This is a genomic window from Pseudomonas sp. MYb327, from assembly GCF_040438925.1.
In the GTDB taxonomy this organism is placed as follows: Bacteria; Pseudomonadota; Gammaproteobacteria; order Pseudomonadales; family Pseudomonadaceae; genus Aquipseudomonas.
Map to the genome: position 1 here is coordinate 1,762,194 of NZ_CP159258.1, position 57,671 is coordinate 1,819,864.

Annotated in this window: 44 protein-coding genes (2 of these 44 cut by a window edge); 16 read left to right on the plus strand and 28 right to left on the minus strand. The window is 59.5% G+C overall.

Features of this window, described 5'->3' with window-relative positions; translation table 11 throughout:
• The 5 genes from ABVN21_RS07985 to ABVN21_RS08005 all read right to left on the minus strand — a co-directional run.
• Window positions 1–408: the 5' portion of a VWA domain-containing protein gene (locus ABVN21_RS07985; protein WP_339555831.1), read on the minus strand. It extends 672 nt beyond the left edge of the window; the window shows 408 of its 1,080 coding nt (coding positions 1–408); the start codon lies at window positions 406–408; its stop codon lies beyond the left edge, outside the window.
• Window positions 401–895 carry a DUF4381 domain-containing protein gene (locus ABVN21_RS07990; RefSeq protein WP_339555830.1) on the minus strand — a complete coding sequence of 165 codons (495 nt, stop codon included), beginning with the start codon at window positions 893–895 and terminating at the stop codon, window positions 401–403. Before ABVN21_RS07990 ends, ABVN21_RS07985 begins: the two co-directional genes overlap by 8 nt.
• Entirely contained in the window at window positions 892–1,836 is a 945-nt protein-coding gene (locus ABVN21_RS07995; protein WP_339555829.1) for a DUF58 domain-containing protein, read from the minus strand. The genes ABVN21_RS07990 and ABVN21_RS07995 overlap by 4 nt, the downstream gene beginning before the upstream one ends.
• Before the next feature lie 5 nt (window positions 1,837–1,841).
• Complete coding sequence (locus ABVN21_RS08000; RefSeq protein WP_053158878.1) at window positions 1,842–2,801, minus strand: MoxR family ATPase; 960 nt, start codon at window positions 2,799–2,801, stop codon at window positions 1,842–1,844.
• Between the two features lie 274 nt (window positions 2,802–3,075).
• A complete protein-coding gene (locus ABVN21_RS08005) occupies window positions 3,076–3,429 on the minus strand; it encodes a hypothetical protein (RefSeq protein WP_339555828.1) in 354 nt (117 codons plus the stop codon).
• A gap of 515 nt (window positions 3,430–3,944) precedes the next feature.
• Between ABVN21_RS08005 and ABVN21_RS08010 the strand changes: the two genes are divergently transcribed.
• Complete coding sequence (locus ABVN21_RS08010; RefSeq protein WP_339555827.1) at window positions 3,945–8,831, plus strand: NAD-glutamate dehydrogenase; 4,887 nt, start codon at window positions 3,945–3,947, stop codon at window positions 8,829–8,831.
• 132 nt (window positions 8,832–8,963) lie between these two features.
• Here the strand turns inward: ABVN21_RS08010 and ABVN21_RS08015 are convergent, their stop codons facing one another.
• The 4 genes from ABVN21_RS08015 to ABVN21_RS08030 all read right to left on the minus strand — a co-directional run bounded on the left by ABVN21_RS08015 (window position 8,964) and on the right by ABVN21_RS08030 (window position 12,369).
• Complete coding sequence (locus tag ABVN21_RS08015) at window positions 8,964–9,674, minus strand: ATPase (RefSeq protein WP_339555826.1); 711 nt, start codon at window positions 9,672–9,674, stop codon at window positions 8,964–8,966.
• Window positions 9,675–9,902: 228 nt separating this feature from the next.
• A complete protein-coding gene (locus ABVN21_RS08020) occupies window positions 9,903–10,322 on the minus strand; it encodes a cupin domain-containing protein (RefSeq protein WP_339555825.1) in 420 nt (139 codons plus the stop codon).
• 194 nt (window positions 10,323–10,516) lie between these two features.
• On the minus strand, window positions 10,517–10,810 hold the full coding sequence (locus tag ABVN21_RS08025) for an antibiotic biosynthesis monooxygenase family protein (protein ID WP_339555823.1): 294 nt from the start codon (window positions 10,808–10,810) through the stop codon (window positions 10,517–10,519).
• 125 nt (window positions 10,811–10,935) lie between these two features.
• Complete coding sequence (locus ABVN21_RS08030; RefSeq protein ID WP_339555822.1) at window positions 10,936–12,369, minus strand: PLP-dependent aminotransferase family protein; 1,434 nt, start codon at window positions 12,367–12,369, stop codon at window positions 10,936–10,938.
• Window positions 12,370–12,574: 205 nt separating this feature from the next.
• Between ABVN21_RS08030 and ABVN21_RS08035 the strand changes: the two genes are divergently transcribed.
• The 4 genes from ABVN21_RS08035 to ABVN21_RS08050 all read left to right on the plus strand — a co-directional run bounded on the left by ABVN21_RS08035 (window position 12,575) and on the right by ABVN21_RS08050 (window position 15,280).
• The gene (locus tag ABVN21_RS08035) at window positions 12,575–13,015 is read left to right on the plus strand and encodes a carboxymuconolactone decarboxylase family protein (RefSeq protein ID WP_339555821.1); all 441 of its coding nucleotides are present in this window, start codon (window positions 12,575–12,577) and stop codon (window positions 13,013–13,015) included.
• A 74-nt stretch (window positions 13,016–13,089) separates the two neighbouring features.
• Window positions 13,090–14,070: a LysR family transcriptional regulator gene (locus ABVN21_RS08040; protein WP_339555820.1), complete on the plus strand. Its 981-nt coding sequence runs from the start codon at window positions 13,090–13,092 to the stop codon at window positions 14,068–14,070.
• Between the two features lie 76 nt (window positions 14,071–14,146).
• Window positions 14,147–14,686, plus strand: coding sequence for a GNAT family N-acetyltransferase (locus tag ABVN21_RS08045; protein ID WP_339555819.1), 540 nt, complete (start codon window positions 14,147–14,149; stop codon window positions 14,684–14,686).
• Window positions 14,687–14,785: 99 nt separating this feature from the next.
• Window positions 14,786–15,280, plus strand: a complete 495-nt coding sequence (locus ABVN21_RS08050; protein WP_339555818.1) for a hypothetical protein — start codon at window positions 14,786–14,788, stop codon at window positions 15,278–15,280.
• 102 nt (window positions 15,281–15,382) lie between these two features.
• Here ABVN21_RS08050 and ABVN21_RS08055 read toward each other — a convergent pair whose 3' ends face one another.
• The 15 genes from ABVN21_RS08055 to ABVN21_RS08125 form a co-directional block, all read right to left on the minus strand.
• The gene (locus ABVN21_RS08055) at window positions 15,383–17,749 is read right to left on the minus strand and encodes a tetratricopeptide repeat protein (RefSeq protein ID WP_339555817.1); all 2,367 of its coding nucleotides are present in this window, start codon (window positions 17,747–17,749) and stop codon (window positions 15,383–15,385) included.
• Window positions 17,750–17,954: 205 nt separating this feature from the next.
• Entirely contained in the window at window positions 17,955–20,468 is a 2,514-nt protein-coding gene (locus ABVN21_RS08060) for a fused MFS/spermidine synthase (RefSeq protein WP_339555816.1), read from the minus strand.
• Window positions 20,469–20,664: 196 nt separating this feature from the next.
• Window positions 20,665–22,239 (minus strand): arylsulfatase, encoded by a 1,575-nt coding sequence (locus tag ABVN21_RS08065; RefSeq protein ID WP_339555815.1) that lies wholly within the window; start codon window positions 22,237–22,239, stop codon window positions 20,665–20,667.
• A gap of 74 nt (window positions 22,240–22,313) precedes the next feature.
• Entirely contained in the window at window positions 22,314–23,339 is a 1,026-nt protein-coding gene (locus tag ABVN21_RS08070) for an HAD family hydrolase (RefSeq protein WP_339555814.1), read from the minus strand.
• Entirely contained in the window at window positions 23,336–24,763 is a 1,428-nt protein-coding gene (locus ABVN21_RS08075) for a hypothetical protein (protein WP_339555813.1), read from the minus strand. The genes ABVN21_RS08070 and ABVN21_RS08075 overlap by 4 nt, the downstream gene beginning before the upstream one ends.
• A complete protein-coding gene (locus ABVN21_RS08080; protein ID WP_339555812.1) occupies window positions 24,760–26,340 on the minus strand; it encodes a VWA domain-containing protein in 1,581 nt (526 codons plus the stop codon). Before ABVN21_RS08080 ends, ABVN21_RS08075 begins: the two co-directional genes overlap by 4 nt.
• Window position 26,341: 1 nt before the next feature.
• Complete coding sequence (locus tag ABVN21_RS08085; RefSeq protein ID WP_339555811.1) at window positions 26,342–27,334, minus strand: VWA domain-containing protein; 993 nt, start codon at window positions 27,332–27,334, stop codon at window positions 26,342–26,344.
• Window positions 27,321–27,896 (minus strand): DUF4381 domain-containing protein, encoded by a 576-nt coding sequence (locus tag ABVN21_RS08090; RefSeq protein ID WP_339555810.1) that lies wholly within the window; start codon window positions 27,894–27,896, stop codon window positions 27,321–27,323. Before ABVN21_RS08090 ends, ABVN21_RS08085 begins: the two co-directional genes overlap by 14 nt.
• Window positions 27,893–28,828 (minus strand): DUF58 domain-containing protein, encoded by a 936-nt coding sequence (locus ABVN21_RS08095; protein ID WP_339555809.1) that lies wholly within the window; start codon window positions 28,826–28,828, stop codon window positions 27,893–27,895. Before ABVN21_RS08095 ends, ABVN21_RS08090 begins: the two co-directional genes overlap by 4 nt.
• Window positions 28,825–29,805: a MoxR family ATPase gene (locus tag ABVN21_RS08100; RefSeq protein WP_339555808.1), complete on the minus strand. Its 981-nt coding sequence runs from the start codon at window positions 29,803–29,805 to the stop codon at window positions 28,825–28,827. Before ABVN21_RS08100 ends, ABVN21_RS08095 begins: the two co-directional genes overlap by 4 nt.
• A gap of 8 nt (window positions 29,806–29,813) precedes the next feature.
• Complete coding sequence (locus ABVN21_RS08105; RefSeq protein ID WP_339555807.1) at window positions 29,814–30,761, minus strand: transporter; 948 nt, start codon at window positions 30,759–30,761, stop codon at window positions 29,814–29,816.
• Window positions 30,762–30,773: 12 nt separating this feature from the next.
• Entirely contained in the window at window positions 30,774–32,177 is a 1,404-nt protein-coding gene (locus ABVN21_RS08110; protein ID WP_339555806.1) for a DUF1254 domain-containing protein, read from the minus strand.
• A gap of 26 nt (window positions 32,178–32,203) precedes the next feature.
• The gene (locus tag ABVN21_RS08115; RefSeq protein ID WP_339555805.1) at window positions 32,204–32,413 is read right to left on the minus strand and encodes a hypothetical protein; all 210 of its coding nucleotides are present in this window, start codon (window positions 32,411–32,413) and stop codon (window positions 32,204–32,206) included.
• Between the two features lie 12 nt (window positions 32,414–32,425).
• The gene (locus ABVN21_RS08120) at window positions 32,426–33,217 is read right to left on the minus strand and encodes a hypothetical protein (RefSeq protein ID WP_339555804.1); all 792 of its coding nucleotides are present in this window, start codon (window positions 33,215–33,217) and stop codon (window positions 32,426–32,428) included.
• Window positions 33,218–33,521: 304 nt separating this feature from the next.
• A complete protein-coding gene (locus ABVN21_RS08125) occupies window positions 33,522–33,947 on the minus strand; it encodes a YciI family protein (RefSeq protein WP_339555803.1) in 426 nt (141 codons plus the stop codon).
• Window positions 33,948–34,188: 241 nt separating this feature from the next.
• Here ABVN21_RS08125 and tpx point away from each other — a divergent pair, with 241 nt between their 5' ends.
• From tpx to ABVN21_RS08165, 8 genes are all read left to right on the plus strand, one after another.
• The gene (tpx, locus tag ABVN21_RS08130; protein ID WP_034146655.1) at window positions 34,189–34,689 is read left to right on the plus strand and encodes a thiol peroxidase; all 501 of its coding nucleotides are present in this window, start codon (window positions 34,189–34,191) and stop codon (window positions 34,687–34,689) included.
• 177 nt (window positions 34,690–34,866) lie between these two features.
• Window positions 34,867–36,183, plus strand: coding sequence for an MdtA/MuxA family multidrug efflux RND transporter periplasmic adaptor subunit (locus ABVN21_RS08135; protein WP_339555802.1), 1,317 nt, complete (start codon window positions 34,867–34,869; stop codon window positions 36,181–36,183).
• On the plus strand, window positions 36,180–39,284 hold the full coding sequence (locus tag ABVN21_RS08140; RefSeq protein ID WP_339555801.1) for an MdtB/MuxB family multidrug efflux RND transporter permease subunit: 3,105 nt from the start codon (window positions 36,180–36,182) through the stop codon (window positions 39,282–39,284). The genes ABVN21_RS08135 and ABVN21_RS08140 overlap by 4 nt, the downstream gene beginning before the upstream one ends.
• Window positions 39,281–42,388, plus strand: a complete 3,108-nt coding sequence (locus tag ABVN21_RS08145) for an efflux RND transporter permease subunit (protein ID WP_339555800.1) — start codon at window positions 39,281–39,283, stop codon at window positions 42,386–42,388. Before ABVN21_RS08140 ends, ABVN21_RS08145 begins: the two co-directional genes overlap by 4 nt.
• Window positions 42,385–43,866 (plus strand): efflux transporter outer membrane subunit, encoded by a 1,482-nt coding sequence (locus ABVN21_RS08150; RefSeq protein ID WP_339555799.1) that lies wholly within the window; start codon window positions 42,385–42,387, stop codon window positions 43,864–43,866. The genes ABVN21_RS08145 and ABVN21_RS08150 overlap by 4 nt, the downstream gene beginning before the upstream one ends.
• 225 nt (window positions 43,867–44,091) lie before the next feature.
• Window positions 44,092–46,173 (plus strand): EAL domain-containing protein, encoded by a 2,082-nt coding sequence (locus tag ABVN21_RS08155; RefSeq protein WP_339555798.1) that lies wholly within the window; start codon window positions 44,092–44,094, stop codon window positions 46,171–46,173.
• 210 nt (window positions 46,174–46,383) lie between these two features.
• Complete coding sequence (locus ABVN21_RS08160; protein WP_339555797.1) at window positions 46,384–47,130, plus strand: SDR family oxidoreductase; 747 nt, start codon at window positions 46,384–46,386, stop codon at window positions 47,128–47,130.
• A gap of 270 nt (window positions 47,131–47,400) precedes the next feature.
• On the plus strand, window positions 47,401–50,148 hold the full coding sequence (locus ABVN21_RS08165; RefSeq protein ID WP_339555796.1) for an RHS repeat-associated core domain-containing protein: 2,748 nt from the start codon (window positions 47,401–47,403) through the stop codon (window positions 50,146–50,148).
• A 66-nt stretch (window positions 50,149–50,214) separates the two neighbouring features.
• Here ABVN21_RS08165 and mapR read toward each other — a convergent pair whose 3' ends face one another.
• The 3 genes from mapR to ABVN21_RS08180 all read right to left on the minus strand — a co-directional run bounded on the left by mapR (window position 50,215) and on the right by ABVN21_RS08180 (window position 53,549).
• On the minus strand, window positions 50,215–51,624 hold the full coding sequence (mapR, locus tag ABVN21_RS08170) for a GntR family transcriptional regulator MpaR (protein WP_339555795.1): 1,410 nt from the start codon (window positions 51,622–51,624) through the stop codon (window positions 50,215–50,217).
• 83 nt (window positions 51,625–51,707) lie between these two features.
• Window positions 51,708–53,120 carry a cytochrome c oxidase accessory protein CcoG gene (ccoG, locus tag ABVN21_RS08175; RefSeq protein WP_339555794.1) on the minus strand — a complete coding sequence of 471 codons (1,413 nt, stop codon included), beginning with the start codon at window positions 53,118–53,120 and terminating at the stop codon, window positions 51,708–51,710.
• Between the two features lie 195 nt (window positions 53,121–53,315).
• A complete protein-coding gene (locus ABVN21_RS08180; protein ID WP_339555793.1) occupies window positions 53,316–53,549 on the minus strand; it encodes a DUF3203 family protein in 234 nt (77 codons plus the stop codon).
• Window positions 53,550–53,669: 120 nt separating this feature from the next.
• Between ABVN21_RS08180 and ABVN21_RS08185 the strand changes: the two genes are divergently transcribed.
• Window positions 53,670–54,173, plus strand: coding sequence for an MgtC/SapB family protein (locus ABVN21_RS08185; protein ID WP_339555792.1), 504 nt, complete (start codon window positions 53,670–53,672; stop codon window positions 54,171–54,173).
• A gap of 540 nt (window positions 54,174–54,713) precedes the next feature.
• Here ABVN21_RS08185 and ABVN21_RS08190 read toward each other — a convergent pair.
• On the minus strand, window positions 54,714–54,881 hold the full coding sequence (locus tag ABVN21_RS08190; RefSeq protein WP_223505681.1) for a hypothetical protein: 168 nt from the start codon (window positions 54,879–54,881) through the stop codon (window positions 54,714–54,716).
• 205 nt (window positions 54,882–55,086) lie between these two features.
• Between ABVN21_RS08190 and ABVN21_RS08195 the strand changes: the two genes are divergently transcribed.
• Window positions 55,087–57,084 carry an alpha-1,4-glucan--maltose-1-phosphate maltosyltransferase gene (locus ABVN21_RS08195; protein ID WP_339555791.1) on the plus strand — a complete coding sequence of 666 codons (1,998 nt, stop codon included), beginning with the start codon at window positions 55,087–55,089 and terminating at the stop codon, window positions 57,082–57,084.
• Window positions 57,085–57,219: 135 nt separating this feature from the next.
• A protein-coding gene (gene treS, locus ABVN21_RS08200) for a maltose alpha-D-glucosyltransferase (protein WP_339555790.1) crosses the window boundary here: on the plus strand, window positions 57,220–57,671 show its 5' portion. 2,890 nt of this gene lie beyond the right edge of the window; the window shows 452 of its 3,342 coding nt (coding positions 1–452); the start codon lies at window positions 57,220–57,222; the stop codon falls past the right edge of the window.

Here is a 57,671-nt window from a genome sequence, read left to right on the forward strand (position 1 = left end):
GACCCGATCGCCTTCGCGACTTTCGAGGAAATCACCGAGCAAATGCTGAACCAGTGTCAGGCGGCTGACGTCTTCGTCCTGCCACTGCATGTCGGGGAAGTCCATGGAGCCCGACACGTCCACCGCCACCAACAGATCGCGACCGCTGGCGGCAATCGGCAATGGTTCGCCGAGCCATTGCGGGCGCGCGGCGGCGGTCAGCAACATCAGCCACAGCAACAGAAACGGGGCTTGTTGCCGCCATGCTGGCAGATTGGCGCGGGCGCGGCGTCGGGCCAGGCCTTCGAGGTCGCTGAGGAAACTGACCTTGAGCGCCGGTTCGCCACTGTCGGCCACCGGCAACAGGACGCGCATCAGCCACGGCAACGGCAGCAGCACGAAAGTCCATGGCCAGGCGAATTCAAACATGTTTGCGAATCCAGGTATCGACCGCCTGGGTCAAGCCGGCGATGGCTTTGTCGTCGAGTTTGCACTCGGGCTTGTAGGCGCCTTCGACCAGCACCATCCAGCGGGTCAGGCCGGCCGCCGGGCAGCGGTTGTCAAGGAACGCCAGCCATTTTCGGCCGTTGAGGGTGTGGCTCTGGCTGTACGGATAATGGTTGCGGCACAGGCGCTTGAGCAGACCGTTGAGTTGCTGCAGCCAGGCGCCGGCGGGCGCGCCATCGTAGGGCTTGGGCATCAGCGCCAGTTCTGCCAGCGCGGCGAGGCGCACCGGGTCCAGGGGTTGCTCGGCGCGAATGATGGGTTTGTTGTCAGGAATGAATCGCCGCAGCTTCCACAGGCCGAAACCGATAAAAGGCAGTAATAAAAGGAGCAACCACCAACCCGGCGCCAGCGGCCAGAAGCCGATTGCCGGGGGCGTGATCAGCGGCTGCAGTTGATCGAGGCTGCTCATCGACCTTTCCCCGGTTTTTCTGGGTTCAGGTATTCGCGCAGTTGCTCGACCATTTCGCTCTGCGTACTCAAGGGCATCAACAACACCCGCAGCTTTTGCGCCAACAGTTCCCAGCGGGCGACGCGTTTTTCGGCCTGGGCGCGATAGGTCTGGCGCAGTTCGAAGTTGAGTGTATCGAGTTCCAGTTGTGCGCCGCGTTCGGCAAAGCGCAGCAGACCGGCAGCGGGCAGGGCGTGATCCAGTGGATCGGACACTGGCAGCAGCAACAGGTCGCAATGACGCGACAACAGGCTCAATTGTTGTTCGGCACTTTCGGACAGGGCGCGTTCATCGCAAATGACAATGGCCAGGCTGCCGGGCCGCAACACTTCACGGGCGCGTCGCAAGGCAATGCCAAAAGCGTCGCGGTCCGGCTCGCTTTCGGTGTGCAACGACTGATTGACGCGCACCAGTCGGTTGAGCAATTGCAACAGGCTTTGCTTGCTGCGCCGGGGTTTGATTTCGTAGTGCTCGTTATCCCCGAACACCAGCCCGCCAACACGATCGTTATGCCCGAGCGCGGCCCAGCCAATCAGGCTCGCGGCCTGGGCGGCAAGCACCGATTTGAACATCAGCCCCGAACCGAAGAACAGGCGACGGCTCTGCTCGACCATGATGAAAATCGGTCGTTCGCGTTCTTCATGGAACAGCTTGGTGTGCGGCTCCTGGGTCCGCGCGGTGACGCGCCAGTCGATGGTGCGCACGTCGTCGCCGGCCTGATATACCCGCACCTGATCGAAATCCACACCTCGGCCGCGCAGCTTGGAATGGTGCAGGCCGATCAGCGGGCTGCGCTGGCTCGGTGTGGAAAACAGCTGCACTTCGCGCACGCGGTGGCGCATCTCGATCAGCTCGGCGAGCGTGATGCGGACACCTGGTTGGGGCGGCAGGAGGGCGTTCATCGGACTCAAGCGACGGCTACGACGTCAAGAATACGCTGGACCACCCGGTCCTGATCGATGCCGGCAGCTTCGGCTTCAAAGGACAGGATGATGCGGTGGCGCAATACGTCGAACAGCACCGCTTGAATATCCTCGGGGCTGACGAAGTCGCGCCCGGCGAGCCAGGCGTGGGCCCGGGCGCAACGGTCGAGGGCGATGGAACCACGAGGGCTGGCGCCGTAGGCGATCCACTCGGCCATCTCCGGGTCGAACTTGGCGGGCGTGCGCGTGGCCATGACCAGTTGCACCAGGTATTCCTCCACGGCATCGGCCATGTACAACCCGAGGATTTCCTTGCGCGCGGCAAAGATCGCCTGCTGGCTGACCCGGCGCTCAGGCTTGGTTTCGCCGTTCAGGGCTTCGCCCCGGGCCTGCTGGAGGATTCGCCGCTCGACGGTGGCATCGGGAAAGCCGATTTTCACGTGCATCAAAAAGCGGTCGAGCTGGGCTTCGGGCAATGGATAGGTGCCTTCCTGCTCGATAGGGTTTTGCGTGGCCATCACCAGGAACAGCGGTGACAACTCATAAGTGCTGCGCCCGACACTGACCTGGCGCTCGGCCATCGCTTCGAGCAATGCCGACTGAACCTTGGCCGGGGCGCGGTTGATTTCGTCCGCCAGCACCAGGTTATGAAAGATCGGACCTTGCTGGAACACGAAACTGCCGGTTTCCGGACGATAGATTTCCGTGCCGGTGATGTCGGCCGGCAACAGGTCGGGGGTGAACTGGATGCGATGGAACTGCGCTTCGATGCCTTCCGCCAGTTCTTTAATGGCCTTGGTCTTGGCCAGGCCAGGAGCGCCCTCGACCAGCATGTGGCCGTCGGCAAGCAGGGCGATGAGCAAGCGCTCGATGAGTTTTTCCTGGCCGAGAATCTGCGTTGAAAGAAAGGTTCGCAGCGCTAGTAGCGCTTCACGATGTTCCATCGATGACTGTTCCTGGAAATGGATGGCCGAGGTCGTGCGTAATACGCCAGGGCTGGGGGCGTTACTTTAATCCATCGCGGGGGGCGGCGACTAACGGCATTTTGTGCAAAGTGCGGGAAATGGTTGGGGATTTGTTGGATTGTTGTCGGGCAACGGCCTTGTGGTGAGTGTCAGGGCTTCATCGCTGGCAAGCCAGCTCCTACTGGTAGAGGTGTGCTACACATCAGTCACTGTAGGAGCTGGCTTGCCAGCGATGGGGCCGGTTCAGGCGCCCTCAAATCTGGCTGATGAAGGTCCCGGTACCGTCAAGAATGTTCTTCAGGGTTTCCTCGACTTCCGCCATATCCACCATGTCCGGGTTGAAGGTGATCTCCAGCACATCATCCCCATTCAGCGCATCGGCGTCCGTCGCCGCAATTTCAATCTTCAGCAGGGTAGGGCTCAGGGTGACTTTCACGCCGTCGAGGGTCGATGGCTCGCCATCCAGGGTGATTTCCAGTTCGTCCTCGTCCGGGTAGCGGCTCATCAGGAACATTTCGCCCTTGTCGCTGTGGCAGCAGAGCATGGCCATGTTGTCTTCTTCGTCATCGCACGGGTTGACGATCAAGAGGGCGGTGGTCATTTGCATGGGTAGTTCCTGGCTCGACGAGCGTTGTGAAAACGAACAAAACGCGATTCTGCCAGTCCCGGGGGATTTCTGCTCGTTTGCGTGTCAGAGAGCGTGTCGCCAACGAGCAAAGTGTTGCTGGTCATTTCTGGTACGGATGTACCGTAAAACCGGACGGAAAACCGCCATTTTCCTGTGTGGCTGCTAGTGTTGTTCGATGCGTGCGCGCTGAGCAGCGTACCGTTGACCGAATATGTCGCAGCACCGCAAGCACGGGCCTTGCCGCACTCGTTAAGCTGCGCAACGGATGAGCACCTGTAAAGGCATTGCGCTGCGTTTGGCCCAGTCGTTTTTGCAGATGCCCATTCATGGAAGGTGAATGTGACCCGAGTGTCCCGTCCAGCTTCACCCACCTGTCACCCTGTTTCCTCTGCCCGAGAATCAGGAACCGGGTGACGGCTAGCTTTGAAACGTAGCCCCGAAAGGGGTTTCGCGCGACGCTTCCATCAATAACAAGCCCAAGCGGAGTACCACAGATGGCGTTCTTCACCGCAGCCAGCAAAGCCGACTTCCAGCACCAACTGCAAGCGGCACTGGCGCAGCACATCAGTGAACAGGCACTGCCACAAGTGGCGCTGTTCGCTGAACAATTCTTCGGCATCATTTCCCTGGACGAACTGACTCAACGTCGGTTGTCCGACCTCGCTGGCTGTACCCTTTCAGCGTGGCGCCTGCTTGAGCGCTTCGATCACGCGCAACCGCAAGTGCGCGTCTACAACCCCGATTACGAACGCCACGGCTGGCAGTCGACCCACACCGCGGTCGAAGTGCTGCACCACGACCTGCCATTCCTGGTGGATTCAGTGCGCACCGAGCTGAACCGTCGCGGCTACAGCATTCATACCCTGCAAACCACTGTGCTGAGTGTGCGTCGCGGCAGCAAGGGCGAGCTGCTGGAAATCCTGCCGAAAGGCACCCAGGGCGACGACGTGTTGCAAGAGTCGTTGATGTACCTGGAAATCGACCGTTGCGCCAATACCGCCGAATTGAACGTGCTGGCCAAAGAGCTGGAGCAAGTGCTCGCTGAAGTACGCGTCGCGGTTGGCGATTTCGAACCGATGAAAGCCAAGGTGCAGGAAATCCTGACCAACCTGGACAACAGCCGGTTCGCTGTCGATGCTGAAGAAAAGAGCGAAATCAAAAGCTTCCTGGAATGGCTGGTGGGCAACCACTTCACCTTCCTCGGCTATGAAGAATTCGTCGTTCGCGATGAGGCCGATGGCGGCCACATCGTCTATGACCAGAACTCCTTCCTCGGCCTGACCAAACTGCTGCGCGCGGGCCTGACCTACGATGACCTGCGCATCGAAGATTACGCCGTGAACTACCTGCGCGAACCGACCCTGCTGTCGTTCGCCAAGGCTGCGCACCCAAGCCGTGTACACCGTCCGGCTTACCCGGATTACGTGTCGATCCGTGAAATCGACGCCGACGGCAAGGTCATCAAGGAATGCCGTTTCATGGGCCTGTACACCTCGTCGGTGTATGGCGAGAGCGTGCGCGTCATTCCGTACATCCGCCGCAAGGTCGCGGAAATCGAACACCGTTCGGGCTTCCAGGCCAAGGCCCACTTGGGCAAGGAGTTGGCTCAGGTGCTCGAAGTGCTGCCGCGCGACGACCTGTTCCAGACCCCGGTGGACGAGCTGTTCAGCACCGTGATGTCGATCGTGCAGATCCAGGAGCGCAACAAGATCCGCGTGTTCCTGCGCAAAGATCCGTACGGTCGTTTCTGCTACTGCCTGGCCTACGTGCCGCGTGACATTTACTCCACCGAAGTGCGCCAGAAGATCCAGCAAGTGTTGATGGATCGCCTGAAGGCCTCGGACTGCGAGTTCTGGACGTTCTTCTCCGAGTCCGTGCTGGCCCGCGTGCAGTTGATCTTGCGTGTTGACCCGAAAAACCGCATCGACATCGACCCACAGCAGCTCGAAAAAGAAGTGGTGCAGGCCTGCCGCAGCTGGCAGGACGACTACTCGGCCCTGACCGTCGAAAGCTTCGGCGAAGCCCACGGCACCAACGTGCTGGCTGACTTCCCGAAAGGCTTCCCGGCCGGTTACCGCGAGCGTTTCGCCGCGCATTCGGCCGTGGTCGATATGCAACATCTGCTGAGCCTCAGCGAAAAAAATCCGCTGGTGATGAGCTTCTATCAGCCGCTGGGCCAGGTCTCCGGCCAGCGTGAGCTGCATTGCAAGCTGTACCACGCCGATACCCCGCTGGCGCTGTCCGACGTGTTGCCGATTCTGGAAAACCTCGGCCTGCGCGTGCTGGGTGAATTCCCGTACCGCCTGCGTCACAACAATGGCCGCGAGTTCTGGATTCACGACTTCGCGTTCACCGCGGCCGAAGGCCTGGAGCTGGACATCCAGCAACTCAACGACACCTTGCAGGACGCGTTCGTCCACATCGTGCGCGGCGATGCCGAGAACGATGCGTTCAACCGGCTGGTGCTGACCGCCGGCCTGCCTTGGCGCGACGTGGCGCTGCTGCGTGCCTACGCCCGTTACATGAAGCAGATTCGCCTGGGCTTCGACCTCGGCTACATCGCCAGCACCCTGAACAACCACACCGACATCGCTCGTGAACTGACCCGGTTGTTCAAGACCCGTTTCTACCTGGCGCGCAAGCTGAGCAGCGACGATCTCGAGCAACGTCTGGAGCACGCGATCCTGACCGCGCTGGACGACGTTCAGGTACTGAACGAAGACCGCATCCTGCGTCGCTACCTCGACCTGATCAAGGCCACGCTGCGCACCAACTTCTATCAGACTGACGCCAACGGCCATAACAAGTCGTACTTCAGCTTCAAGTTCAACCCGCACTTGATCCCTGAGCTGCCGAAGCCAGTGCCGAAGTTCGAAATCTTCGTTTACTCGCCGCGCGTCGAAGGCGTGCACCTGCGCTTCGGCAACGTGGCCCGTGGTGGCCTGCGCTGGTCCGATCGTGAAGAAGACTTCCGTACCGAAGTCCTGGGCCTGGTAAAAGCCCAGCAAGTGAAGAACTCGGTCATCGTGCCGGTGGGCGCGAAGGGCGGCTTCCTGCCGCGTCGCCTGCCACTGGGCGGCAGCCGTGACGAGATCGCGGCCGAGGGTATCGCCTGCTACCGCATCTTCATTTCGGGGCTGTTGGACATCACCGACAACCTGAAGGACGGCGCGCTGGTGCCGCCGACCAATGTCGTGCGTCATGACGACGATGACCCGTACCTGGTGGTTGCTGCGGACAAGGGCACCGCGACCTTCTCCGACATCGCCAACGGCATCGCCATCGACTACGGCTTCTGGCTGGGTGACGCGTTTGCGTCCGGTGGCTCGGCCGGTTACGACCACAAGAAAATGGGCATCACCGCCAAAGGCGCGTGGGTTGGTGTGCAACGCCACTTCCGCGAGCGCGGCATCAATGTCCAGGAAGACAGCATCACCGTGGTCGGCGTCGGCGACATGGCCGGCGACGTGTTCGGCAACGGCTTGTTGATGTCCGACAAGCTGCAACTGGTTGCCGCATTCAACCACCTGCACATCTTTATCGACCCGAACCCGAACCCGGCGACCAGCTTCGTCGAGCGTCAGCGTCTATTCGACTTGCCGCGTTCGGCCTGGTCGGATTACGACACCAGCATCATGTCCGAAGGTGGCGGTATCTTCTCGCGCAGCGCGAAGAGCATCGCGATCTCCCCGCAGATGCAAGAACGCTTCGACATCAAGGCTGACAAGCTGACCCCGACCGAACTGCTGAACGCCTTACTCAAGGCCCCGGTAGATCTGTTGTGGAACGGCGGTATCGGTACTTACGTGAAAGCCAGCAGCGAAAGCCACGCCGATGTCGGCGACAAGGCCAACGATGCGCTGCGCGTGAACGGCAACGAACTGCGCTGCAAAGTCGTGGGCGAGGGCGGTAACCTCGGCATGACTCAACTGGGTCGTGTGGAATTCGGCCTTAATGGCGGCGGCTCCAACACCGACTTCATCGACAACGCCGGTGGCGTGGACTGCTCCGACCACGAAGTGAACATCAAGATCCTGCTGAACGAAGTGGTTCAGGCCGGCGACATGACCGACAAGCAACGTAACCAGTTGCTGGCGAGCATGACTGACGAAGTCGGTGGCCTGGTGCTGGGCAACAACTACAAGCAGACCCAGGCTCTGTCCCTGGCGGCCCGTCGTGCCTTGCCGCGGATTGCCGAGTACAAGCGTCTGATGAATGACCTGGAAGGTCGCGGCAAGCTGGATCGCGCCATTGAGTTCCTGCCATCGGAAGAAGCACTCAACGAGCGCGTTGCGGAAGGCCATGGCCTGACCCGTGCCGAGCTCTCGGTGCTGATCTCCTACAGCAAGATCGACCTCAAGGAGCAGCTGCTGGGCTCCCTGGTGCCGGACGACGACTACCTGACCCGCGACATGGAAACCGCTTTCCCGCCGACCCTGGTGAGCAAGTTCTCCGAAGCCATGCGCCGTCACCGTCTGAAGCGCGAAATCGTCAGCACCCAGATCGCCAACGATTTGGTCAACCATATGGGCATCACCTTCGTTCAACGACTCAAAGAGTCGACCGGCATGAGCCCGGCGAATGTTGCGGGTGCATATGTAATTGTTCGGGATATCTTCCACCTCCCGCACTGGTTCCGCCAAATAGAAGCCCTGGACTACCAGGTTTCCGCTGACGTGCAACTGGAGCTGATGGACGAGCTGATGCGCCTGGGCCGTCGCGCCACGCGCTGGTTCCTGCGTGCCCGTCGCAACGAGCAGAACGCGGCCCGTGACGTCGCGCACTTCGGTCCGCATCTGAAGGAGTTGGGTCTCAAGCTCGACGAATTGCTGAGTGGCGAGATCCGCGAAAACTGGCAGACCCGTTATCAGGCGTACGTCGAAGCCGGCGTGCCGGAGTTGCTCGCACGCATGGTGGCTGGCACCTCGCATCTGTACACGCTGCTGCCGATCATCGAGGCTTCCGACGTGACTGGCCAGAATCCGGCGGACGTGGCCAAGGCCTACTTCGCCGTGGGCAGCGCGCTGGACATCACGTGGTACCTGCAACAGATCAGCGCTCTGCCGGTTGAAAACAACTGGCAAGCCCTGGCCCGTGAAGCGTTCCGTGATGACGTCGACTGGCAGCAACGTGCGATCACCATCTCCGTGCTGCAACAGGGCGATGGCACCCTGGACGTGGAAGCACGCCTGGCGCTGTGGATGTCGCAGCACGAGAGCATGATCGAACGCTGGCGCGCCATGCTGGTGGAACTGCGTGCCGCGAGCGGCACGGACTACGCCATGTACGCGGTAGCCAACCGCGAACTGCTGGACCTGGCGTTGAGCGGTCAAGCAGTGGTGCCTGCCACTGCTGTCGCCGAGCTGGAACCGGCGGCCTGATCTGCGTTGAATGAAAAAGCCTCGCATTGAGAGATGCGGGGCTTTTTTTTGCTTCACGGGAAACATAGACAACGCAATACCTGTAGGCGCCGGGTTGCTGGCGACGACGTGTCCGCGACCGGGTCCTCCCTCTCAATACAACTTTTGCCCGTTGCGATTATCAAGCATCGACACTTTATCTGTCGGCTTAGTCAGCAAATTACTGAGCGACTGGTCAAATTCCTGCAGTGCTCTTACTTGCACATTTTGTTGTTCGTTAATGTCGGCAACTATATCTTCACTGCGTTTATAGTCCGCCCAAACCGGGCTGAGTGCCCTGGCATCATGCCCTTGCGCAGTGCCAATGTAATTCAAGTTATTGTCGTAGAAATCCGCGCTGACATTTGCCTCCACATCCGAACTGCGCGACGTGATCAATTGGCTGCGGCTGTCGATGATGGCGATCACATCCGGCTTCGCAGCCCTGAGGCTTTGCATGTCTGGATACACCGTGACTGAACCGAACTGCCGTTGTAGCGACGCTTTGACCCAATCCACCGCGAGGTCGGGTTTGGAGGTGGCGACGTACGCTTCATGGATCTCCTGCACCAGCAGGCTCTGGCCGAAACCGGTGCCGGCGTTGGCCTGGTAATCCTGCAGGTAGGCACGGTTGGTCTGGGTGTTGTGGCTGTAGACGATGCCCAGCGAAACGTTGTTGCCGTTGGGAATGCTCGTGGCGCTGCTGCGACCCACTGGATGGGTGAAGATCCCGTCTAGCGGCGTCACCGCTGACGGTGCCGTGGGTACAGAGCATCCGGTTATTAGAACGGTCATGGCCAATGAACTGACAAACGCAAGTTTCATGGTGTTTCTCCAGTGAAACAACTTCGGTCGGAAAGTTACAGTTGCCGAACAGGTCGGCAGTTGCTTCAGACTAAACCGTGCGCCGATGAATTAAATAGCCAATCTGCGCAGTAATTAGCCGGCCAATAGTTTTGTTTGGTTTAAAGAAGAACGGTTAATTGCCTGAAGAAATAAAAACGCCCAATTCAAGAGTTTGGGCGTTTTTAGTTATGGCTACAGATTTAGCGATCAGTTTTCCAAGGGGATCAAAACTTTCTCGTCCGGCGACAACACCATGAACACCAAAAGCTTCGCCGGTTTGGTGGCACTGGCGTTTTTTGAGACCAGATGCTCTGAGCCAGCAGGTTCGTACCAATACTCACCGGCCTTGTAGGTAACCGCTTTTTCGCCCTTCACCTGAGAAGTGATCGAGCCCGAAAGCACATAAGCCATGGCGGTGCCATCGTGCTTGTGGGCGATGGACGATTGGCCTGGCTTGTAGTCGACCTCGATCATCAAGGCCTTTTTGCCCGGGACGTTTTTCAGCATTTGGTCTTGCAGCACGGTGACTTTTTCCGAAGGGACACCGGCTTCATGGGCAAACGCCGAGGCGGACAGGGTCAGGGCAAGGGCTGCGAGAGGGACAGCACAGAAGCGCAAAACGTTCATGGTGGGTCACCTGAAGTGGTTGGTTTTCAGGGACCAATTTATGCCGCCAGGGAGGGCAATCAAACAGCCAATTCTCGGGAAGGTCAGGGGACCAATCGGGAGCGTAAAGCAAAAGATCGCAGCCTGCGGCAGCTCCTACAGGGAACGTATTCCAATGTAGGAGCTGCCGCAGGCTGCGATCTTTTGATCTTGCTTTAGCGAATCGGAAAGCTGTTGAAGTCGACAGCGTTGGCCAATTGGCAATCGATCAAGTCGATAAAGCCTTGCACTTGAGGGCTGTTGAAATGCGATTGCATCGCCGATTCCGATTGCCAGTGGGCGCTGACGGTCCAGCGGTTGCTGTCCTCGGGGCAGCGATCGACCATATAGGACTCACAGCCCGGTAGCTCTCGCAGGGTGTCGACAATCTTTTGCAGTTGCTTACCCAGTTCATCCGAGCGGCCGGCGACGGCCTGTACCTTTACGGTATTGATCACGTTGTAGGACATAAGACTCACACTCCTGAATCAGGCCGGACGAATCCTGCTCATTGAGGGATAACGCCTATGCAGGATAGGCCTGCACTACCGGACCACCAATAGCCAATCGCCGGATAAAGGCCCAGACCAATCCGTCAGGCGACTTGTTGCAGAATGTCTCGCAAGCGGTCGAGGGCGGTGTCGATGTCCAGGGTTTCGATGGCGCCAAAGCCCATGAGAAGCCCGGCCTGAGGCGCTCGCTGGTAGAAAAAGCCTTCGATGGAATACAGCCCCACTTCAACTTTTTTCGCCAGTTCGATGACCAGTGCGATATCAATTGGCACTTTGCACATCACCGCCATGTGAAAACCCGCTGTGCTCGGGATCGCTTCGAGCCACGGCGACAAGTCACCGGCCATGCGCGCGAGGATGCGCTCACGTCTGCCGGTATAGATCGTGTGGCAGCGGCGGATGTGCTTGAGCAGACAGCCTTCGGCGATGAACTTGGCCAGTGCCCATTGGGGCAAGGTGGAGGTATGCAGGTCGGTAAGCTGCTTGGCGCGCAGCACCGCATCGAGGATCGCCGGTGGCAGAATTGCGTAACCGAGCCGCAGTTCCGGCAGCAGGGTTTTGGAAAAGGTCCCGACGTAGGCGACGATCCCGCGCTCGTCCATGCTTTGCAAGGAATCGGTAGGGCGACCTTCGTAGCGGAATTCGCTGTCATAGTCGTCCTCGATGACAATCGCGCCCAATTCATGGGCCTTGGCCAGCAGCGCTACCCGGCGCTCCTGACTCATGGGCATGCCCAGCGGAAACTGGTGGGACGGGGTGACGTAAATCAGCCGTGTACCCAGGGGAATTTTGTCCACCTGAATGCCTTCGGCATCCACCGGCACGCCAATCACCGTGGCGCCATGGGTGCCAAATAGCAGGCGCGCTGGCGGATAACCGGGATCTTCCATGGCAACAATGCTGCCCGGACGTGTCAGCACCCGGGAAATCAGATCCAGCGCCTGTTGCGCGCCATTGCACACCACCACGTCTTCGTCCTGGCAATTGACCCCACGGGAAAACGCGATGTGCCGCGCAATGGCATTACGCAGCGCCGGCAGGCCTTCTGGAAAGCTGTAGAAACCCTTGGAACCGGCGATCTGGCGCAAGGCGTGGGACGTACAACGCCGCCAGTCGTCCTGGGGAAACTGGCCTTTGCTGGTGGCGCCGCCGATGAAGTCGTAGCGCAGCGAGCCTTCGAGCGTCGGATGGCGCAGAAACACCGGCAGGGTGCGCCATGACTCGATCACCTCGAATCCTGCCAGCTCGGTATGGCTTTGCTTGCGCTCGACTTTGGAGGTTCGCGCATTGACGTAAGTGCCTTTGCCGATCACGCCGGTGAGGAAGTTTTCATAGGTCAGTAGCGCGTAAGTATCGGAAATGGTCTTGCGTGAAATACCCAATTGCTCGGCCAGCAAACGGCTCGGTGGAAGCTGCGTCCCTGCGGCCAGTCGACCTGATTCGATGGCGCTGCGCAGTTGGTTGTACAACTGGCCTGCCAGGTCTTTGCGGCCGTTGATGACGACATGTAATTCCATACCGGCGAGGCTCCGGGCGATTGGGGCGCGTGTGCGTCGCGCAAGATTACCCTTATCCGCTTGTCATGCAGAAGTTGCGTAGCGCAAAAACCGTCAATTGGTCTGCTATTGAATGGCTCAGGCTTTTTTCGTGAAATTGGAGCTGTAACGCCAGCGTGTCAGCCTCTACCTTAGTCAAACATGTTCGATCCCGTGAGGCCGCTCCATGAACCCCCGTCTGGATTACTACAGCGCTTCGCCCAAGGCGATGAAAGCGATGATCGCCATGGAGGCTTTGACCAGCAGTTTGAGCATTGAACCGGCGCTGCTGCACCTGATCAAGATTCGCGCTTCGCAGCTCAATGGCTGCGCGTTTTGCACTGACATGCATTCGGTGGATGCGCGGCGTCTCGGCGAGACCGATCGGCGGCTGTATTCCATCGTCGTCTGGCGTGACAGCAACTTTTTCAACCCGCGCGAGCGTGCGGCGCTGGCCTGGACCGAAGCGGTGACGCTGCTCGCCGAGAGCCATGTGCCGGATGACGTATATGAGCAGGCGCGGGTGCAATTCAACGAAGGCGAGTTGGTCGACCTGACCATCGCTGTCACCACGATAAACAGCTGGAATCGCCTGGCGGTGAGTTTTCGCCAAAGCCCCAGTTCTTGACCGGGCTGTCACACCGGTTTCATGTTTGATGGGCAGGATGAAATTCCCACCGATAGTCGACAGGGAGTCATTCGATGTCATTCATGGAAACCAGCGGCCAGCGGCGTTTTGCCGAGTACCGTGCACCCATCGATAACACGATTTCCTGGCGTTCACGGGCGATGGGGGTCGATCCGCTGCTGGCCCACTGTTTCAGCGTGACCGCTCGGTGCGGCTGTTTCATGCAGGCGGCCCGCCGTCTCAATATCAAAGCGATTCAGTTACGCAAACAGTTGGCGCAGCTAGAAAAGCAGTTGCGGTGCTCGCTGTTCAGTCCCTCGGACAATGGCCTTGTCCTCAGTCGGGATGGCTTGCAATTGCAGTCGCAATTGATCGCGCTGGCCCACGAACGCGACCTGCCAGTGATCGAGCAACCCGTGGTTCGCCTAGCAGTGGCGGAGTCCATCCTGCATGACATCCTTGGTCGCGACCTGGTGGCTTTGCTGCGACGCAATGCCAGCGTGCGCCTGGACATCATCAGCCTCGACAGCGAATTGTCCCTGCAAGCGATCAGCGCCGATGTCGTGGTGTGGCTGGCCGGCACCGATTCGGCGCTACCAGGCCCGAGCTTTGCCGTCAGCGAACCCCGACCTCTGGCACGGCTCGACTACCTGCCACACATCGCCAAGCGCTACTCACGGGTCGCATCGCGCCCGGAAAACCTCGACGACCTGGCCGATTTCCTGCTGGTGCAATGGCAGCATGATCGGCAGATCGACAGTTTCCGGCCGTGGAATAACCTGGTGGACCAACGTCTGGCCGGGGTTGTGCAGTTGCATTCCTATGAACTGATGCTGGAGATGGTGCGTTGCAGTGCCTGCATCGGCTTGTTGCCGGGCTACATGCAGCGCTTCGATCGGGGATTGCTAGGTTTGCCCGGTCTGTTCGGCCAGCCAATGCAGCGCCAGGTGTGGATGGCGGTCAATGCTCAATCCGTTGCGAATGCTCAGGTGCAGATGATTGCTGAGTTGATCGAGCATGCTTTCGACGAGCGCAAGGAGTGGTTTGAAGGTTGACCACGGGGGTTCTCGCCAGACCCCGAGAATGCGTTGTAGAGTAACGAGCCATGTCTGCCTCAAGGATGATTCACCCATGCCCGTCACTGACGCTGTCATCACTATCGAACGCCTCAACGAATCCCACATCGACGGCGTCGCGGCAATTTACCGCGACCCTGAAGTCACCCGGCAGACAACACAGTTGCCTTTTCCGTCTGTTGAAATCTGGCGTAAACGCCTGGCGTCGGATAGCGAGCGACTGGTGCAACTGGTGGCACTGCACGAAGGAGCAGTCATCGGCAACCTTGGCCTGGAGCAGTTTTCGCGCATTCGTCGCAGCCATGCCGGCACCTTCGGCCTCGGCGTGGCGCTGGCATGGCAGGGCAAAGGCGTCGGGTCGAAACTGCTGGCGGCCGCGCTGGACATCGCTGACAACTGGATGAACCTGCACCGCGTCGAACTCACCGTCTACGCCGACAACGAAGCTGCCATCGGCCTGTACCGAAAATTCGGCTTCGAAACCGAAGGGCTGTTTCGCGACTATGCCGTGCGTGACGGAGTGTGGGTCGATGTCTTGAGCATGGCGCGTCTGCGTCGCTCGCCCACCAGTTACCGCACGATCAGCCAGGCGTAACCCCCGGCCAATACCGCTCGCGCTTTTAGTCGTACGCCGACAGCGGGCATCTGCCATGCTGAATGTCCGCAGCACTGCTTCAACCAAAGGAACACCGCAATGGACGACGTACAGCAACTGGGCGAGATGCTTCGTCACTACGCAGAAAGCGAAGCGCACAAAAAACAACTGTTCGAGGCGCAATCGGCCGAATGGACCAAGCGCATTGGGGAGCTGTTCGATCAGATCCAGCAGTGGCTGGAACCGGTCAAGACACCCCATTTGCTGGAGGTGAGCCGCGAAGCGTATGTCGCCTCGGGGCCGAGCGTGCCGCTAGAGACGTCGACCTTCAAAAGCGAAAAGCTGTCCATTGTGATTGCCGGAAAACCGGTGGAATTCGTCCCGGATGTGATGGGCGTCGGCGGGCAGATTTCCGTGGCGGTAATGGGCTTCACGGCGGCGCGGTATGGCAGCGTTTCGCTGGTGTGCCAGCCGCCATCCACCACTTGGCAGTGGCGCAAGACCAATGGCCTGAAAGACCCGGACACCTTTGCCTTCGATGCGAATTTCCTGGCCCAGCAATTACAAAGCCTGATTCCCCGCGAACGCAGCTGAATTCGAAAAGAGCCAGAGCCTGATACCGACCCATCAAGGTGTCACCGCACCTGTGGCGAGGGAGCAAGCTCCCTCGCCACAGGAGCAGAGCGGCCAATTAAACTATTTCAACGCCGGATCTCCCATGTTCATTTTCTTCCAGCCCTGCAGCAGTACCTGAGCCTTCGGTTCCTGGCCGTTATCCAGGTAATACTGGATCAGCGACAAACGTGCATTGCGGTTGGCCGGTTGTACTTTCAATAGCCTCTCCAGTTCTTCGCACGCGGCATCGACCTTGCCGCTGTCATGCAGGGCCACCGCCAGTACGTAGCCGTACTGCGCGCTCTGCGGTTCCAGTTGCGCGGCTTTGCGCAGGAACGGCATGGCTTGTTCCGGTTTGCCGGCACGCACCAGCGACAAGCCCTGGGTGTGTTGCAACAGTGCGGCGTCGGGGTGTTCCTTGAGGCTTTGCGCCATCAGCGACTGTGCTTCCTGGCTGCGACCATTGGCCTCCAGCCATTGCACCAGCGTTACCAGTGCCGGGTAGAAATCCGGGTCGCGCTTGAGTGCTGTGCGCAGCAAGCCTTCGACTTCGCCACTGCGACCGCTGGCCTGATAGAGCATGGCCAGGTTGAGGTTGGCTTCGGCGCGTTCGGCCAGGTTCTTTTGCACAGCCTCGTATTCGCCGATTGCAGTCTCCCAGGTGCCCTGAGCGCTGCCCAGGCCATTGCGGGCCACGCTGAGCAAGTCGCGGGCAGCCGCGATGCGCACAGCTTTTACCGGATCGCTCAGCAGGGGTGCCAAAAGCGGCGCACGCTCCGCTGGCGGCAGGAACGCGCTGATTGCACGCACAGCGCTTTCACGTACTTGCGGTGCCGGATTGCTCAAATCCTTGGTAGCCAGCTTCAGCGCCTGTTCGCTTGGATACAGCGGCAACTCGGCGAGCAGGGTCGCCCGTTGAATCGCCGGCAAGTTGCTGCGTTGCAGTTGCTCGTACAAAGCTTGCGCGGCGCCGGGCTGGCCGTTGCGGATCAGCCACAGGCTTTCGTCATAGCGCGGGGCTTGCGTGGCACTGGCGTTGGCGGTGTTCCAAAGCTTGAACTGCTCGGTGACCTTGTCCCCGGCCTTGCCCTGGTGACAGGTCAGGCAGGCGTCCGGTGTGCCGAGTTTTTTCGCGCGCTCCGGGTTGGGAATGCTGAAGCTGTGGTCGTGCCGGAAGTCATTACCCATGTAGAACTTGCCGGGCATGTGGCAATCCACGCACTGCGAACCCGGTTGGCCCATGGTGTGGCGGGTGTGTTCGATGGAATCGTAGTTCTTCGCTTGCAGGCCCTTGCCATCGACGGTTTCGACCGCAGTCTTGCCGGCGGTGTTGTGGCATTGCAGGCAGACGCCGTTGCCCGGTGCCTTGAGTTCGGTGCTGTGGGGGTTGTGGCAATTGCTGCAGCGCACACCCTTGTCGAACATCTTGCTTTGGGCGAAGGAGCCGTGTTCGAACACTTCGTCCTTGATTTTGCCGTCAAGTGCGTACAACTCACGGGTCAATGCACTCGGCAGATAATCATCCATCAGGCGTTTGCCAGCGGTGAAGCCATCGCCCAGCGGCGCGCGGCGCGAGTGGCAGCGGGCGCAGGTTTCGATTTCGACGGTGGCGTTCTTGTCCTTGAGGTCGACGGTAAACCCGGCGTGGATCAGGTCAGTTTTTTTCGCGGTCCATTCCAGGTGATTGGAAGCCGGGCCGTGGCAAGCCTGACAGCCAACACCAAGGCTGTTCCACTGAGGGTCGAAGGTGTTTTTCGCGGTATCGAAATTGCGCTTGTAGCCGGTGGTGTGGCACTCGACGCACATGAAGTTGGCGTTCTGGCTCGGTTTGCTCCAGTGCAGCGGGTCTTTGAAAGTCACGCCCTGGCCCGGATAGAGATGAAACCAGCGATGCTTCTCGGTATCCCAGGCGATACCGAGGGCTTGCAGGCGACCTTCGCCGACCTCGATCAGGTATTGCTGCAACGGCGCGATGCCAAAGGTGTAGGCGACCTTGAAGTCAGCGTTCTTGCCGTCGATGCCGGGGGTGTTGACCCAGAACCCGTCGTCCTTGCGCGAAAAACGGGTGGTTTCGTTTTCCGCTTTGAAGGTGACGTTATTGAAGTCGCCGAGCATGGTCTCGGCGGTGGCTTCCTGCATCGCCAATTGGTGATGGGAACCTTGCCAGTCCTTGACCTGCGCACTGTGACAACCCTGGCATTGTTGTTCGTCGACCATTTTGGCGGGTGCCACGGCGACTGGTTGTGCTTGCGGCTTGGGCGCTTGCGCGACCGGTGTGCTGGCCGGCGCATAGGTCACGGGTGCCGGTTTGCTGCTGAACAGAAACCAGCCAATGCCCGCCACGGCCAACAGCAGAATGCCGATGGTGACGGGAAACAGGTAACGGTTAATCAGGGTCGGTTGCGAATCAGGGTTTGGGTTCACAGCGTTATTTTTATCTTTCGGCATTGCGACTTCCGTGGTCCAGGTGCGTTTGCCGTCAGGCGCGCGTTAATGCTCGGTGCAGCTTTGCCGGAAGGCCGGCGTGTGTCAAATGATGGTTGTGATGGAGCGGATGGCCCCATCGCTGGCAAGCCAGCTCCTACAGGTTCTCGGGTGTCACAAAACCTGTAGGAGCTGGCTTGCCAGCGATGTCGGTCTGTCCGGCGCAGCATTACTCCCCGACAAACCACCTGAAATAAGGATTCCCGCCATCGCCGCGCATCACCTCGCGTACATCCCTGGCCCAGGCATCCCGGTCTCCGTCATAGGCATGCAGGCTCGCGCGGTAGAACTGCATCAGGCGTTGCTGATGGGTGTTCATGCGTTCGGTAAACCCTTGATCGGCATTCACCAGCGGCGGCGCGACGTGCAAATCCAGCAGGGCCGGCAGTACGCGGCTGATTTCCTTCGACCGGACCCACGGCGCGTATTCGATTCGCGGCTGGTCATCCGTCACCGCTTGCGCGTCAGCCGCGAAGCGTTCCAGCCCCGCTCGATCGGTGACCCAGGTCGCGAGCAGCGCAGCAGACGAACCGATACCGACGTCCTGTAAGGTGCTGCGCACGCTGTCCTGCTGGAAGCGCTGGCTGATTTTCGCGGCGTCCAGTTCGATCGGCTGCTGCGAGCCCACCAGCAGCATTTCGTGGAACTCGCTGGTCCACAGCGTCGCGTAGGGGAAGACATCGAGGAAACTGCGCACCAGCGAGCGTGAGTCATCGATGTTTTGCGTCGGTAATGGCAGCCACTGGGCGACCAAGCCCTGTTTCTGCAACCGACTGGCGGCCAGTTGGTAGAAGTCCCGGGAATACAGGTTGACCACGCCGGCAGCGGAGGGCGGTGGTGGTTCGAGAGTGATCAGGTCGTAACGCTGCGGGTTGCGCAACAATTCCTGGCGACCGTCACGCAGGCGCACGTCGACACCCGGATCGGCGGCGACATTGAAATTACCCTTGAACAACGGCGCGGCTTTGACCACCGAGGGCAGCAATTCGGCAACAACGCGATGTTCGAGGCCCGGATAACGTGTCAAGGCGCCCGCCGTGATCCCCGTGCCAAAACCGATCACCAGTGCCGAACGCGGCTCACCGTTGTGGATCAGCAGCGGCAGCAACGCCTGAATCCGCATATAGCGCAGCGAAGGCATGGCGTCGCCGGTATTCGACACGCCCTGGATGTACAAGCGCTGGAAGGCCTTTTGCCCCTTGCCCTGGGTGACCACGGCGACGGTGCCGCCGCGTCCTTCTTCGTAGTACGCCAGCGTACCGTTGCGCGCGCCGGGCAGCAGGCTGGCCAGTTTGTCCACCGGGGTCAGCAGCGCCAGCGCCAGGGAAATCACGCCGACGGTGATCACGCCCTGACGCCGGCCTTTCTTCACGCCATGACCCTGGCGGACGGCGAAATAGCCAATTGCGGCCGCGATAATCGCCAGCAGCCCAAGGGTTCGAACCAGGCCCAACAGCGGGATGAGCAAAAAGCCGCAAAGCATCACCCCGACTATGCCGCCGAGGGTATTGAACGCTACCACCTCACCGACATTGCGCCCGACGTGGTCGCGGCCGACGCTCAAGCGCAGCGCTACTGGAAACGCCGCGCCGAGCAACACGGTCGGTACAAACACGATGCTCAAGGCCGCCACCGCAAAGCGAGCGCTCATGCCCAGCAACTCGCTGCCGCCCAATGACAGCACCCAGGCTTCGACCATGCTTTGGGCGAGGACCAGCCAGCGTCCAAGCAAGGCGATTTCCAGCAGTGCGATCAACCCGGCACCGGCGATCAGCAGGCCAAACACACCCCAGGGATCGCGCAGTCGATCAACCCGACGGGAGAGCAGGGCGCTGCCGAGAAACAGACCTGTGAGGTAGGTCGCCAATACCACGGCAAATGCGTAAGTGCGAGTACTCATGAACTGCACAATGGATTGCGACCAGACCACTTCGTATCCGAGGGCCACGCCGCCGGCAATCGAATACAGCCACAGGGCCAGACGATCGGGTGCTTTGTCGTCGTGGTATTTGACCGGCGCCTCGATGGGCAGCGAACGCTGGCGTTGGAACCACAAGGCCCCCGCAGCCGCCAGCAGGTTCAGCATCGCGGCGGCCAGGGCACTGCCGCGCACGCCAAGGGTAGCAATCAGGACGAACGCGGCGAGCAGCGTTCCAGCGATGGCGCCAGCAGTGTTTGCTGCATACAAATGCCCGCCAGCCTTGCCCAGTTGTTGCGGGTCACTGGCCAGTGAGCGAACCAATACCGGCAGCGTGCCGCCCATCAGCAGCGCCGGAATGCCCACCAGCACAAATGGCAACACCCAGGCCAACAGGCCGATGTGCTGCTCCAGCCAGGCAAACGGACTGGCCGCGAGGCTCATGGCAAAGGTCGCACCGACGCCCAGTACGGCCACCAAGACTTCCAGTCCCGCATACAGCAGAACCGGTTGCTGCAGGCGATCCGCCCAGCGGCCGAACAGCAAGCCGCCCAAGGCCAAACCGGCAAAAAATGCGCTGATCCCGGTGGTGATGGCATACACCTCGACACCCACCACCAGCGACAGCTGCTTGATCCACAGCACCTGATACACCAGCGCTGCGGCACCGGAGACAAACAGCAGCAGGGCAGGGATCAAAAGCGCCGGGGAGGCGACGTGAGAGGCAGGTATGGCCGACGACTTGCTGGCGACACGTGAGGACATTGCGGATTGCCTTATACAAAACCCGAATTCAACACCAACCCTGTAGGAGCTGGCTTGCCAGCGATTGCGGTGGTCAGACAACCTCTTTGTTGACTGCAAGTCCGCCATCGCTGGCAAGCCAGCTCCTACAGGGAATGTGTTCGCATTGCTTTAATTAGTCCGCTCGCCGGTGAAGGCGAGCGGCGGTCAAGCGGTGTTACTTTGCGTTTTTCGCTTTTTCAGCGATTTTTGCATCCACCGCCTCGCGGATCTGGTCGATGCTGAAGCTCGCCGGACGCTGACTTGGCGGGTAGTCGACAAAGGTCTGCAGGAAGGCTGCAGATCGGCGGGTACCGTCAAAGATCAGATAGTCGTTTTTGGTCAGCCAATCATAGTATTGGTCAGACACGACGTCAGCACGCTCGTACGGGTCCATGCGCAGGTTGAACATTTTTGGCACACGCAGGCAGACGAAAGGTTCGCTCCACACTTGCAGGCCACCGGGTGCACGCTGCTCACAGAAGACGAGCTTCCAATCGTTGAAGCGCATGCCCACCAGGACACCGTCATCGTTGAAGTAGTAAAACTCCTTACGTGCACTCTTGTCGGTTTTCCCGGTCAGATAGTCCAACTGGTTAAAGCCGTCCAGATGCACCTTGAAGTTCTTTCCACCCACGTCAGCGCCTTTGAGCAGGCGGTCTTTGATGTCGGTATCACCCACAGCGGCAAGCAGTGTCGGGAACCAGTCGAGTCCGGAGAACATTTGGGTCGACACTTCACCCGGCTTGACCTTGCCTGGCCAGCGAATCATCGCAGGAACCCGATAAGCGCCTTCCCAGTTGGAGTTCTTCTCGTTGCGGAACGGAGTCGTTGCCGCATCTGGCCAGGACCACTGGTTAGGGCCGTTGTCGGTGGTGTAGACCACGATCGTGTTATCAGTGATCTTCAGGTCATCCAGCGTCTTCAGCAACTTGCCCACGTCACCATCATGCTCAAGCATGCCGTCGGCGTATTCGTTGCCGACCATGCCGCTTTGGCCTTGCATGGATTCACGCACATGAGTAAATGCATGCATGCGCGTGGTGTTCATCCAGACGAAAAACGGCTTGTCCGCCTTGGCTTGCTTCTCGATAAACGCTTGAGCAGCCGCAGTGGTTTCGTCGTCGATGGTTTCCATGCGTTTTTTGGTCAGTGCGCCGGTGTCCTCAATCTTGCCGTCGGCAAAACTGTGGATTACGCCACGCGGAGACGCTGCCTTGACGAACTCGGCATCATCCTTGGGCCAGTAGGGACGCTCCGGCTCCTCTTCGGCGTTGAGGTGGTACAGGTTGCCAAAAAACTCATCAAAGCCGTGGTTGGTGGGTAAATATTCGTCTTTATCGCCCAAGTGGTTTTTGCCGAACTGCCCGGTTGCATAACCATGGGCCTTCAGCGCCTGAGCAATGGTTACATCCCTGGCTTGCAGCCCGACCGGCACGCCGGGCATGCCTACTTTAGAAAGGCCTGTGCGCAAAGGCGTCTGCCCGGTAATGAACGACGAGCGTCCAGCGGTGCAACTGTTCTCCGCGTAATAGTCGGTGAATATCATGCCTTCCTTGGCGATGCGGTCGATGTTCGGCGTTTTATAGCCGACCACACCCATGGAGTATGCACTGATGTTGGTCTGGCCGATGTCATCGCCAAAAATCACGAGAATGTTCGGTTTATCGGCGGCCCCGGCTGTCGCCGAAATCGCCATGACCGAGGTCGCCACCAGGGCGAGTTTCGGTAGCCACTTACGTATGCGAGTCATCTGACTGGCTCCTTTTACTGACGTCGCTCAGTGCGACAAACGTTTATTGCGGTCCTGCATTACGTCTTCTGCTTTTACTGTTGCTCGGTTGTGGCGGCGTCGAAGGGGTAAATCCGGCGCCATTCGGCGGCCATGTCGACGACGGTCCAGCCACGTTTGTTTGCTTCATCGAGGGCCTTGTCCAGGCGGCCGATCTGGGATTGGCGGTCATAGGCCCATTCGCGTTTGGCGTCGGTGTGGTGCACCAGCCCCATGAATCGTTTGCCCGGCCCGGCGGCGGTCCACTGCAGCATCTGCAGGTCACCGTCGGAGTTGCCAAACGCGAGAATTGGCCGACGCCCGATCACGGCATCGATGCTCACCGGTTTGCCGGGGCCGTCATCGTTATGGGCCAGTTTTGGCGTGCGCAGGATCGATGCCTTGCCATCCTTGTATTCGAACGAGGTGACAAATGTGGTGCCGATCACTTGCTCGGGCGGAATCCCGTAGACCTTTTCGGCGAAGGCGCGCATGAAGCCGGTGTCGCCACCGGAGACGATATAGGTCTTGAAGTTCTGGCTGCGCAGGTAATCGAGCATTTCCAGCATCGGCTGGAAAATCATCTCGGTGTACGGCTTGCCGGTTTTCGGATGGCGGGCCTGGGTCAGCCAGGTCTTGGCGTAGTCGTCGAAGGCTTCGGTGGTCATTCCAGTGTGAGTGGCACCGAAGATTTTCATCATGCCTTCGAGGCCGCTGGCGGCCAGGGCCTTGTGATCATTTTCCAGCACGGCCTGGAACGGCTGGGTGGTTTTCCATTCCGGGTGCTGTGGCGCGGTGCGCTTGACCTCTTCCAGGGCAAACAGCAGTTCGAAGTACATCGGCTGCTCGCTCCACAAGGTGCCGTCGTTATCGAAAACGGCGATACGGTCCTCGGGTTTGACGAAGTCCTTGCTGCTTTGATCAGTCACGGTCTGGACGAATTCGATGATGCTCTTTTTGGACGGGCCTTCGTTCCAGGAAGGCAATGGCTCGGCAGCCTGAACCAGCAATGGCAGGCTTAGGGCCAACGCAACTAGCAGCTTTAACCCGTGGAGCTGGCGGTGTGTTATCGGATTCGTCATGTGAAATCCTTCTCGTGAACGGGGTTGAGTGGTCGCAGTGCGGGAGCGACGGATTCTTTGTTCTGTTCGGCCTGACTATGCAGCGTAGTCAAGGATTTCTTGAATTGGTGCAGCGCCTGATCTTTAGTCGGCTCACGGCCATAGCACGCCCGCAGAAACGCTTGCAGACGCGGGCCGAGACCGGTGAGCATCAAGCCTTTGCGGCGGCGCCGGGTCCACAGGTACAGGGCACTCAGTTGTGGCGGTTTACCATTGAGTTGCGGCGGGATTTGCTGCCAGGCGTATTCGGCAGATGCCAACCAGGCGTTGTGCCGGGCTTGACGTCGGGCCTTCCAGCCGACGTACGCGCGCTGGGCATACGGACGCCCGAACCAGGCAATCAATGCCACGCCCGCCAGCAGCGCGAGCAGGCCGAAGGTAAAACCCGAGAGGTGCAAACGATGGCTCTGGCCGAGTTTTTTCAAGTCTTCGGTGATCGAAAACACCGGTTTGTAAGCGCTGTTGGCGGCGGCGTCGAAGCTCACGGCCGGGACTTGCGCGGAGCGGGTCTGCCGGCTGCTGGCATCCCACCATTTCAGTTCAATGGCCGGCAGGGTGTAGTGGCCTTCGGTGTCGATGCGGTAGGTCACGCTGTCGATACGCTGGCCGCCGGTGAAGTTGCCGCGCCCGTCGTCGAGACTGGTGACTTGCGGGTTTTTCGGGTATCGGCTGAGGCCGGCGACATCGCCCAGGGACGGCGTCGGCAGTGACATCGCCAAGGCACCGTCGGCTTGCAGCGTCAGTTGCCGGGTGAGGCTGTCGCCAACTTTCAACGGGGTGGAAGAGTTGATGATCTTCTGGCTGAACCGCAGCCCTTGAGCGACCAGTACCGGCTCTCCGGCCTGAAACCCTGGCGGTTGCGTCGCCGTGAAGTGCATCGGTTGGCTTTGCGCACTGAGCTCGGCGGTGGCCTGGCCCGGTGTGACCCGCACCGTCAGCGGCGCAACATCGTAAGCCTGGGCCACGTTTGGAGTGATTAAGTAGGTGTAGCGCATGCCGTTGAACGATTTGCCGTCAATTGTCTGGTTCAAGTGTTCGGCGTGGCCGTCCGGCGGCATCACCAGTGTGCCGGGGAGTTTGAGGTCGGGCAGGGTGGGGGCGCTGGTGAACCAGGTGTCGGTGAGGACATCCAGTTGTAATTCGACAATGCTGCCGACCATGGCGGTGTCGGCGGGTAGCAGAGTGGCGTGGACGCGTAGCTCGGGTTCGGCGGCGAAGGCAGTTGTGCTGATCAGGGCGATGAGCACAGCGCCGAGTTTTGTGGTGTATGGGCGGACGTTATCGCTGGCAAGCCAGCTCCTGCAGAGGGTTTGCAGTGCACACAGATCAACTGTAGGAGCTGGCTTGCCAGCGATCAAGGCGACTCGGTCTCTCAGGCTGATCATGGCTTCGCCCCCACCTGATCCTGCAAACTGAACTTCTGTTTCAAGAATTTCGCCGGCGATGTCGTCAGGTTTTGCAACCACTGCGCATCTGACGCCGCCTGTTCGGTTTGCACCTGTTTGCTCTGGCCTTTGCCGGGTGCCTTGTCCATCTTGATTTCGTCGGGTTTGACCTCAGGGGCGTTTTTCTCTGCGTCTTCGGTGTCTTTTTGCAAGGCAATCGCCAAGGCCAGGTTGGCCGTGGCTTCAGGAAATTGCGGTTGTAATTTCAGCGCCTGGGTGTAGGCCGCGATGGCCTCGTCGAACTTGAAGCGGCGCACATAAATATTGCCCAGATAGAAATAGGCCTGCGGTGTTTGCAGGCGCGCGAAGCTGGCCAGGGCCAGGTCGAAATCGGAGGCGTTGTAGGCGGCGATGCCTTTCCAGTACGGGTCGACGAAATGTTCGGCAGCCTGCGGGAAATGCTCGTGCTCGAAGGCCCAGCGACCTTGCTGGTCCGGAGTGAAAAACGCATCTGTAAGAGCGTTGGCCTGTGCCGGTGCCGGTTGCAAGCCAATGCCGAGGGCCAGTAAAACACCGGCCATCCAATTCACGCTCCAGCCCTTGCGCACGCTGAAGAACGCGAGCAACAACAGCGGCCAGCACAACCAGTAACCGGCATCCTTCCAGTGCAATTCACGCTGTTCTTCGCTGGCACTCTGGAAATGCTGCTGGGCATGCAGTTCGACCCAATCCAGATCGTCGCCATTGAGCGTCAGGCTGCCCAGCGGCGCATCCGTGGCTGAGGCGAGTTGCTTGAGCGCTGCCTGATCAAAACTGCCGAGTGCCGGGCGACCCGTGCTGTCGGTGCGTGGCTGGCCGTTGGCATCATGGATGATCCCACCGTCTTCGCTGCCGACTGCAAGGATCAGCACCTGCAGCGCGCTGTTGGCAAGTTGTTTGTCCAGACCCGCCAGTGCCGAAGTGTCGGCGCCGTCGGTAATCAGTAACAGCGTGCCTGGGGTTTTTTCCGCTACCAGCAAGCGTTTGGCTTGATCGATGACGGCTCCGACGTTTTTCCCCGGTTTGCCGATCAGGTCGGTGCTCAGTGCTTGAATAAAGGTGTCGAGCAAGGCCGGATCGTCGGTCGGCGGCAATACCAGATGCGCGCTGCCGGCATAGGCGATAAGCGCGTTGCGCGCACCGGCGCGACGCTGGATCAGGTCGTGCAGTTTGTGTTTCGCCGCTTCCAGGCGAGTCGGTTGTGCGTCGTTGGCGTCCATGGACGGCGACAGGTCAACCGCGATAATCAGCGGCGCACGGTTTTCCAGAAAGTCCGGTCGATCCTGTTCCCAGGTGGGACCGGCGGCAGCTATCGCACCGAGCATTAACAGTGCGCAAACCAGGTGCACCGGGCGCAGCCATTGCTGGTCTTGCGGGGTGATCAACAAGTGCGGCAGCAAGTGCTCGGCGATGTTGCCGCGCAAACGCCGTTGCAAGTCGCGACTACGGCGCCACAGCAGTGGCAGCAGCGCGGCGAAGGGCAGCAGCAACAGCCAGAGTGGCCGCAAGAAGTGGAAGTCACTGAGGTTGATGTCCATTTCAGGCCTCCTGCCGTTGACGCGCAATGGACAGGCGTGGGCCCAGCATGGCGCCCAGGTGATAAAGCGCGAGCAGGGCAATCGCCGCCCCGAGTGGCCACCAAAACAAATCGCGTTTAGGTTGATGGCTGAGGGTTTTCACCTGATGCGGGGTGAGTTGGTCGAGGGTGCTGTAGACCTGGTCGAGCGCGTTGCGGTCTTCGGCGCGGAAGAATTTGCCACCGGTCGCCGTGGCGATCTGCTGCAAGCCCTGCAAATTGACCTTGGCTTCGCCGGAGGCGTCAGGGTCGCCGATGCCGATGGTGTGAATTACCACGCCTTTGGCCGCCGCCATTTCCGCCGCGTGATCCGGGGTGATGGCGCTGCTGGTGTCATTGCCGTCGGTGAGCAGGATCACGACTTTTTCCTGTTCATGGGCCTGGTCGAGCAATTTCAGACTCAGGCCGATGGCATCGCCAATCGCGGTATTAGGGCCGGCCATGCCGATCCCGGTGTCGTCCAGCAACAGCGACAGGCTGGCGTGATCGAGGGTCAGCGGCGCTTGCGGATACGCGCCGCTGCCGAACACGATCAGGCCGAGGCGATCTTCTTTGCGCTTGTCGATGAAACCGTGCACGACTTCCTTGACCGCAGCCAGGCGATTGATCTTCTCGCCGTTGGCGTCGGTGAAATCGGTGGTTTCCATGGACTGGGAAATGTCGATGGCGAGCATCAGGTCGCGTACAGGTTGCTGGCGTTCAATGGGTTTTTCCACGTACACCGGCCGGGCAGCCGCCAGCAGCAACAGCGCCCATAGCAGCAGATTCAGCACTAGTTGCCAGTGGTTGGTGCGGGTGCCGGCCTGACTCGGCGCCTGGCCGACCGCGCGGCTCATGGCCGCGAAAAACGGCACACGCACCGCGCTGCGCGCTTCACGGTAATCGGGCAGGTAGCGATAACCGAGCCACGGCAAGGGCAGCAGCAGTAACAGCCAGGGGTAATCAAGCTGCCACATGATGACGCTCCACCCAGGTTTTGCAGGTGTCGAACAGCTGCTGGCGCTGTTCGTTCGGCAGGGCGCGCAGCACTGCATCAGGCGCGTAGGCGAGTTGCGACAGTTGCTGGCTGAAGTTGGCGGGCAGGGGCTCTTTACTGTGCCGCTGCAAAAAAGCCTGCCAATCGCCGTTCCCAAGCGCACCGGGATCTTGTAGGCGCTGGCTTACCAGCGATGAGGGCCGCCAGAACACCGCATGCCTCAAGGGCCCTGTCACTGGCAATCCAGCTCCTACAGGAGATGTGATCAGCATGGAGATTGCGGTGCGTTTGAGCAATTCAGGAAGTTCGCGCAACGCATTCAAATCATCACTGCGCTTTTGCAACTGTGCCAACCGCACCAGCGCTTCACGCCGATAACGATCACGCCGCCATTGCCAGTACCGCCGTGCGCTCAGCAATAAAACCCCAATGACAAGTACCGCCAACAACACCCACCATCCCCAAGTCTGCGGCGCATAACTGACCGGCGCGGGGAGGGCGATTTCCTTGAGTTGCTCGATGCTCGGCACGTTCGGGTTCATCGCCGCGCTCCCGCTCGCTTGCCCAGTTCGGCGCGCAGTTGTTCGTGCGCTTCGACGGCGGTGCTGAACATCATCAACGGCACCTGACTGCGGCGTAGCAACGTCGCCACGTCCTTGAGCCGGCCACTGAGAAAATCGCCCAAGGGCTGATGCACCTGGCGCCGTTCCACCGCCAGTTCCACCTGTAGCTGGCCCTGGGTGATCAGTAGGCGGCCATTCTTGGGCAGGTTCAGTGCCAACGGGTCGTAGACTTGCATGGCGATCACATCGTTGTGCGCCGCCAGTTGCCGCATCAGCTGCAAGGTCCGCTCGCCGGCACCGGCAAAGTCGCTGACGATGCAGATCAAATGATCGTGCCCGGCCACGGCCAGGCAATGCTGCAAGACCTTGTCGAGCTGGTCTTCGCCTTCGGCGTCCGGGTTGGCGGCGTTGAGTTCCTGATTCTGTTGAGCGATGCGGCTGCACAACGCTTCGATCCGTTTGCGACTGCGCAGCGGGGCGATGCTGTCGATGCGCTGGTCGTTGAATACCAAACCACCGACGCGGTCCCCGGCGTTGAACACCATCCACGCCGCCAGGGCGCCGAGTTCGGCGGCGACCGCGGATTTGAAGCTGCGTTGCGAGCCGAAAAACATCGACATGCGCTGGTCCACGAGGATCAACGCCGGGCGGTCGCGCTCTTCAGTGAAGGTGCGCACCACCGGTTTACCGGTGCGCAGCGATGCGCGCCAGTCGAGGTGGCGCAAATCGTCTCCCGGCTGATAGCGGCGCAATTCATCGAAATTCAAGCCACGGCCCCGCAGTCGCGAAGCATGGTTGCCGGCGAGAATGCTGCCTTGGGGTTGGCGAGCCGCAAAACTCAGGTCGCGCGCCTTGAACTCCAGGGCCATCAACTGCGCCAGGGAGACATAGACCAGCCCGTCAATGGTCATGCGGGGATCGCCACTTTATCGAGCAACCGGTCGAGCACCTGATCGGCCGTCACACCGTCGGCCACCGCGTCGTAGCTCAGTTGCAGTCGATGGCGCAACACCGGGTGCACCACGGCACGCACGTTGTCCGGGGACACAAAATCCTGGCCCTGCAACCAGGCGTCGGCGCGGGCACAACGATCCAGGCCGATGCCGCCGCGCGGACTGGCGCCAATGTTGATCCAGCGACCGAGGTCGGCGTCGTAATCGGCCGGATGGCGAGTGGCATTGATGATGTCGATCAGGTAACGGTCGATGGCCGGGGACACATGCACCGCACTGACTTCCCGGCGCGCGGCGAAGATCACGTCTTGAGACAGCTCGAAGCCTTGCACGGCAGCGGTTTTGGCGCCGAGGGCCTGTTCTTCTTCACGCAACAGGCGCAGTACCTGGCTTTCGTTTTCCGCGCTCGGGTAATCCAGCAGCACTTTCATCAGGAAGCGGTCCATCTGCGCTTCCGGCAATGGATAGGTGCCTTCCTGTTCGATAGGGTTTTGGGTCGCAACCACGATGAACAGCTCTGGCAGCGCATGGCTGTTGCCGGCCACGGTGATCTGCCGTTCTTCCATGGCTTCCAGCAGGGCAGCCTGAACCTTGGCCGGGGCGCGGTTGATTTCGTCGGCCAGGATCAGGTTGCCGAACAGAGGCCCCGGCTGGAAGCGGATCTCGTTTTTGCCCTCGACCTGATGCAGCACTTCGGCGCCGGTGATGTCGGACGGCAACAAGTCTGGAGTGAACTGGATACGGCTCATCTTCGCGTCCAGGTGTTTGGCCAGCGCCTTGACCGTGCGGGTCTTGGCCAGCCCCGGCAGACTTTCCAGCAGCAAATGCCCGTTGGCCAGCAGGCCGAGCAGGATTTGCCGGATCACTTGATCCTGACCGAGCACGGCTTCGGCGATGCTGGCTTGCAGGGCGTTGAGGTCGTTGAGTGCGGTCATGGTTACTCCTAGAAAAACGCCAGGGTCATGTTGGCGGCGATGCCGTTGCCTTCGGGCCGGTTCTTGGTGTCGAACTCCGGCACCCAGCGCAGACTGAAATTGGCTTGGGCATCGGCGAACTTGCCGGTCCAGCCAATCACCGGGCCAGCACCGACCGAACGCCCGCGAAAGCCGCTGTTTGCGCCCGACCCGGAGTCATCGTTGATCTGCTGGATGTAACCCGCCGCCATACCGGCAGCCCAGCCATTTCCGAAACCGTGGGTCCACAGCAAATCGAGGGTGAACAGATCGCCGTTCTGGTAATCCGTCTCATCGTTCTCGGTGTAGAACTCCAGCCCGCTGTCCAGGGTGAACTCGCCGCCCTTGCCGTCGAGATGGGTGAAGGCCACGGTGGGCATGAAGGTGTAAGTGTTCTGCCCGGCATTGGCCAGGCGATTGACGTTGTAGGCGCCGGTAGGCACGTAGATCGGCAGCGAGAACGAGATGTGGTTGACCTCGTCGAAGTGATAGCCGGCGGCGATTGGCGTCACCAGCATGTCGGCGAACTGGGTGGCGTGGTCGTCGGTGCCCAGTGTTCGGCCACGGGGACCGGTGATGCTCGCAGTGACGTCGGTGTATTGCACCGGCACGCCGATGGCCGAAGCGTAGTTCCAGCGACCCTTGCCGGTGTCCCAGACATGGGTGAAGTCGGCCATGGTGTAGGAGACCTTCATATCCAGATCGGTACTGATTGCGCCGCCTATCGGTATCTGAGAGTTGCCCTTTAGATCACCGTCGTACCAGATGCTGGTCAGGGACATCACCCAGCCCGGTTCCGGCGGCACGATCCCGGCGTTGGAAAACACTTGTTGCCCGGTGATTGGCCGGCCAACGCCACCTTCGACTGCCAGCACTAGCGGACTACTGCCGACCAGGCACAGCGCCAACAACGGGCGCACTACGAAAGGCTTGATCATGACTTGCTCCGCTTACTGATTTTGTTGGGTTACAGGCGTCAACAAAGGCATATGCCATTGGCCATTGGTGACTTCCGGTTTTGGCAGGTACAGACGCAGCACGCCGTAAAAGGGCCCGTTCGGTGCCGGTAACCAGTTACTTTGCAGCGCTTTGTCCGGGGCTTTGTTTTGCACGTAGAGGGTCAGGCCGCCGTCAGCGTCGAGCTTGAGGCCCGGCAGCATTCGCGAATTGATCAGGTAGCGATTGAGCGGGTTGGCCACCAGCAATTTGTTCTTGCCGTCGTACAGGGTCAGTGACCAGAAGGCGTCGGCCGGGGGCAGGGCGCCCTTGTCGAAATGCAGGGTGTAGTCGTGTTTCGAGGCGTCGACCGGTTGGCCGTCCTTGTCCACGAAGTAGCCGATGTAATTTGCCTCCTCGACGGAGTTACCGAAGATGCCCATGTTGGCGCCGGCGTAGCGGTACAGGTAATTGCCCTTGAGGTGATCGCGGGTGCCGAACAGGTCGCCGCTGGAGACTTCGTGGGTGTCGACCCTGGTTTTCTTGAACTCGGCGAATTCAGCCTTGGCATCGCTGATGCCGTCTTCCAGCGCCTTGCGTTGTTCAGCCGTGAGTTTGCTGACGTCAAACGGCTGGCCGGCTTCGATACCGATTTTCGCGAAACGCCCGAACAGGTCCTTTTCCACGTCCTGGGTAGGGGTGAACGACAGCATGAAATTCAGGTATCGAAACAGGTCCGGGGTTTCGCTCATGGTCGGCGTGGGTTTTGGCCAATCGACCTTCGGCGCGGCCGGTGGAGCCTTCTGTTTATCGTAATGGCTCAGGGGTTCGACCTTGTAGCCTTTCTGGATCTGCTTGACCTTGGCCAGGTCCTTTTCATCGAACAACTGCGTGCGGTACAGCGCATAGGCAATATTGCTTTCGCTGCGCAGCAAACGGTCGATGTTCAGCGGTTGCTGACCTTGCCAGTTGGGGCCGGCGATCATGAAATGGCCGCCGTGATTGCCGGTGCTGCGGGTGCCCAGGTACGCGAAGTTCTGCGTGTAGGCATCGATCAATTGCACCGAGTAATAACGGTGTTCTTCGATCGGCGGCAGGGTCAGTACCACCGGTTCGGCGCGCAGGTCCATCCAGACGAAGGAGTAGGGTGTGTCCGCATTTGGCGTGACGAACGCGGTGTCCTTGGGTGTGAAGGCCTTGGCGGTGTTGCCGATCTGGTTGAACGGCGCCTTGAAGTTCGGGCTCTTCTTGTCCACGGCCTGGGTGTAGAGGGTCTTGTACATTTCCACTACCGGAAAACCGTACAAGTAGGCTTCCTTGGCGATGCCCCGGGCTTCTTCCGGGGTGGCGGTGAAATCGGCCCAGGCGCTGTTGCTCAAGGTGAGCACAACGCCGGTTAACAGAACGCGGTAATTCATAACACTTCCTTAGTGAGCACTCGGCGTCATTCCACGGCCGTGATGTCGTCGAGTTTCCAGCGCTTGTCGAAACAGGCTTCGGTCGGGGCAATCAATTTGGCGAGGGCGACATGGGGCGGCCGCTCACCTTCCATGGTGATCTTGTCAATCCGGGTATCCATTTCCTGAGCACCGACCCCGCAACTGACGAACATCGTCATCAGGCTGAAACCGGCTGTGCGAAAGGTGATGTGCATAGAAAAAATCCCCTATTTGCCGAAGGTGGCGTTGAGGCCGACCAACAGCGTGAATTGCGGCATGCCTTCGCCTTTTTTCTCGACGGTCCATTGCGGTTCGATGAAGGTATTAATGATATTGGCCCCGTCCTTCCATACTTTGCCGCCCCCCAAACCGAGTGGGATGTAATGGGTGTCATTCTTCAGGTCGAAAGTCCAGATACCGGTGGAGCGCAGGTACCAGCCTTTTTCCAGGTTATGGATGATGAAGGGCTGCATCGTGGCGCTTTCGACGTTGGGTCGGCCGTGGTCACCGGCGAACGAACTCTGGTACTGCAGCAGCGCGCCCAGCAGGCCGCGTGGTGAGGAGTCGATCGCCACCCCGGCCAGACCGCCCTGCCATTTGCCGGTGCCGAGTTCGTCCTGGTCGGCCGTGGGGGCGGTGATCAACGGGCCAACGCCCAACTGCACGCCTTCGGTCTTCACCAGAAAAATATCGAACAGGTTCAGGTCGCCTTCGCCGGTGCTGTAGCCGCTGTTCGGGTCCGGGTGGGTACTGATCGGCGCGGTGGCGCGTATCAATTGCGGCACGCCAATGTAATCGTTGGGCGCAATGGGCAACGTGCCGCGGACCATCAGGTCATTGGTATGGATATTGGAGTCGTAGTACTTCGGGGTGTAGTAGTCCTGAGCGCTCATGCCGGGCGCGAAGTTCAGCGGGTTGTTGCTTTTATTGGCGGTCTCGGCGTCCTCCGCCTGGGCGCAAAAAAGAGGCGCGAACAAAGTCGCCAGAATAAAGGCGCGCATCCCCATTTTGTTCAACATGATTCCCCGGTTCCTTGGTGGCTCATATGGACAATCCGGCACTTGGTGGCCGTTACGACGTAGTCTCTTTGCTATCAAGGCTGTAGGACACGTCTTGTTGACGCTAGCAGCTAAACCGCGTTTAGCCAGTCCAACGGATTAATTTCTTTGGGTTTGTGTGAGAAATCTCATTATTTTTGTGTACTAAAAAGTTAATGCTATACATGGGGTTGCGAGGGGAACTATCAGTAATGCAGGAAGAAGGAGCGCAAATACCTGTGGCACGGGAGCTTGCTCCCTCGCCACAGGTGATTTGAGTGCTCAGTCAGTACTTCTTGCCTTGGCCGAACGCGCGCTCTTCCTGTTCGCGCAATTCAGGCGTCAGCTCTGCGCCGAAATCCTCCAGCTCGAACACCCGGCGGATCTCAATCTCGGCTTCGGTGCCCGGCATCGGGTTGGGGCAGCGCTTGACCCATTCGATGGCTTCTTCTCGGGACTTAACCTGCCACAGCCAGAAACCGGCGATCAGTTCCTTGGTTTCAGCAAACGGGCCGTCGATCACCGTGCGTTGGTCGCCGGAGAAACGCACGCGGGCGCCTTTGCTGCTGGGGTGCAGCCCTTCGCCGGCGAGGAGGATGCCGGCCTTGGCCAGTTCCTCGTTGTAGTTGCCCATGGCGGTCAGCAGTTCGGTGCTGGGCATGATGCCGGCTTCGGAGTCCTGGCTGGCTTTGATGATGATCATGAATCGCATGGTTTTGTCTCCATTGGATTTGAAGGATTCGCGACCTAGTCGAATGGCCGACGCCCGAATCGACAACTGTTCACGAAAAAAAACATCGCCGATCCCCATATCCCTGCCGCAGCTCATAGAGGGGAATTCGCTGATCTGGCGGGTTATCACAATTTGTATCCAGAGTAGGTCGTCAGCCGATTTCGTGGTTAACTTCGACCTCGTCAAATTCTCCACTCCAACGTTCAGAAGGACTCCGTTCATGGCTCAAGTCACCCTTAAAGGCAACCCGGTTCAAGTCAACGGCCAACTGCCTCAAGCCGGTTCCAAGGCGCCAGCCTTTTCCCTGGTTGCCGGCAATCTGTCCGACGTGACCCTGGCAAACTTCGCCGGCAAGCGCAAAGTGCTGAACATCTTCCCAAGCGTCGACACCCCGACCTGCGCCACTTCCGTGCGCAAGTTCAACGCCCAGGCCAACGACGTCGCCAACACCGTGGTGCTGTGCATCTCCGCTGACCTGCCATTCGCCCAGGCCCGTTTCTGCGGCGCCGAAGGCCTGGAAAACGTACAAAACCTGTCGACCCTGCGCGGTGCCGAATTCATCGAAAACTACGGCGTGGCCATTGCTGACGGTCCGCTCAAAGGCCTGACTGCCCGTGCCGTCGTGGTTCTGGACGAAAACGACAACGTGCTGCACAGCGAACTGGTCAGCGAAATCGGTCAAGAGCCGAACTACGAAGCGGCCCTTGCCGTACTGAAGTAAGCGTACCTTTACAATTGTTAACGGCCTGGTCCTCCCCAGGCCGTTTTCATTTGTGTTTCAGTGTGTTGGATAAATCTCCTGTTACGTAAGCCGAAGGTAAATTGCCGGTAAAGGCGCTTTGCTTAAGACCCGCCAGTGCTTATCGTTCAGCCTCATGTAAAAAAGCTCACGCGCCCAATGGTTGATCACTCAATGCAATCCTCTGCTTCCCGTAGTCCTCGTCGCTGGCTGTTTGGCCTGCTTGTCCTGTTGGTCATCGCCGTCCTGTGCTGGAAATTCTGGCCCGGCAGCGCTGCGCCGAAAGAGGGCGCGGGGCAGAAAGCCGTGGCCGGGCATACCGGCAGATCAGGTGGAATGAGACCTGGCTTTGGGGGTGCGACCGGGCCGGTGCCGGTACGTGTTGCGCCGGCTGTCACCGGGGACTTCCCGCTGTATTACAAGGCGCTGGGGACAGTCACCGCGCTGAACACCATCAACGTGCGCAGTCGCGTTGGCGGTGAGCTGGTCAAGATCTATTTCGAGGAAGGCCAGATGGTCAAGGCCGGCGATCTGCTGGCCGAAATTGATCCCCGTCCGTACCAGAACGCCTTGCTCCAGGCCGAAGGCACGTTGCTGCAGAATCAGGCTCAGCTGAAAAATGCTCAGGTGGATGTCGAGCGTTATCGCGGTCTGTTCCGTGAGGACAGCATCGCCAAGCAGACCCTGGACACTGCCGAAGCGCTGGTCGGCCAATATCAGGGCACGGTCAAAACCAATCAGGCGGCGGTCAACGACGCCAAGCTCAATCTCGAATTCACCCGAATCCGCGCGCCAATCGCGGGACGCGTCGGCCTGCGTCAGCTCGATGTCGGCAACCTGGTGGCGGCCAACGACACCACGGCGCTGGCAATCATCACCCAGACCCAGCCGATCAGCGTCGCCTTCACCTTGCCGGAAAACAGCCTCGACGTGGTGCTGGCCCGCTACCGCAGCGGCGCCAAGCTGCCCGCCGAAGCCTGGGATCGTGGCGATACCAAATTGCAAGCCACCGGTGTGCTGCAAAGCCTGGACAACCAGATCGACGTCACCACCGGCACCCTGAAATTCAAGGCACGCTACGAGAACCGCGACCAGTCGCTGTTCCCCAATCAGTTCGTCAATGTGCGCCTGCTGGCGGACACCCTCAAAAACGTAGTGCTCGCGCCATCCGCGGCGATCCAGTTCGGCACCAACGGCACCTTCGTCTATGCCCTGGACGGCGACAAGAAGGTCAAGATTCGTCAGCTGAAAATCGGCGCCAGCGACGGTGAAAACACCGTGGTCACCGAAGGCCTTTCCGCCGGTGATCGTGTGGTGCTGGAGGGCACCGATCGCCTGAAGGACGGCAGTGACGTGGAAGTGGTCAACGACCCGCAGCAAGTGCCGACCAACCCGGCCGGTCATCTGCAAGGCAAGTCGGCGGCCAATTCGACTGAACCGGCGCCTGTCGACAAGGCGAAAAAGGGCGGCGCATGAATCTCTCGCGGCTGTTCATCCTTCGCCCGGTAGCGACCACCCTGAGCATGCTTGCCATCGTGCTGGCCGGCATGATCGCCTATCGCTTGCTACCGGTGTCGGCTTTGCCTCAGGTCGATTACCCGACCATTCGGGTCATGACGCTCTATCCCGGCGCCAGTCCGGACGTCATGACCAGCGCCGTGACCGCGCCACTTGAGCGCCAGTTCGGACAGATGCCGGGCCTGACGCAAATGGCGTCGACCAGTTCTGGCGGCGCCTCGGTGTTGACCCTGCGTTTCAGCCTCGACATCAACATGGACGTCGCCGAGCAACAGGTGCAGGCCGCGATCAATGCCGCGACCAACCTGTTGCCCAAGGATCTGCCGGCACCGCCGGTGTACAACAAGGTCAACCCGGCGGATACCCCGGTGCTGACCCTGGCCATCACTTCCAAGACCATGTTGCTGCCCAAGCTCAACGACTTGGTCGACACCCGCATGGCGCAGAAAATCGCCCAGATCAGCGGCGTCGGCATGGTCAGCATTGCCGGCGGTCAGCGTCAGGCGGTGCGAATCAAGGTCAACCCCGAAGCCCTTGCGGCCAATGGCCTGAACCTGTCAGACGTGCGCACGCTGATCGGCGCTTCCAACGTCAACCAGCCCAAGGGCAACTTCGACGGCCCGACCCGGGTGTCGATGCTCGATGCAAACGATCAACTGACCTCGCCCAAGGACTACGCCAACCTGATCCTGGCCTACGCCAACGGCGCGCCCTTGCGACTCAAGGATGTGGCGGAAATCGTCGACGGCGCCGAAAACGAACGTCTGGCGGCATGGGCCAACGAGAACCAGGCCGTACTGCTGAACATCCAGCGTCAGCCCGGGGCCAATGTGATTGAGGTGGTGGACCGGATCAAGGCCTTGCTGCCGAGCATCACCGACAACCTGCCGGCCGGCCTTGAAGTAACTGTGCTGACCGACCGCACCCAAACCATCCGCGCCTCGGTCAAAGACGTACAGCATGAATTGCTGATCGCCATCGCCCTGGTGGTCATGGTCACGTTCCTGTTCCTGCGTCGGGCCAGCGCCACGATCATCCCCTCGGTGGCCGTGCCGTTGTCGCTGATCGGCACCTTTGGCGTGATGTACCTCGCGGGCTTCTCGGTCAACAACCTGACCCTGATGGCCCTGACCATCGCCACCGGTTTCGTGGTGGACGATGCGATCGTGATGCTGGAGAACATTTCCCGATTCATTGAAGAGGGCGACAGCCCCTTGAATGCGGCGCTCAAGGGCGCAAAACAGATCGGCTTCACCCTGATTTCCCTGACCCTGTCGCTGATTGCCGTGTTGATCCCGCTGCTGTTCATGGCGGACGTGGTGGGGCGACTGTTCCGCGAATTCGCCATCACTCTGGCGGTGGCGATCCTGATTTCCCTGGTGGTGTCCCTGACCCTGACGCCGATGATGTGCGCGCGTCTGCTCAAGCGTGAACCCAAGGAAGAAGAGCAGGGCCGCTTCTATCGAGCCAGTGGCGCCTTCATCGACTGGATGATCGCCGCGTACGGGCGCAAGTTGCAGTGGGTGCTCAAGCACCAGCCGCTGACCCTGATGGTGGCCATCGGCACCCTGGCATTGACGGTGTTTCTGTACATGGTCGTGCCCAAGGGCTTTTTCCCGGTGCAGGATACCGGCGTGATCCAGGGCATTTCCGAAGCGCCGCAATCGATCTCCTTCGCGGCGATGAGCGAGCGTCAGCAGGAATTGGCCAAGGTGATTCTCGCCGACCCGGCAGTTGAGAGCCTGTCGTCCTACATCGGCGTCGACGGCGACAACTCGACCCTCAACAGCGGTCGCTTGCTGATTAACCTCAAATCCCACAGCGACCGCGACCTGAGCGCGACCGACGTGATTGCGCGCCTGCAACCGGAACTGAACAAACTGGTAGGCATCCGCCTGTTCATGCAGCCGGTGCAGGACTTGACCATCGAGGACCGGGTCAGCCGCACGCAGTACCAGTTCAGCATGTCGTCGCCAGACTCGGAGTTGTTGAGCCTGTGGAGCGGGCGTCTGGTGGAAGCCCTGGCCGATCGCCCGGAACTCACCGACGTTGCCAGCGACTTGCAGGACAAGGGTTTGCAGGTTTATCTGGTGATCGACCGCGATGCTGCGTCGCGGGTCGGCGTATCAGTGTCGAACATCACTGATGCGTTGTACGACGCATTCGGCCAGCGGCAGATTTCCACCATCTACACCCAGGCCAGCCAGTATCGCGTGGTCCTGCAATCGCAGTCCGGCGAGAAGATCGGTCCGCAGGCGCTGGATCAGATTCACGTCAAAACCACCGATGGCGGGCAAGTGCGCCTGTCCAGCCTGGCGCACATCGAAGAGCGTCAGGCACAACTGGCGATCACGCATATTGGTCAGTTCCCGGCCGTGATGATGTCGTTCAACCTCGCGCCCGGCGTGGCGTTGGGGCATGCGGTGGACATTATCGAGCAGGTGCAGAAGGACATTGGCATGCCGATTGGCGTGCAAACTCAATTCCAGGGCGCGGCGGAAGCGTTCCAGGCCTCGCTGTCGAGCACCTTGTTGCTGATCCTGGCGGCGGTGGTGACCATGTACATCGTGCTGGGCGTTCTCTACGAGAGCTACATCCACCCGATCACCATTCTTTCGACCTTGCCCTCGGCGGCGGTCGGCGCCTTGCTGGCGTTGATCCTCAGCGGCAACGACCTGGGCATGATCGCGATCATCGGCATCATTCTGCTGATCGGTATCGTCAAGAAGAACGCGATCATGATGATCGACTTCGCCCTCGACGCCGAGCGCAATCAGGGCATGGACCCGCAGACGGCGATTTATCAGGCGGCGCTGCTGCGTTTCCGGCCGATCCTGATGACCACGCTGGCAGCCTTGTTCGGCGCGGTGCCGTTGATGCTGGCTACCGGTTCTGGCGCGGAGTTGCGTCAACCGCTGGGCCTGGTGATGGTGGGCGGGCTGTTGCTGAGTCAGGTCTTGACCTTGTTCACCACGCCGGTGATCTATCTGTATTTCGATCGTCTGGGTCGACGTTGGGGTCGCAAGCCTGAGCCCGTGGAAGCGGTAGAGCAGCCATGAACCTCTCCGGTCCTTTCATCAAGCGCCCGGTAGCGACCATGTTGTTGAGCCTGGCCATCATGCTGCTGGGTGGCGTGAGCTTCGGCCTGTTGCCGGTGTCGCCGTTGCCGCAAATGGACTTCCCGGTGATCGTGGTCCAGGCCAGCCTGCCGGGCGCGAGCCCCGAGGTCATGGCTTCGACCGTGGCCACGCCGCTGGAACGATCCTTCGGCGCCATCGCCGGGGTCAACACCATGAGCAGCCGTTCCAGCCAGGGCTCGACCCGGGTGATCCTGCAATTCGACCTTGACCGCGACATCAACGGCGCGGCGCGGGAAGTGCAGGCGGCGATCAACGCCTCGCGCAACCTGCTGCCCAGCGGGATGCGCAGCATGCCGACCTACAAGAAGGTCAACCCGTCCCAGGCGCCGATCATGGTTTTGTCGCTGACTTCGGATGTGCTGGAAAAAGGCCAGCTCTACGATTTGGCGTCGACCATCCTGTCCCAGAGCCTGTCGCAAGTGCAGGGTGTCGGCGAAGTGCAGATCGGTGGCAGTTCCTTGCCGGCGGTGCGCATCGAGCTTGAACCCCAGGCGCTGAACCAGTACGGCGTGGCCCTGGACGACGTGCGCAACACCATTGCCAATGCCAACGTGCGCCGGCCTAAGGGTTCGGTGGAAGACAGTCAGAGGCTCTGGCAAGTCCAGGCCAACGATCAACTGGAAAAAGCCAAGGATTACGAGTCGCTGATCATCCATTACGCAAACGGTGCGGCCCTGCGCCTGAAGGATGTGGCGAAAGTCAGCGACGGCGTCGAGGACCGCTACAACAGCGGTTTCTTCAACGATGACGCGGCGGTGTTGCTGGTGATCAACCGTCAGGCCGGCGCCAACATCATCGAGACGGTCAACGAGATCAAGGCACAGTTGCCGGCGTTGCAGGCAGTGCTGCCGGCCAGTGTCAAACTGAACCTGGCCATGGACCGCTCGCCGGTGATCAAGGCCACGTTGCACGAAGCGGAAATGACCCTGCTGATCGCGGTGGCGCTGGTGATACTGGTGGTGTTCCTGTTCCTCGGTAACTTCCGCGCTTCGCTGATTCCGACCCTGGCGGTACCGGTGTCCCTGGTCGGCACCTTTGCGGTGATGTACCTCTACGGCTTTTCACTGAACAACCTGTCGCTGATGGCGCTGATCCTGGCCACGGGGTTGGTTGTGGACGACGCCATCGTGGTGCTGGAGAACATTTCCCGGCACATCGACGCGGGCATTCGGCCGATGAAGGCGGCGTACCTCGGCGCCCAGGAAGTCGGCTTCACCTTGCTCTCGATGAACGTGTCTTTGGTGGCTGTGTTCCTGTCGATCCTGTTCATGGGCGGGATCATTGAGAGCCTGTTCCGCGAATTCTCCATTACGCTGGCGGCGTCCATCGTCGTTTCGCTGGTGGTTTCCCTGACGCTGACACCGATGCTCTGCGCGCGCTGGCTCAAGCCGCATACGCCGGGCCAGGAAAACCGCCTGCAACGCTGGAGCCAACGGGCCAACGAATGGATGGTCGGCAAGTATGCGACCAGTCTCGATTGGGTGCTGCGTCATCGCAGGTTGACGCTGCTTAGCCTGTTGGTGACCATCGGAGTGAACATTGCGCTGTATGTCGTTGTACCCAAGACGTTTTTGCCTCAGCAGGACACCGGGCAACTGATTGGTTTTGTGCGTGGCGATGACGGCCTGTCGTTCAGCGTGATGCAGCCGAAAATGGAAATTTTCCGCCGCGCCGTGCTCAAGGACGATGCGGTGGAGAGCGTCGCCGGTTTCATCGGCGGCACCAACGGCACCAATAACGCATTCATGCTGGTTCGTCTGAAACCGATCAAGGAACGCAGTATCTCTGCGCAGAAAGTGATCGAGCGCCTGCGCAAGGAAATGCCCAAGGTCGCCGGCGCGCAGTTGATGCTGATGGCCGACCAGGACCTGCAATTCGGTGGTGGCCGAGAACAGACCACGTCGCAGTATTCCTACATCTTGCAAAGTGGTGATCTGGGCGCGTTGCGCGAGTGGTATCCGAAAGTGGTCACCGCGCTCAAGGCCTTGCCGGAGCTGACCGCGATTGACGCCCGTGAAGGCCGTGGCGCCCAGCAAGTGATGCTGATCGTCGACCGCGATCAGGCCAAACGCCTGGGTGTAGACATGGACATGGTCACGGCGGTGTTGAACAACGCCTATAGCCAGCGGCAGATTTCGACCATCTACGACAGCCTCAACCAATATCAGGTGGTGATGGAGGTCAACCCGAAATACGCCCAGGACCCGAATACCCTCAAGCAGGTGCAGGTGATTACCGCCGACGGTGCGCGGATTCCGCTGTCGACCATCGCCCATTACGAAAACAGCCTGGAGGACGACCGCGTCAGCCACGAAGGCCAGTTCGCCTCGGAAAGCATTGCCTTCGACATGGCCGAAGGCGTGACGGTGGAGCAGGGCAGCGCCGCCATTGAGCGGGCGATTGCCTCGGTGGGCTTGCCGGAAGACGTCATTGCGAAAATGGCCGGCACCGCCGACGCCTTCGCCGCGACCCAGAAGAGTCAGCCGTGGATGATCCTGGGCGCGCTGGTCGCGGTGTACCTGGTGCTGGGCGTGCTGTATGAAAGTTACATCCATCCGCTGACCATCCTGTCGACGTTGCCTTCGGCCGGGGTCGGCGCATTACTGTCGATCTATGCGCTGGGCGGTGAATTCAGCCTGATTTCGTTGCTCGGTCTGTTCCTGCTGATCGGCGTGGTGAAGAAAAACGCCATTCTGATGATCGACCTGGCCTTGCAGCTCGAACGCCAGCAAGGCATGGCGCCGCTGGAATCGATTCGCAACGCCTGTTTGCAACGTTTGCGGCCGATCCTGATGACCACCCTGGCGGCGATCCTGGGTGCCTTGCCGTTGCTGCTCAGCCGTGCCGAAGGCGCGGAAATGCGCCAGCCGCTGGGCCTGACCATCATCGGCGGGCTGATTTTCAGCCAGGTGCTGACCCTTTACACCACCCCGGTGGTTTACCTCTATCTGGACAAACTGCGCCATCGCTTCAACCACTGGCGTGGAGTGCGTACCGATGCTGCTCTGGAAACTCCGCTATGACTGACCGTTCGCTGTTCAACCTGGCCACACCGCTGATCACCGCCCGAGGCTCGCGCTTGTTGAGCCTGTCGCTGTGCGTGGCGTTGCTCAGCGCCTGCGCCATCGGCCCGGATTACCAGCGTCCGCAAACCGCTGAGCCGGCGCAGTACAAGGAGGCGGCAGGCTGGCGCCAGGCCAATCCGAGCGATTCCCTGGCCCGTGGTGCGTGGTGGGAGCTGTATGGCGATCGGCAACTCAATGAGTTGATCGAGAAACTCAACAGCGCCAACCAGACCGTGGCCCAGTCCGAAGCCCAGTACCGCCAGGCCCAGGCCCTGGTGAGAAGCGCTCGTGGCGCGTTTTTCCCAACCGTGGATCTGACGCTGGGGAAAAACCGCTCCAGCCAGGGCACCGGTAGCAGCAGTTCCAGCTTGACCAGTTCGTCCAGTGGTATTCGCGATACTTATACCGCCCAGGCCGGCGTCAGTTGGGAGGCGGATGTCTGGGGCAAGTTACGTCGAGGCCTCGAAGCCGACACTGCCAACGCCGAGGCGAGCTTTGCCGATCTGGCGGCGATGCGTTTGAGCCAGCAGTCGGAACTGGTGCAGAACTACCTGCAATTGCGCGTCATGGACGAACAGAAACGTCTGTTGGAAGCCACTGTAGAGGCTTATCAACGCTCGCTGAAAATGACCGAAAACCAGTACCGCGCCGGTGTCTCCGGCAAGGACGCGGTGGCGCAGGCGCAGACTCAGCTCAAGAGTACCGAAGCGGACATGATCGATCTGATCTGGCAGCGCGCCCAACTCGAAAACGCCATCGCCGTGCTGATCGGCCTGCCGCCAGCGGAGTTCAAGCTGGCTGAAACCAAGGACATCCCGGCGTTGCCCGAGGTGCCGCTGAGCCTGCCTTCGCAGTTGCTGGAACGGCGTCCGGACATTGCCTCCGCCGAGCGCTCGGTGGTTGCGGCCAACGCCAACATTGGCGTGGCCAAGGCGGCTTATTATCCGGACCTGACCCTGAGCCTGAACGGTGGCTACAGCAGCAGTACGTCGAAAGACTTGTTCAGCGTGCCGAACCGCTTCTGGTCGGTCGGGCCGCAACTGGCCATGACCTTGTTCGACGGCGGCCAGCGCTCGGCGGAAGTCGATCGCAGCGAAGCGGCCTACGATGAAACCGTGGCCAAATACCGCCAGACCGTACTCGACGGTTTCCGTGAAGTGGAAAACTACCTGGTTCAACTCAAGGTGCTGCAGGACGAAGCCGTCGTACGCCAGCAGGCGCTGGACGCGGCCCGGGAATCGCTGCGCTTGACCCAGAACCAGTACAAGGCCGGGGTGATCGCGTATCTCGATGTGGTAGTGGTCCAGGCGTCGGCCTTGAACAATGAACGCAGTGCGCTGGACCTGTTGCAGAGCCGCTTGATTGCCAGCGTGCAGTTAATCGCCGCGTTGGGTGGCGGATGGGACGGGCAACTTCAGGTGAGCGAAAACCAGTAACGCAAACTTTGAGGGGCCGCCCGTGGCGAGGGAGCAAGCTCCCTCGCCACAACAGCTCGCTGTAATGTGTAATCGCAGTTAACGTGGAACCTTAAAACAAGCGTTTCATCGGACTGATGGCCCTTTGCTCATTTTGTAAGTGCGTTCTCATTTGGAATCAGTACAATCGCCGCATTTGCCTGGCCGAGAATGAATTCCATTACGGGGGCGATCGCGAGAAGTCACATGTTCATCGGTAGTTATTCCCCCACCCTGGTAATCATCTCGCTCTGTGTGGCGATTCTTGCTTCCTATACTGCGCTCGATCTGACCGGACGCATCGCCACGGCCAAGGGCCGTGCGGTGCATTTCTGGACGGCGGGTGGTGCTTTTGCCATGGGCATTGGTGTCTGGTCGATGCACTTCATCGGCATGCTCGCGTTCAAACTACCGATCGACCTGGGCTACGACGTTTCGATTACCTTGCTATCGTTGCTGATCGGCATCCTGTCATGCGGCTTCGCCTTGTGGTTGGTCAGTCAGCCGCAATTGCCCGCATGGCAATTGGGATTCGGTGCGCTGGTCATGGGGGCCGGCATCAGCGGGATGCACTACACCGGCATGGCGGCCATGCGCATGCAACCGGGTATCGATTACGACCCGACGCTGTTTGGCACTTCTTTGTTGATTGCTGTCGCTGCGTCTGGCGCGGCGTTATGGATCGCCTTCCGCCTTCGCCAGCACGCGCCTTATGTGCGCCTGATTCGCGCAGGGGCGGCAGTGGTCATGGGCATTGCCATCGTCGGCATGCACTACACCGGCATGGCGGCTGCACGCTTTGCAGACGGCAGCTTTTGCGGCGCGGCGGTCAGCGGCCTGAACGGCAATGGCCTGGACAACCTGGTGCTGATCACCACCCTGGCGGTGTTGAGCATTGCCTTGCTGACCTCGATCCTCGATGCGCGTCTGGAGGCCCGCACCGCAAACCTCGCCCAGTCATTGACCGAGGCTAACCGCGAACTCACTCAACTGGCCTTGCACGACACCCTGACCGGTTTGCCAAACCGGATTCTGCTGGCCGATCGCATCGACCAGGCGATGTCCAGAGTTGACGGTGAGGGCGGCTGTTTTGCGTTGATGTTCATCGATCTTGACGGCTTCAAACCCGTCAATGATGCATTCGGTCACCACATGGGCGATCAACTGCTGCGCGAAGTCAGCCTGCGGTTGCGCGAGGATTTGCGCACCCAGGACACGCTGGCGCGCATCGGTGGCGATGAGTTCGTGTTGCTGGTGCAGCTGAGTGAGCCGAATGACGCCATGGCGCTGGCCGCTCGACAAGTCGGGTTGATCGCGCGCTCGTTCCGGGTCGCCGACCATGAATTGCAGATCTCCGCCAGCGTCGGCATTGCGCTCTATCCGGGCAACGGCGCGACAGCCCACGAACTGCTGATGAACGCCGATGCGGCGATGTACCACGCCAAGGGCGCGGGCAAAAACGGCTACAGCTTTTTCGACGCTTCGATGAACAGCAACGCGCGCAAACAATTGCAACTGCTGCAGGACCTGCGCCATGCGCTGGAACATGACGAGTTCAGCCTTTATTACCAGCCCAAATTCGATGCCAATAACGGTCGACCTGTCGGCGCCGAGGCGTTGCTGCGCTGGGAGCACCCGACCCAAGGCATGCTCTTGCCGGACAAATTCATCGAGATCGCGGAGAAGACCGGGCTGATCATTCCGATTGGTGATTGGGTGCTCAACGAAGCCTGTCGGCAGATGCGCGAGTGGTACGTGCTCGGCTACACCGATTGGCGCATCGCGGTAAACCTTTCTGCTTTGCAGTTCTGCCATACAGGCCTGGTACAGAGCGTCGCCAAGGCGTTGGCCACGCACCGTTTGCCGGCCAACAGCCTGACCCTGGAAATCACTGAAACCACGGCGATGAATGATGCCGACGCGAGCATGACGGTGTTGCAGGAGCTGTCGGAAATGGGCGTCGATCTGTCCATCGATGACTTCGGCACCGGCTATTCGAGCCTGATGTACCTCAAGCGCCTGCCAGCCAACGAACTGAAAATCGATCGCGGTTTTGTGCGTGATCTGGAGCGTGACAGCGACGATGCGGCGATCGTTTCCGCGATCGTTGCGCTTGGCCAGGCACTGGGTCTGCGGATCGTTGCCGAAGGCGTGGAAACAGACTCGCAGCAGGACTTCCTGACCCAGCTCGGTTGCGACTCGTTGCAGGGCTATTTGCTCGGTCACCCGCTGCCGGCTGAACGTTTCATGGTGGAAATTCACCGCTCGGAGCAATTGGCGCTCACCTGATCCGTGGCGAGGGAGCTTGCTCTCGCTGGGCTGCGGAGCTGCCCCCGGCCATTCATCAGTCCCACCCTCTAAGCTAATGTTGCAGCTGCTGCGCAGTCGGACGGGAGCAAGCTCCCTCGCCACAGTGTCCCACTACAGTTTCATGCAAAATCCGAAAATGACGGTTATTCTTGCCCTCGACTGCTTACGCTTGAAACGGGGAAAGCTCGCATGGACAAAGTCATCGTCATCACCGGCGGAGGTCGCGGCATTGGTGCCGCCACAGCCCTGTTGGCCGCGAAACAAGGCTATCGGATTTGCATCAACTACCAGGCCGATGAACAGGCGGCACATAGCGTACTGGATCAAGTCCGCGTCCTCGGTGCCCAAGCCATCGCCGTGCGCGCCGACGTCAGCATCGAAGACGAAGTGATCGCGCTGTTCCATCGAGTCGACACAGAACTGGGCCGGGTCACCGCACTGGTGAACAATGCCGGCACCGTGGGGCAAAAGTCCCGCGTCGATGAAATGTCCGAATTCCGCATCCTGAAAATTCTCAAGACCAACGTCCTGGCGCCCGTTCTATGCGCCAAGCACGCGATCCTGCGCATGTCGCCCAAACATGGCGGGCAGGGCGGCAGTATCGTTAACGTCTCTTCGGTCGCCGCGCGTCTGGGCGCACCCAACGAATACGTCGATTACGCCGCCTCCAAAGGCGCACTCGATACCTTCACCATCGGCCTGTCCAAGGAAGTGGCCGGCGAGGGTATTCGCGTCAACGCTGTGCGACCAGGCTACATCTACACCGATTTCCATGCACTGAGCGGCGATCCGGATCGCGTCAGCAAACTCGAATCGGCAATTCCGATGGCCCGGGGCGGGCGACCGGATGAGGTAGCGGAGGCGATTGTCTGGTTGCTGTCGGACAAGGCTTCATATGCGACGGGGACTTTTGTCGACCTGGGCGGCGGGCGTTAAGTCGTTTTGTCTTTACCGTCTGAACGGGCTTCATCGCGAGCAGGCGCGCTCCCATATTTGGCGATTGTGAACCGAACCCCTGTGGGAACGAGCCTGCTCGCGATAGCGCTAGCCCGGACACTACCAATGCTCAGACTTTGACCCACCCGGCGGTCTTCCTGTTATTTGTGACAGTAGACGCTGCTATCGGGGGCGCCTAGATTGGCGACAGGCCGCGCAATGTGAACACTGCGCGGGCACAGGCCCCTCAAAGGATGGTGCGCCCCGAACATGCATACTCATACGCCATCGATCAGCGTCGTTGATCCACGAGCATTACTCGTTCGCTCCGTGGCTTACCATCGTCGTGCGGTCGAGAATCGCGGTGATGCACTAGTGACTCAGCAACGCTATGACGCTGCCGGGCGACTCACTCGACAGCGCGATCCTCGGTTGTTTGCGCTGTCGCCATCCGATCCCACGGGACTGGCCAATCTCACTCATATTCTCAGCCTCACTGGCGAGGCATTGTGCAGCGACAGTGTCGACGCCGGTTGGCAGCTCGGTTTGCCGGGTGCAGCGGGACAGGCGCTGGAGGCGTGGGACCAGCGTGGCTGGCACCGTCGTACCGAGCACGATTCGTTGCTGCGACCAGTGGCTGTGTTTGAGCAGGACGTCGGGGAAGACGAGCGTTGTGTCGAGCGGATCACGTGGGGTACAGGCTCCGAAGAAGACGTGCAGCACAATCGCTGCGGCCAGCCGATCCGCCAGGACGATCCGGCAGGTAGTCGACTGCTGCCTGATTACGGGATATCCGGATCGGTGCTGGTTGAAGTCCGGCATTTTCTGAACGACTTGGAAAACCCTGACTGGCCCGTATCCGAAGCTGCGCGTAACCGCTTGCTGGAACCCGGCGAGGGTGCAAAATCGATCTCGCGTTACGCTCCGTCGGCTGAAATGGTGCACCAGACTGATGCCAAAGGGCACACCCGGCATTTCGCTCATGACTGCGCCGGCCAACTGCGTTTAGTGGCGCTGAAGCACGCCGGGCAAGCCAGCGCCGTAACGTTGGTCAGCGCCATCGAGTACACCGCTTCCGGACAAATTGAATATGAGTTGGCCGGCAACGGCATGTGTACCCGCAGCGCCTTTGATCTGGCCAACGGGCGGATGATCGCTCTTTCCACCCAAGGCCCCGATAACGTCTATTTGCAGAGGCTGAGTTATGCCTATGACCCGGCAGGCAACATCACCGAAATCGCCGACGCCGCGTTGCCCATCCAGCATTTTGCCAACCAGCGCATTGAACCCGTCCGACGCTTCGCCTATGACACCCTTTATCAATTAATCAGCGCCACTGGCTGGGAAACTGCCAAGCCCTCGTTGGGGCCGGCGCTGCCTGAGTGGCAAGCGTTTGGACCGCCTGACGCCAGTCGCTGGTGCAATTACGTAGAAACCTATGATTACGATGAAGCGGGCAATTTGCTGCAACGCCTTCATCATGGAGCGGTAGACGACACCTTGAACATGCGCGTGGCATCGCACAGCAATCGCAGTGTCAAAGCGCGATCCGGCCTGCCCGGGATAGGCGAGTTGTTCGACGCTCGCGGCAATCTGCTGGAGCTGCAGCCCGGCAACGCGTTGCACTGGAATGGGCGTAATCAGTTGGCGCGCGTCACTCAAGTGGCTCGCCCAGATGTTGCGGACGATGACGAGCGATATGTCTACGACGGCGAAGGGGCACGGTTGCGCAAATGCCGGACGACTGTTGCGAAGACCATGATCCACACGGCTGAGGTACGTTATTTACCGGGCATTGAATTGCACGCCAATAGCGCCACGGGCGAACTGCTGCAAATCGTCAGTATTCAGGCCGGGCGCTGTACCGTGCGCCTGCTGCACTGGGACAGTCCACCGCCAGCGGAACAGGAAAACGATCAGCTGCGTTACTGCATCAATGATCAACTGGGGTCAAGTGCCTTTGAAGTCGATGCACAAGCTAAAACCATCAGCCAGGAGGTCTATTACCCCTTCGGCGGCACCGCATGGTTGGCCGGACGACATGAATTGGAAACCAGTTACAAGACCATTCGTTATTCGGGCAAAGAACGGGATGCTACGGGGCTTTATTATTATGGAGGGCGTTATTACATACCGTGGTTACAGCACTGGTTGAATCCGGATCCGGCGGGGGATGTGGATGGGTTGAATTTTTATCGGTTTGTTAATAATGCGGCCATGAACAATGTAGATAGAGCTGGATATGTTTCCATGTCGGTCGTCATGAAAGATTATTATTTTTATCGTGGAGCAGGGGTTGAAGGGCGGATTTTACATCGAGGATTGGACGAAATAACAAAGTATATGCCTGAAGCAGGTGAGGTTCTAAGGCAAGATATTCAGGCGGCGAAAACGTATTCAGAGATGACTGCTAAGGCAATGAACGATGGGACGTTAAATGAGAGCTCTCCAGTGGTCATTAAACATTTTGGAACTTTGGATTCATATCAATTTAAAGGTCTCAAAGAGCTGTACGAGCGTATTGATTCAGATATGGATCATTTACAGAAGCATCCGGAGAGAATAATTTTGTTTGCCGGAGGTGGCTTTGGACCTTGCCCAAAATCAGTGGCAACCACTGCGTTTGTGCAGTGGCGTGATTTGCGTAAAAGAATTTTCATAAATAGGCGCTTCGTTGGCAACCTACGAGAAACAGCAGGAGCGGAGGTGATTTTACATGAGCTAAGCCATTTCGAAGGCACTGAGGATTATAGGTATCTTAACCGTGGTTGGTTTGAAGGTTCATACGGCGAATTACTTAGTTATAATGCAGAGCGATTTGTGTTGGGGGACATTCGGAAGGAGGATATTGAAAATAAAGAAGCATTTACGTATTATTCCGGTACGCGAAAGCACACAATTGAAGATGCTTTAGAAATATTTAAAAAAGATGAATTGCTTCGCTCTAAATATGCACGAAACAATGCAGATTCCGTGGCCGCATTTTCTTTGGCGGTTTCCCGATTAGGGAAAAGTTGAGGTTGCTGTTTTTATCCTTTGGCTAAATGTATGTTGGTTTTTTAGTGATTTCATACTTGGTATCGTTCAAAACGACCGCACAATTCGCCCCAACGTCTCCATCGCCTTCTCCGCAGCCTCTCCCCACGGGCTGCCATAGTTCAATCGAATACAATTCCTGAACCGCTGCGCCGGCGAAAAAATCGGCCCCGGTGCAATGCTGATTCCCTGCGCCAGTGCCATCTGAAATAACTTCAACGAGTCCATCTGCGCCGGCAATTCCAGCCACAAAAAATACCCGCCTGCCGGTTGGCTGACGCGCGTCTCTGCGGGGAAATAGCGGGCGATGGCCGCCAGCATCGCGCTTTGCTGTTCCTCTAGCGCATAACGCAGTTTGCGCAGATGCCGGTCGTATCCACCGTGTTGCAGGTAGTCGGCAATGGCAGCCTGCGCCGGCATCGAGGCACAGAGCGAGGTCATGAGTTTTAGCCGTTCGATTTTCTGCGCATAGCGCCCGGCGGCGACCCAGCCGATTCGATAACCGGGCGCGAGGCTCTTGGCGAACGAGCCGCAGTGCATCACCAACCCTTCGGTATCAAACGCCTTGGCCGGTTTCGGTGCTTGTTGACCGTAATACAACTCGGCATAGACATCGTCTTCAATCAGCGGCACTTGATGGTGGCGCAGCAACTCCACCAATTCCTGTTTCTTGGTTTCGGGCATGGTCGCGCCCATGGGGTTCTGGAAACTGGTCATGCACCAGCAGGCTTTGATCGGGTGGCGCTCCAGGGTTTGCGCGAGCACGCCGAGGTCGATGCCGTCGCGGGGGTGAACGGGGATTTCCACGGCTTTCAGTTTCAGCCGTTCGAGGATTTGCAGACAGGCGTAAAACGCCGGGGCTTCGATGGCCACCAGGTCGCCGGGTTCGGTGACGGCTTGCAGGCACAGGTTCAACGCTTCGAGGGCGCCGTTGGTGATGAGCAGTTCTTCCATCGGCAGCATCAGCCCGCCGACCATGTAGCGCAGGGCGATCTGTCGTCGCAGTTGTGGATTGCCCGGCGACATGTCGGTGACCACCATTCGCGGGTCCATTTCGCGAGTGGCACTGGCCAGTGAGCGCGACAGCCGTTGCAGCGGAAACAGGGTTGGGCTGGGGAACGCCGAGCCGAAGGGTACGGTGTTCGGGTCCTTGATCGAGTCGAGCACCGAGAACACCAGTTCGCTGACGTCGACTTCGGTGGATTCGTTGACCTGGCTGCTGATCACCGGCTCGGAGAACGGGCGCGGTGCGTGCGCATTGACGAAATAGCCGGAGCGCGGGCGGGCGCGGATCAGGCCACGGCGTTCGAGCAGGTAATAAGCCTGGAATACCGTGGACGGGCTGACGCCGTAGGTCTGGCTGGCGTAACGCACCGACGGCACGCGCTGGCCGGGGCCGAGGACGCCGGAGCGGATCAGTTCAGCGATATCGTCGGCGAATTTTTCGTAGCGTTTCATCGGTATCCCGCAATGAAATCGAATCGAATAACTGTGGCGAGGGAGCAAGCTCCCTCACCACAAAATGACTGCATCTTAATGGCTCAACGATTCATCGGCGCAACAAACCGGCTCTTCGCCTCGCTATAGATGCCGGGCTCATCGCTGTCGACGATCCTGAAACTGATGCCCTGCGAACTGCTGCCCGGCCGCTCCGTGGTCATCGCCACCGAGACCGGCACATCGACAATCTCGCCGGGCGCCAGGCTCAGTTCGGTCTTGCCCTGCAACTGGAAGCCATCGCCATCGACCAAGGTCAGACGGTAGTCCTGACGCTGCTGAGTCTTGTTGATGACCTTCAGGCTGTAGATGTTTTCGATCTGCCCCTGACTGTTCTCGCGGAACAGACCACGATCCTTGCTCACGTCCAGCGACACCATCGGCCGTTCGACCAACGCCAGCACCAGGGCCGCGATCATCAACAGCAACACGGCGGTGTAGCCGATCAGTCGTGGGCGCAGCAGGTGGGTCTTGCCACCCTGTAACTGGTGTTCCGAGGTGTAGCTGATCAGCCCGGGAGCGTAGCCCATCTTGTCCATGATCGAATCGCAGGCGTCGATGCACGCGGCGCAACCGATGCATTCCATCTGCAAGCCGTCGCGGATGTCGATGCCGGTCGGGCAGACTTGTACGCAGAGCTGGCAGTCGATGCAGTCACCCAGGCCGACTTGTGCGGGTTTCACTTCACGTTTGCGCGGGCCACGGTTCTCGCCGCGAGCGGCGTCGTAGGAAATGGTCAGGGTGTCTTTGTCGAACATCACGCTCTGGAAGCGTGCATACGGGCACATGTGCATGCACACCGCTTCACGCAGCCAGCCGGCGTTGATGTAAGTGGCTCCAGTGAAAAACAGCACCCAGAACAGGCTGATGCCGCTCATTTGCAACGTCAGCAGTTCTTCGGCCAATGGGCGGATAGGGGTGAAGTAACCGACAAAAGTCAGGCCGGTCAGCAGGCTGATGGCCAGCCATAGTGTGTGCTTGGCCGAGCGACGCATCAGTTTGTTCAAGCCCCAGGGCGCGGCGTGCAGTTTGATCCGTTGATTACGTTCGCCTTCAGTGATTTTCTCGCACCACATGAAGATCCAGGTCCAGGAGCTCTGTGGGCAGGTGTACCCGCACCAGACCCGCCCGGCGAACACCGTTATCGCAAACAGGCCGAACGCGGCGATGATCAGCAGCGCCGAGAGCAGGATGAAGTCCTGTGGCCAGAAGGTCGCGCCGAAGATATGGAATTTGCTTTCGGAAAGATCCCAGAGCACGGCCTGGCGGCCGCCCCAGTTCAACCACACCGTGCCGAAGAACAGCAAAAACAAAACGCCCGCGCCGCTGATGCGCAGGGTGCGGAACAGGCCGGTGAAACTGCGGGTGTGGATCAGGTTGTCGCTGGTCTTGACCTTCATCTTCGGGCGTGAAGGTTCGAATGTTTCTACGGTTCGGACGGGGATTCTTTCGCTCATGGTCTTTCGCTCATCAGCCTCCATCAGGCATGAGCACTATGAGCGGCGATCTGTTTGCATAACAGACTCAGGTATTGCAATAAAAACCGGATCAGATGGGGCGCGGGCCCCGGTCTGCGACAAGTTGAAGCACCTTTCGCAGTGGGACGCAGACGGCTATTTCAGACGCCTGCGGGTGCTATTGATGTCGATCAGTCAAATCACCGAATCACTGTCGGTGGCTTTCAAATGTCTGCGACCGTCAACCGCGCCTGCTACGGTTAATGCGTCGGCTTCTGCTTCGGTGATGTAGATGCGCTGGCCGTTGAGATCCACCGCCGACATGGCCTTGGCCGAATCAGTGACGATGGTGACATCGGGACACAGGCGAATTTCCTCGCCGTTTTCGGTGGTGAAAAAGCAGGTTTCGTTTTCGATGCGCACGGTCATGGCGAGGTCCTTATTTCATCGGGTACTGAAGCGTTAGGTCGCCGGCAATCGCCTTCGTTCTGTGCAACCGATTAATGGTCGCTGCGGTCCATCCTCCATGGCACTTCTCAAGGACAAATCATGAACGCCTGGTGGCATGAAGTCTGGGTAACCCTGCAAGCGGAATTCGCCGATATCGGCGACGCAGCACAATTGACCCGCATCACCGTACGCCTCCTGATGGCCGCCATACTGGGCGGGATTCTCGGCTTCGAGCGCGAGCACAAGGGCAAGGCGGCGGGTGTGCGTACCCACATGCTGGTGGCCCTCGGCGCGGCATTGTTTGTGCTGGTGCCACAGATGTCCGGCTCCCAGGCCGACGCCATGAGCCGGGTAGTTCAGGGCGTGATCGCCGGTATCGGCTTCCTCGGCGCCGGCACCATCCTGAAAAACCAGGAAGGCGATGAAGGCCACGTCAAAGGCCTGACCACCGCTGCTGGTTTGTGGATGACCGCTGCCATCGGCGTCTCGGCCGGGTTGGGTAGGGAGGCGACGGCAGTGGTCAGCACACTGTTGGCGCTGGCGATCCTTGGCGTGATGCCAAGAATCGTAAAACTCATCGATAAAGACAAAGATCCTGTGTAGGAGCTGCCGAAGGCAGCTCCATGGTTGGGTGCAGGGTTATGGATTGACGATCACCGGTGGATCCTGCTCAGGCACCATTTTCGAATCGCGTTGTTTGCTCGCGTTTTTTAAAAGCTCGTTATGGCTAAAGTCGGAATTCTGGTGAAGTAGACAATTTTCCAGTTCTTCAATGATCGATGATCTCGAGGTTGTTTCAGCAACACATTGTTCTGTCTGGAAAAACAGTAATACGTAGTTCGATATTTTCAAAGTGAGGCCAGCCGTCGGTCAGTCGTCCATGGTTGAGCGCTTTTCTCTGGGCGCTCGCACTGTTTGGGAAGCTATCGACGTTGAAAAATTGAGTTTTCATGGCTGGTCACACTCACGGCTTAGGGGAGATCGTTATCTGAAAACAGAGTGGGAGTCTCAGTAAAGCGTCGATCCAATAGAAACGCTACATCAGGACCGGGACTACACGCTTTTAGGAGGGGTCTTTCATCTTTTGAATGGATCGTTTCCGCGGGGAGTGCGGAAACGATCATCAACAGCCGTCTATTGTCATCACTCGGGATTCACAATCACCGGCGGCATCGTCGTCGGCGGTTCTTCCCTCGGTGGCGGGTTGGTGCCTGGTGGCTCCTCTTCTGGCACCGGTTGCGGATCGGTGGGTGGGATCACCGGGTCGTCGATGTTCGGGTCGGGTGTTGCGGCCGGGAATGGGTTGGTCATTGTTCAAGCCTCCAGTGGCACATGGCGTGAGTCGTGCTTAAGTAGGTTGACCACTGCGTGAAGGTTTTGATTCCAGCCAATTTCCTATGAACTTTTGCCAGTGGCAGCCGCTCGGAACCTAAGTGAGTTCATTCGGTACGGGACGTCCGTTGCCGACGACAACCAGACACAAGAGCGTCCATGGGGCGTAAAGGAGTGATGCTCGATGACTGCTGAAAAACCGACTGAGTTGAGCTACAACCCGCACATGCCGCTGTCTCAGGCGCTTCTTCTGCCAAGAATCGTGATTGAAAACACCATGCCGACCCTCGAAGGCGGGCAGTTCGCTGTCAAAGCGGTGGTGGGGCAGGACGTGGCGGTGACCAGCAAGGTGTTTGCCGACGGTCACGACAAACTCGCTGTTCGCATCCGTTGGCGCAACGAGGGCAATGAGGTCTGGCACAGTGAAGTCATGGCCGACCTGGGCAATAACGGCTGGCAGGGCCAGTTCCGTGTTGAGGAGCAGGGCCGCCATGTCTTCTGTATCGAAGCCTGGATCGATCAGTTCGCCAGTTTCCGCTACGAACTGGAGAAAAAACACACTGCCGGTGTACCTGTCAGCCTTGAGTTGCAAGAAGGTCGCTTGCACGTCCAGCAAGCCGCCGAACGTGCCGAAGGGCAACTGAGCGAGCAACTGGCTGCATTGCACCACGAATTGTCCGGCCTGCTCGAAACCGAGCAGGTCGCGCTGTTTTTGCACCAGCGTAGCGCCGAACTCATGGCTCAGGCGGATCACCGCGCTTACCTGAGCCTTAGCCCCGAATATCCGGTGGATGTCGAGCGCGAACTGGCTCAGTTCGCCAGCTGGTATGAATTGTTTCCGCGCTCGATCACCGACGATCCTGCCCGCCACGGTACTTTCAATGACGTGCACGCGCGGCTGCCGATGATTCAGGACATGGGCTTCGACGTCCTGTACTTCCCGCCGATTCACCCGATCGGCCGCAGCTACCGCAAAGGCCCGAACAATTCGTTGACGGCCGGGCCGGATGATCCCGGCAGCCCCTATGCCATTGGCAGCGAAGAGGGTGGCCACGAGGCGATTCATTCCGAACTGGGTACCCGCGAAGACTTTCGCCGACTGGTGGCGGCGGCAGCCGATTACGGTTTGGAAATCGCCCTCGATTTCGCCATCCAGTGTTCCCAGGACCATCCGTGGCTGCAGCAGCATCCCGGCTGGTTCAACTGGCGCCCGGACGGCACGATCAAGTACGCCGAGAACCCGCCGAAAAAATACCAGGACATCGTCAACGTCGATTTCTACGCGGCCGAGGCGATACCCAGTCTCTGGGTTGAATTGCGGGACATTGTGGTCGGCTGGGTCGAAGAGGGCGTGAAGATCTTTCGCGTCGATAACCCGCACACCAAACCGCTGCCGTTTTGGCAATGGCTGATTGCCGACGTGCGGGCGCTATACCCCGAGGTGATCTTCCTCGCTGAAGCCTTCACCACACCGGCGATGATGGCGCGATTGGGCAAGGTCGGTTATTCCCAGAGTTACACCTACTTCACCTGGCGCAACACCAAGCAGGAGTTGGCGGCCTATTTCACCGAACTCAACGAATCGCCGTGGCGCGAATGCTATCGGCCGAACTTCTTCGTCAACACGCCGGATATCAACCCGGCATTCCTGCATGAGTCCGGACGGGCCGGTTTTCTCATCCGCGCGGCGCTGGCGACCATGGGCTCCGGCCTGTGGGGCATGTATTCCGGTTTTGAACTGTGTGAATCGGCGCCGGTGCCGGGCAAGGAGGAGTACCTCAATTCCGAGAAATACGAGATCCGCCCCCGGGACTTCACCGCGCCCGGCAATATCATTGCCGAGATCGCCCAGCTCAATCGCATCCGCCGACAGAACCCGGCGCTGCATACGCATTTGGGACTGAAGGTCTACAACGCCTGGAATGACAACATCCTGTATTTCGGCAAGCGCAGTGCTGATGGCAGCAATTTCATTCTGGTGGCGGTGAGTCTTGATCCGCATAACGCGCAAGAGGCGAATTTCGAGTTGCCGCTGTGGGAAATGGGCCTGCCCGATGACGCCAGCACCCAGGGCGAAGACTTGATGAACGGTCATCGCTGGACGTGGCACGGCAAATACCAATTCATGCGGATCGACCCGGAGCAGCAGCCGTTCGGGATTTGGCGGATTACCACTTCTTAGTTACACCACAGACCTGTAGGCGCCGGCTTGCTGGCGATAGCGGTGTGTCAGGTTCCATTCGTATCGATTGATGCGCCGCAATCGCCAGCAAGCCGGCTCCTACAGTGGTTAATGTGAATTCATCAGGAGTTTCAAATGGCGAAGAAACCCAAGGCAGCCACTTTTATCAAGGATCCGCTCTGGTACAAGGATGCGGTGATCTATCAGGTTCACGTCAAATCGTATTTCGACTCCAACAACGACGGGATCGGCGACTTTCCCGGCCTGATCGCCAAACTCGATTACATCGCCGACCTCGGCGTCAACACCATCTGGCTCTTGCCGTTCTACCCCTCGCCACGTCGCGACGATGGTTATGACATCGCCGAATACCGTGGCGTGCACAGCGACTACGGCACAATGGCCGACGCCAAGCGTTTCATTGCCGAGGCGCACAAGCGTGGCTTGCGGGTGATCACCGAGCTGGTCATCAACCACACTTCCGACCAGCACGCCTGGTTCCAGCGCGCTCGTAAGGCCAAGAAAGGTTCGGCAGCGCGGGATTTCTACGTGTGGTCCGATGACGATCAAAAGTACGACGGCACCCG

Bases quoted from the DNA above. Each gene is read 5' to 3' on its own strand.
- ABVN21_RS07990 (WP_339555830.1), bottom strand. From the start codon at position 895: ATGAGCAGCCTCGATCAACTGCAGCCGCTGATCACGCCCCCGGCAATC.
- ABVN21_RS07995 (WP_339555829.1), bottom strand. From the start codon at position 1,836: ATGAACGCCCTCCTGCCGCCCCAACCAGGTGTCCGCATCACGCTCGCC.
- ABVN21_RS08000 (WP_053158878.1), bottom strand. From the start codon at position 2,801: ATGGAACATCGTGAAGCGCTACTAGCGCTGCGAACCTTTCTTTCAACG.
- ABVN21_RS08005 (WP_339555828.1), bottom strand. From the start codon at position 3,429: ATGCAAATGACCACCGCCCTCTTGATCGTCAACCCGTGCGATGACGAA.
- ABVN21_RS08010 (WP_339555827.1), top strand. From the start codon at position 3,945: ATGGCGTTCTTCACCGCAGCCAGCAAAGCCGACTTCCAGCACCAACTG.
- ABVN21_RS08015 (WP_339555826.1), bottom strand. From the start codon at position 9,674: ATGAAACTTGCGTTTGTCAGTTCATTGGCCATGACCGTTCTAATAACC.
- ABVN21_RS08020 (WP_339555825.1), bottom strand. From the start codon at position 10,322: ATGAACGTTTTGCGCTTCTGTGCTGTCCCTCTCGCAGCCCTTGCCCTG.
- ABVN21_RS08025 (WP_339555823.1), bottom strand. From the start codon at position 10,810: ATGTCCTACAACGTGATCAATACCGTAAAGGTACAGGCCGTCGCCGGC.
- ABVN21_RS08030 (WP_339555822.1), bottom strand. From the start codon at position 12,369: ATGGAATTACATGTCGTCATCAACGGCCGCAAAGACCTGGCAGGCCAG.
- ABVN21_RS08035 (WP_339555821.1), top strand. From the start codon at position 12,575: ATGAACCCCCGTCTGGATTACTACAGCGCTTCGCCCAAGGCGATGAAA.
- ABVN21_RS08040 (WP_339555820.1), top strand. From the start codon at position 13,090: ATGTCATTCATGGAAACCAGCGGCCAGCGGCGTTTTGCCGAGTACCGT.
- ABVN21_RS08045 (WP_339555819.1), top strand. From the start codon at position 14,147: ATGCCCGTCACTGACGCTGTCATCACTATCGAACGCCTCAACGAATCC.
- ABVN21_RS08050 (WP_339555818.1), top strand. From the start codon at position 14,786: ATGGACGACGTACAGCAACTGGGCGAGATGCTTCGTCACTACGCAGAA.
- ABVN21_RS08055 (WP_339555817.1), bottom strand. From the start codon at position 17,749: ATGCCGAAAGATAAAAATAACGCTGTGAACCCAAACCCTGATTCGCAA.
- ABVN21_RS08060 (WP_339555816.1), bottom strand. From the start codon at position 20,468: ATGTCCTCACGTGTCGCCAGCAAGTCGTCGGCCATACCTGCCTCTCAC.
- ABVN21_RS08065 (WP_339555815.1), bottom strand. From the start codon at position 22,239: ATGACTCGCATACGTAAGTGGCTACCGAAACTCGCCCTGGTGGCGACC.
- ABVN21_RS08070 (WP_339555814.1), bottom strand. From the start codon at position 23,339: ATGACGAATCCGATAACACACCGCCAGCTCCACGGGTTAAAGCTGCTA.
- ABVN21_RS08075 (WP_339555813.1), bottom strand. From the start codon at position 24,763: ATGATCAGCCTGAGAGACCGAGTCGCCTTGATCGCTGGCAAGCCAGCT.
- ABVN21_RS08080 (WP_339555812.1), bottom strand. From the start codon at position 26,340: ATGGACATCAACCTCAGTGACTTCCACTTCTTGCGGCCACTCTGGCTG.
- ABVN21_RS08085 (WP_339555811.1), bottom strand. From the start codon at position 27,334: ATGTGGCAGCTTGATTACCCCTGGCTGTTACTGCTGCTGCCCTTGCCG.
- ABVN21_RS08090 (WP_339555810.1), bottom strand. From the start codon at position 27,896: ATGAACCCGAACGTGCCGAGCATCGAGCAACTCAAGGAAATCGCCCTC.
- ABVN21_RS08095 (WP_339555809.1), bottom strand. From the start codon at position 28,828: ATGACCATTGACGGGCTGGTCTATGTCTCCCTGGCGCAGTTGATGGCC.
- ABVN21_RS08100 (WP_339555808.1), bottom strand. From the start codon at position 29,805: ATGACCGCACTCAACGACCTCAACGCCCTGCAAGCCAGCATCGCCGAA.
- ABVN21_RS08105 (WP_339555807.1), bottom strand. From the start codon at position 30,761: ATGATCAAGCCTTTCGTAGTGCGCCCGTTGTTGGCGCTGTGCCTGGTC.
- ABVN21_RS08110 (WP_339555806.1), bottom strand. From the start codon at position 32,177: ATGAATTACCGCGTTCTGTTAACCGGCGTTGTGCTCACCTTGAGCAAC.
- ABVN21_RS08115 (WP_339555805.1), bottom strand. From the start codon at position 32,413: ATGCACATCACCTTTCGCACAGCCGGTTTCAGCCTGATGACGATGTTC.
- ABVN21_RS08120 (WP_339555804.1), bottom strand. From the start codon at position 33,217: ATGTTGAACAAAATGGGGATGCGCGCCTTTATTCTGGCGACTTTGTTC.
- ABVN21_RS08125 (WP_339555803.1), bottom strand. From the start codon at position 33,947: ATGCGATTCATGATCATCATCAAAGCCAGCCAGGACTCCGAAGCCGGC.
- tpx (WP_034146655.1), top strand. From the start codon at position 34,189: ATGGCTCAAGTCACCCTTAAAGGCAACCCGGTTCAAGTCAACGGCCAA.
- ABVN21_RS08135 (WP_339555802.1), top strand. From the start codon at position 34,867: ATGGTTGATCACTCAATGCAATCCTCTGCTTCCCGTAGTCCTCGTCGC.
- ABVN21_RS08140 (WP_339555801.1), top strand. From the start codon at position 36,180: ATGAATCTCTCGCGGCTGTTCATCCTTCGCCCGGTAGCGACCACCCTG.
- ABVN21_RS08145 (WP_339555800.1), top strand. From the start codon at position 39,281: ATGAACCTCTCCGGTCCTTTCATCAAGCGCCCGGTAGCGACCATGTTG.
- ABVN21_RS08150 (WP_339555799.1), top strand. From the start codon at position 42,385: ATGACTGACCGTTCGCTGTTCAACCTGGCCACACCGCTGATCACCGCC.
- ABVN21_RS08155 (WP_339555798.1), top strand. From the start codon at position 44,092: ATGTTCATCGGTAGTTATTCCCCCACCCTGGTAATCATCTCGCTCTGT.
- ABVN21_RS08160 (WP_339555797.1), top strand. From the start codon at position 46,384: ATGGACAAAGTCATCGTCATCACCGGCGGAGGTCGCGGCATTGGTGCC.
- ABVN21_RS08165 (WP_339555796.1), top strand. From the start codon at position 47,401: ATGCATACTCATACGCCATCGATCAGCGTCGTTGATCCACGAGCATTA.
- mapR (WP_339555795.1), bottom strand. From the start codon at position 51,624: ATGAAACGCTACGAAAAATTCGCCGACGATATCGCTGAACTGATCCGC.
- ccoG (WP_339555794.1), bottom strand. From the start codon at position 53,120: ATGAGCGAAAGAATCCCCGTCCGAACCGTAGAAACATTCGAACCTTCA.
- ABVN21_RS08180 (WP_339555793.1), bottom strand. From the start codon at position 53,549: ATGACCGTGCGCATCGAAAACGAAACCTGCTTTTTCACCACCGAAAAC.
- ABVN21_RS08185 (WP_339555792.1), top strand. From the start codon at position 53,670: ATGAACGCCTGGTGGCATGAAGTCTGGGTAACCCTGCAAGCGGAATTC.
- ABVN21_RS08190 (WP_223505681.1), bottom strand. From the start codon at position 54,881: ATGACCAACCCATTCCCGGCCGCAACACCCGACCCGAACATCGACGAC.
- ABVN21_RS08195 (WP_339555791.1), top strand. From the start codon at position 55,087: ATGACTGCTGAAAAACCGACTGAGTTGAGCTACAACCCGCACATGCCG.